At 64.9% G+C, this 44,655-nt stretch carries 34 protein-coding genes; 14 read left to right on the top strand and 20 right to left on the bottom strand.

Translation table 11 applies throughout. The features are described 5' to 3' along the window. From J0I79_RS13950 to dnaK, 6 genes are all read right to left on the bottom strand, one after another. A partial coding sequence (locus J0I79_RS13950) for a DUF1330 domain-containing protein (RefSeq protein WP_292859256.1) occupies positions 1–123 on the bottom strand: 123 nt, incomplete at its 3' end. A gap of 29 nt (positions 124–152) precedes the next feature. Then, complete coding sequence (gene pyrF, locus J0I79_RS13945) at positions 153–848, bottom strand: orotidine-5'-phosphate decarboxylase (protein ID WP_292859253.1); 696 nt, start codon at positions 846–848, stop codon at positions 153–155. Then, on the bottom strand, positions 848–1,444 hold the full coding sequence (locus J0I79_RS13940) for an NADPH-dependent FMN reductase (RefSeq protein ID WP_292859250.1): 597 nt from the start codon (positions 1,442–1,444) through the stop codon (positions 848–850). Before J0I79_RS13940 ends, pyrF begins: the two co-directional genes overlap by 1 nt. Positions 1,445–1,536: 92 nt before the next feature. Then, complete coding sequence (gene pmtA / locus J0I79_RS13935) at positions 1,537–2,154, bottom strand: phospholipid N-methyltransferase PmtA (protein WP_292859247.1); 618 nt, start codon at positions 2,152–2,154, stop codon at positions 1,537–1,539. A 165-nt stretch (positions 2,155–2,319) separates the two neighbouring features. Next, positions 2,320–3,450: a molecular chaperone DnaJ gene (dnaJ, locus tag J0I79_RS13930; RefSeq protein ID WP_292859244.1), complete on the bottom strand. Its 1,131-nt coding sequence runs from the start codon at positions 3,448–3,450 to the stop codon at positions 2,320–2,322. A 203-nt stretch (positions 3,451–3,653) separates the two neighbouring features. Further along, on the bottom strand, positions 3,654–5,570 hold the full coding sequence (gene dnaK / locus J0I79_RS13925; RefSeq protein ID WP_292859241.1) for a molecular chaperone DnaK: 1,917 nt from the start codon (positions 5,568–5,570) through the stop codon (positions 3,654–3,656). A 489-nt stretch (positions 5,571–6,059) separates the two neighbouring features. Here dnaK and J0I79_RS13920 point away from each other — a divergent pair, with 489 nt between their 5' ends. From J0I79_RS13920 to J0I79_RS13900, 5 genes are all read left to right on the top strand, one after another. After that, complete coding sequence (locus tag J0I79_RS13920; protein WP_292859238.1) at positions 6,060–8,045, top strand: hypothetical protein; 1,986 nt, start codon at positions 6,060–6,062, stop codon at positions 8,043–8,045. A gap of 10 nt (positions 8,046–8,055) precedes the next feature. Further along, complete coding sequence (locus J0I79_RS13915) at positions 8,056–11,925, top strand: hypothetical protein (RefSeq protein ID WP_292859235.1); 3,870 nt, start codon at positions 8,056–8,058, stop codon at positions 11,923–11,925. A 215-nt stretch (positions 11,926–12,140) separates the two neighbouring features. Next, positions 12,141–12,818, top strand: a complete 678-nt coding sequence (rpe, locus tag J0I79_RS13910; RefSeq protein ID WP_140812244.1) for a ribulose-phosphate 3-epimerase — start codon at positions 12,141–12,143, stop codon at positions 12,816–12,818. Between the two features lie 404 nt (positions 12,819–13,222). Then, positions 13,223–13,969, top strand: a complete 747-nt coding sequence (locus J0I79_RS13905; protein WP_292859226.1) for a GntR family transcriptional regulator — start codon at positions 13,223–13,225, stop codon at positions 13,967–13,969. Between the two features lie 178 nt (positions 13,970–14,147). Beyond that, positions 14,148–15,662, top strand: coding sequence for a malonyl-CoA synthase (locus J0I79_RS13900; RefSeq protein WP_292859223.1), 1,515 nt, complete (start codon positions 14,148–14,150; stop codon positions 15,660–15,662). A gap of 18 nt (positions 15,663–15,680) precedes the next feature. On the opposite strand, the gene J0I79_RS13895 is transcribed toward J0I79_RS13900, so the two are convergent. The 7 genes from J0I79_RS13895 to J0I79_RS13865 form a co-directional block, all read right to left on the bottom strand. Continuing rightward, positions 15,681–17,792, bottom strand: coding sequence for an ABC transporter ATP-binding protein/permease (locus J0I79_RS13895; RefSeq protein ID WP_292859220.1), 2,112 nt, complete (start codon positions 17,790–17,792; stop codon positions 15,681–15,683). 71 nt (positions 17,793–17,863) lie between these two features. Continuing rightward, on the bottom strand, positions 17,864–18,976 hold the full coding sequence (locus tag J0I79_RS13890) for an NAD(P)/FAD-dependent oxidoreductase (RefSeq protein WP_292859217.1): 1,113 nt from the start codon (positions 18,974–18,976) through the stop codon (positions 17,864–17,866). Between the two features lie 170 nt (positions 18,977–19,146). Next, positions 19,147–19,521, bottom strand: a complete 375-nt coding sequence (locus J0I79_RS13885) for a VOC family protein (RefSeq protein ID WP_292859214.1) — start codon at positions 19,519–19,521, stop codon at positions 19,147–19,149. An 83-nt stretch (positions 19,522–19,604) separates the two neighbouring features. Beyond that, positions 19,605–20,771, bottom strand: a complete 1,167-nt coding sequence (gene nagA / locus J0I79_RS13880) for an N-acetylglucosamine-6-phosphate deacetylase (RefSeq protein WP_292859211.1) — start codon at positions 20,769–20,771, stop codon at positions 19,605–19,607. After that, positions 20,768–21,802: an SIS domain-containing protein gene (locus tag J0I79_RS13875; protein ID WP_292859208.1), complete on the bottom strand. Its 1,035-nt coding sequence runs from the start codon at positions 21,800–21,802 to the stop codon at positions 20,768–20,770. The genes nagA and J0I79_RS13875 overlap by 4 nt, the downstream gene beginning before the upstream one ends. Further along, positions 21,799–22,581, bottom strand: coding sequence for a GntR family transcriptional regulator (locus J0I79_RS13870; RefSeq protein ID WP_292859205.1), 783 nt, complete (start codon positions 22,579–22,581; stop codon positions 21,799–21,801). The genes J0I79_RS13875 and J0I79_RS13870 overlap by 4 nt, the downstream gene beginning before the upstream one ends. After that, entirely contained in the window at positions 22,578–23,459 is an 882-nt protein-coding gene (locus J0I79_RS13865) for an N-acetylglucosamine kinase (RefSeq protein ID WP_292859202.1), read from the bottom strand. The genes J0I79_RS13870 and J0I79_RS13865 overlap by 4 nt, the downstream gene beginning before the upstream one ends. Before the next feature lie 198 nt (positions 23,460–23,657). On the opposite strand from J0I79_RS13865, the gene J0I79_RS13860 reads away from it, so the two are divergent. The 7 genes from J0I79_RS13860 to J0I79_RS13830 all read left to right on the top strand — a co-directional run bounded on the left by J0I79_RS13860 (position 23,658) and on the right by J0I79_RS13830 (position 30,532). Beyond that, positions 23,658–24,587 carry an N-acetylmuramic acid 6-phosphate etherase gene (locus J0I79_RS13860; protein ID WP_292859199.1) on the top strand — a complete coding sequence of 310 codons (930 nt, stop codon included), beginning with the start codon at positions 23,658–23,660 and terminating at the stop codon, positions 24,585–24,587. Positions 24,588–24,704: 117 nt separating this feature from the next. After that, positions 24,705–25,964: an ABC transporter substrate-binding protein gene (locus tag J0I79_RS13855; RefSeq protein WP_292859196.1), complete on the top strand. Its 1,260-nt coding sequence runs from the start codon at positions 24,705–24,707 to the stop codon at positions 25,962–25,964. Positions 25,965–26,214: 250 nt separating this feature from the next. After that, positions 26,215–27,144, top strand: a complete 930-nt coding sequence (locus tag J0I79_RS13850; protein WP_292859193.1) for a sugar ABC transporter permease — start codon at positions 26,215–26,217, stop codon at positions 27,142–27,144. 11 nt (positions 27,145–27,155) lie between these two features. Next, complete coding sequence (locus J0I79_RS13845) at positions 27,156–27,995, top strand: carbohydrate ABC transporter permease (RefSeq protein WP_292859190.1); 840 nt, start codon at positions 27,156–27,158, stop codon at positions 27,993–27,995. After that, on the top strand, positions 27,992–28,459 hold the full coding sequence (locus tag J0I79_RS13840) for a DUF4304 domain-containing protein (RefSeq protein ID WP_292859186.1): 468 nt from the start codon (positions 27,992–27,994) through the stop codon (positions 28,457–28,459). The genes J0I79_RS13845 and J0I79_RS13840 overlap by 4 nt, the downstream gene beginning before the upstream one ends. A 3-nt stretch (positions 28,460–28,462) precedes the next feature. After that, positions 28,463–29,518 (top strand): Gfo/Idh/MocA family oxidoreductase, encoded by a 1,056-nt coding sequence (locus J0I79_RS13835; RefSeq protein ID WP_292859183.1) that lies wholly within the window; start codon positions 28,463–28,465, stop codon positions 29,516–29,518. A 15-nt stretch (positions 29,519–29,533) separates the two neighbouring features. Further along, a complete protein-coding gene (locus J0I79_RS13830) occupies positions 29,534–30,532 on the top strand; it encodes an ABC transporter ATP-binding protein (protein WP_292859180.1) in 999 nt (332 codons plus the stop codon). A 181-nt stretch (positions 30,533–30,713) separates the two neighbouring features. On the opposite strand, the gene J0I79_RS13825 is transcribed toward J0I79_RS13830, so the two are convergent. From J0I79_RS13825 to J0I79_RS13795, 7 genes are all read right to left on the bottom strand, one after another. Next, a complete protein-coding gene (locus tag J0I79_RS13825) occupies positions 30,714–31,559 on the bottom strand; it encodes a fumarylacetoacetate hydrolase family protein (protein WP_292859177.1) in 846 nt (281 codons plus the stop codon). A 195-nt stretch (positions 31,560–31,754) separates the two neighbouring features. Then, positions 31,755–32,486, bottom strand: coding sequence for an SDR family oxidoreductase (locus J0I79_RS13820; RefSeq protein ID WP_292859174.1), 732 nt, complete (start codon positions 32,484–32,486; stop codon positions 31,755–31,757). 183 nt (positions 32,487–32,669) lie between these two features. Further along, the gene (locus tag J0I79_RS13815; RefSeq protein ID WP_292859171.1) at positions 32,670–35,042 is read right to left on the bottom strand and encodes an aldehyde dehydrogenase family protein; all 2,373 of its coding nucleotides are present in this window, start codon (positions 35,040–35,042) and stop codon (positions 32,670–32,672) included. Between the two features lie 69 nt (positions 35,043–35,111). After that, positions 35,112–36,161 (bottom strand): deoxyribose-phosphate aldolase, encoded by a 1,050-nt coding sequence (gene deoC / locus J0I79_RS13810; protein WP_292859168.1) that lies wholly within the window; start codon positions 36,159–36,161, stop codon positions 35,112–35,114. Positions 36,162–36,248: 87 nt separating this feature from the next. Continuing rightward, on the bottom strand, positions 36,249–39,407 hold the full coding sequence (locus J0I79_RS13805; RefSeq protein WP_292859165.1) for an efflux RND transporter permease subunit: 3,159 nt from the start codon (positions 39,405–39,407) through the stop codon (positions 36,249–36,251). After that, positions 39,407–40,630 carry an efflux RND transporter periplasmic adaptor subunit gene (locus tag J0I79_RS13800; RefSeq protein ID WP_292859162.1) on the bottom strand — a complete coding sequence of 408 codons (1,224 nt, stop codon included), beginning with the start codon at positions 40,628–40,630 and terminating at the stop codon, positions 39,407–39,409. Before J0I79_RS13800 ends, J0I79_RS13805 begins: the two co-directional genes overlap by 1 nt. Positions 40,631–41,002: 372 nt before the next feature. After that, positions 41,003–41,830, bottom strand: coding sequence for a ferredoxin--NADP reductase (locus tag J0I79_RS13795; protein WP_292859159.1), 828 nt, complete (start codon positions 41,828–41,830; stop codon positions 41,003–41,005). A 220-nt stretch (positions 41,831–42,050) separates the two neighbouring features. Here J0I79_RS13795 and J0I79_RS13790 point away from each other — a divergent pair, with 220 nt between their 5' ends. Beyond that, a complete protein-coding gene (locus J0I79_RS13790) occupies positions 42,051–44,135 on the top strand; it encodes a hydantoinase/oxoprolinase family protein (RefSeq protein ID WP_292859156.1) in 2,085 nt (694 codons plus the stop codon). A gap of 2 nt (positions 44,136–44,137) precedes the next feature. After that, positions 44,138–44,655 (top strand): hydantoinase B/oxoprolinase family protein (locus J0I79_RS13785; protein ID WP_292859153.1); only part of this gene is annotated, 518 nt, incomplete at its 3' end.

Here is a 44,655-nt window from a genome sequence, read left to right as displayed (position 1 = left end):
GCCGCCGCGGGCCAGGAATTTCGCCCCGAAGCGTTCGAAAGCGGGTTTGGCGGCAGCCACATAATCCTTGTAGCCTTCGGCGTCGCGCACATCGACGCGGGCGATCCAGTATCCCTTGGGCATTCTCTTCCTCCGGAATCGTTCGTTTGAATTTATGCCGAGCGCATTTCGTCGAGGATGGCTTCAGCCGCCGCCCGCCGGTCGCTGGCCGCCACGATCGGACGGCCGACGACGAGGTGGCTGGAGCCGTTGCGGATCGCCTGCGCCGGCGTCATCACACGCTTCTGGTCGCCATGGTCGCTGCCCGCCGGCCGGATGCCGGGCGTCACCACCGCCATGTCCGGCCCGACGATGCGCCGCACCGCCTCGGCTTCCGCCGCCGAGCAGACAATGCCGCCCATGCCCGCATGCAGCGCCTGTTCCGAGCGCCTCAGCACCAGCGTGTGCGGGTCGTACTCATAGCCGACATCGATCATGTCCTGCTCGTCCATCGAGGTCAGCACGCTGACGGCGAGCAGGCAAAGGTCGCTGCCCCTGGCCGCTTCCACCGCCGCGCGCATCGCCTTGGGATAGGCGTGGATGGTAAGCATGGTCATGCCCATCCTGACGATGTTCTCGACGCCCTTGGCCACGGTGTGGTCGATGTCGAGCAGCTTCATGTCGAGGAAGACTTTCGTGCCGCCGCTGGCCAGTTCACGGGCGAAGTCGAGCCCGCCGGCAAAGGCCAGCTGATAGCCGACCTTGTAGAAAGAGACGAGGCCGTCGAGTTCGCGCACCGCCTGCTCGGCCTCTTTCAGCGTGGGCACGTCGAGGCCGACGATCAGCCGTTCCCTCATCGTATCGACCATCACGCCTCGATCCGGGTGGACAGCATGCGCGAGGTTTCGATCAGCGTTCGGCATAGGTGCTCCATCGATGTGTGCAGTCTTTCGTCACGGAAATTGCCCTCGCCGTCGAAGGCGTCGCCGCCATCCGGCACCGAGCACTCCGGCGTCACCACCTCCATCTGGCAGCGCACCAGCACGGCGCGCAGATGGTTGATGCAGCGTATGCCGGCAAAATGCCCGTTGGAGGACGAGCAGAGGCCGGCGACCTTGCCGGCAAGCGGCCGAACCGGCCGGCCGCCATCCCTGCGTACGCGGCTCACCCAGTCAATCGTGTTCTTGAGCAGCGGCGGGATCGAGCCGTTATATTCAGGCGTGGCGATCAGCAGCCCGTCATGGCCTGATATCAGACGGCCGAGTTTCACGGCGTTTTCGGGGACGCCCTTTTCCCTCTCCAGGTCCTCGTCGAGGATCGGCAAGGGGTAGTCGGCAAGTGAAATGCGGGTCGCCACGGCGCCCTGCACCGCAAGTTCCCTGAGAGCCGCGTCGGCGGTCCTGCCGCTATAGGCGCCGACCCGGATCGATCCGGCGAAGACGAGGATTCTCGGGATCACTGCCATGGTTCGCTTCGCGAGGGCAGTAGGGGAGTAAGGCAGTAGGGCAGTAGGGAAAGGCGGTTCAGTCTCCAGACTATCCCTACTGCCCTACTGCCCTACTGCCTTACTCCCTTATTTTCCCTTCGATAGATCCACAACCGCGTCGGCGGGATGTTGCGGATGATGAAGTCGAAATGCTCCACCGTATAGTCGCCGCGTCCGGGTGGGATCGGCGACATCGGGCCGTAGGTCAATTGCACGATCGGGCGCCCGGCCGGAATGCGGTCGAGCAGGCTTTCGATATAGGCGATGCGCTGGGCGACCGGGAAGTTGAGCAGCGGCACGCCCGAAACGACGGAATCGAAGACCATTCCGCTGCGCTCGCCAAGCGTCGCGTTGATGTTGAAGGCGTCACCCTCGATGACATTGACGCCCGGATAGAGCCGGCGCAGGTGGCGCACGAAGTCCGTGGAATATTCGACGGCATAGAGGTTCTCGGGGCGGACGCCTTGCGCCAGGATGGCGCGGGTGATGACGCCCGTGCCGGGGCCGACCTCGAGCACCGGCAGGCCGGACTTCGGATTGACGATCGAGGCCATCTTGCGGGCGGTGACGGAACTGGTCGGAACGATCGACCCGACGGTCTTCGGCTTGTCGATCCAGCCCTTGAAGAATTTGAGTTCGTCGTCGAACTTCTCGGCAAGCGTCTTCCGCAGTCCGTGACCACGTGTCATGCAAGCTCTCCTCAACGCCCCTCGCAAGCTACTTAACACCTGGTTGACGCAAGGCAAGGCGCGGCCCTGCCGATGTCGTGGATAAGATAGATTTCGTCGCGCCTGAAAAGCGATGCGGTTCGCGACTTCCCGTACACGCCCCGGCTTGCCGCATCCAGCAGGGGTTCAGCGCTCGCCGAAGGATTCGAAAAAGTCCTTCATGCGGGCGAAGAAGCCGCTCGATTGAGGCGAATTGTCCTGCGAGGAGAGCTGTTCGAACTCCTCCAGCAATTCGCGCTGGCGCCGCGACAGGTTCTGCGGCGTCTCGACCGCGGTCTGGATGTAGAGGTCGCCGACATTGGGCTGGCGCAGCACCGGCATGCCCTTGCCCTTGAGACGGAACTGGCGCCCGTTCTGCGTGCCCTCGGTCACCTTGACCTTGGTCTGCGTGCCGTCGAGCGTCGTCACCTCGAACGAACCGCCAAGGGCGGCTGTCGTCATCGAGATCGGCACCTTGCAGTAGAGATCGGCGCCGTCGCGCTGGAAGAACTCGTGCGGCTTCACCGCCAGGAAAATGTAGAGGTCGCCCGATGGCCCGCCGCGCAGGCCGGCCTCGCCCTCATTGGCGAGCCGGATGCGGGTGCCGTCCTCGATGCCGGCCGGAATGTTGACCGACAGCGAGCGCTCCTCGGTTACGCGGCCCTGGCCGGCGCATTTCGGGCATGGATCCTTGATCGTCTGGCCGCGGCCCTGACATTGCGGGCAGGTGCGCTCGATCGAGAAGAAGCCCTGCGTGGCGCGCACCTTGCCGTGGCCGTTGCACATCGAGCAGGTGACCGGCTGCGTGCCCGGCTTGGCGCCGCTGCCCGAGCATTCCGAGCAGGAGATCGAGGCCGGCACGCGGATCTGCGCGGTCTTGCCGGAAAATGCCTCTTCCAGCGAGATTTCCATGTTGTAGCGCAGGTCGGCCCCGCGCTCGCGGCCGCCTGACGAGCGGCGCTGGCGCCCGCCCATCATATCGCCGAAAATGTCCTCGAAGATATCGGCGAAGCCGCCGGCGCCAAAGCCGTGCGCGCCGCCATTCATGCCGCCCTGCTCGAAGGCGGCGTGGCCGAAACGATCATAGGCCGCGCGCTTCTGCGGGTCCTTCAGCGTCTCATAGGCCTCGTTGATTTCCTTGAACTTGTGCTCGCAGGCATGGTCGCCGGGGTTGCGGTCGGGATGGAACTGCATGGCGAGCTTGCGGAAAGCGCTCTTGAGTTCCTTGTCGTCGGCGCCCTTCTGGACGCCCAGCGTTTCGTAGAAATCAGCTTTCATTTTTTCCCGCTGTCCGGATGCTCAACGTCTTGATGCATTGTCGCGTCGTTTGCCGGCACGTCGTTTCGATTTAGGATCGGTGCCGCCCGGATGCCAGTGCTGGCGTGCGTCTGTCCGGGTTTTTTCTGTCACTTTTTTCGGCCGGGTTGCAAAAAAGCCCGGCTTTGCGCCGGGCTTTCCACTTTATCTTGCCGTCAGACGGCTCAGGCCGACTTCTTCTTGTCGTCGTCTTCGTCGATTTCCTCGAAATCGGCATCGACAACATCGCTGTCCTTGGCGGCGTCCGCCTTGGCGTCGGCTTCCGCGGCTTCCTTCTGCGAGGCCTCGTACATGGCCTGGCCGAGCTTCATCGAAGCTTCGGCGAGCGCCTGGCTCTTGGCCTCGATGTTGGCCGCGTCGTCGCCCTCGGCGGCGGTCTTCAGTGCCGCGATGGCATCCGAAATCGCCGTACGGTCGGCCTCGGAGACCTTGTCGCCATATTCCTTCAGCGACTTCTCCGAGGAATGCACCAGCGCCTCGGCCTGGTTGCGAGCCTCGACCAGGCCGCGACGCTTCTTGTCGGTCTCGGCATTGGCCTCGGCGTCCTTGACCATCTTCTCGATGTCGGCGTCGGAAAGGCCGCCGGAAGCCTGGATGCGGATCTGGTGCTCCTTGCCGGTGCCCTTGTCCTTGGCCGACACGTTGACGATGCCGTTGGCGTCGATGTCGAAGGTGACCTCGATCTGCGGCACGCCGCGCGGCGCCGGCGGGATGCCGACCAGGTCGAACTGGCCAAGCGCCTTGTTGTCGGCGGCCATTTCACGCTCGCCCTGGAAGACGCGGATGGTCACGGCCGACTGCGAGTCTTCAGCGGTCGAGAACACCTGGCTCTTCTTGGTCGGGATCGTCGTGTTGCGCTCGATCAGCCGGGTGAACACGCCGCCCAGCGTCTCGATGCCCAGCGACAGCGGGGTCACGTCGAGCAACAGCACGTCCTTGACGTCGCCCTGCAGCACGCCGGCCTGGATGGCGGCGCCGAGCGCGACGACCTCATCGGGGTTGACGCCCTTGTGCGGCTCCTTGCCGAAGAACTGCTTCACGATCTCCTGGATCTTGGGCATGCGGGTCATACCGCCGACCAGGACAACCTCGTCGATTTCGCCGGCCTTCAGGCCCGCATCCTTGAGCGCCGCCTTGCAGGGCTCGATGGTGCGCTGGACGAGATCCTCGACCAGGCTTTCGAACTTGGCGCGGGTCAGCTTCAGCGTCAGGTGCTTCGGGCCGGTGGCGTCGGCGGTGATGAAGGGCAGGTTGATTTCGGTCTGCGTCGTCGACGATAGTTCGATCTTGGCCTTTTCAGCCGCCTCCTTCAGGCGCTGCAGGGCAAGCTTGTCGTTCTTCAGGTCGATACCCTGTTCCTTCTTGAACTCGGCCGCCAGGTACTCGACCAGGCGCATATCGAAATCCTCACCGCCGAGGAAGGTGTCGCCATTGGTCGACTTGACCTCGAACACGCCGTCGCCGATTTCAAGCACCGAAATGTCGAACGTGCCGCCGCCAAGGTCATAGACGGCGATGGTCTTGCCGTCCTTCTTGTCGAGGCCGTAGGCGAGTGCTGCGGCAGTCGGCTCGTTTATGATGCGCAGCACTTCGAGGCCGGCGATCTTGCCGGCATCCTTGGTGGCCTGGCGCTGGGCGTCGTTGAAATAGGCCGGAACGGTGATGACCGCCTTCTCGACCTTCTCGCCGAGATAGGCTTCCGCCGTTTCCTTCATCTTCTGCAGGATCATGGCCGAGATCTGGCTGGGCGACTGCTTCTTGCCGCCGGCCTCGACCCAGGCATCGCCATTGTCGCCCTTGACGATCTTGTAGGGGACAAGCTTCTTGTCCTTCTCCGTCACCGGATCGTCATAGCGGCGGCCGATCAGGCGCTTGACCGCGAAGATGGTGTTTTCAGGATTGGTGACCGCCTGGCGCTTGGCGGGCTGGCCGACGAGACGTTCGCCGTCGCCCGAGATGGCGACGATGGAAGGCGTCGTGCGCGCGCCTTCCGCATTCTCTATCACTTTGGGTTCCTTGCCATCCATGATGGCGATGCAGGAATTTGTGGTGCCGAGGTCGATACCGATTACTTTTGCCATTGTTCTAGTCTCTCCGCTAAGCAGGCTTTCAGGACCCGTGAAGGCGTTCCGACGAAAGCCCCTGTTCACAAGAAATCCCGTACGGCACCTGTTGTTCCGGCGCCGCACGGCTTGGCGCGTATATAAGAACAGGCGGCATCGGGCGCAAGCATTCTGCGCAAGGCTTCCGTGAACCTTTCCACCGCTGTCGGCGACTGAGGTCCAGGCGCCGCATGGTGCGGCCCGGAAAGGAAGCCCCCCATGACCAGGAACCCAGAGACTCAGAGGTCTCCGGGAACGACGGGAGCTCGGCGCGACCACCGCCTTCGGGACAGGGTCGACGCGCTGGGCTTCCCGTTGATTCCGTTGACCCTGCACAAGAGCAGGCGTATCGTAAAAGTGAGGAAAGCAGACAATTCGATCAGGGAAGAACGTGCCGGAACACCGCGCCTTGCCCTGATTTGCGCGGCGACGCCGGACGGTCCTCCCGTGGCTAACGGGGGTAGCTTCATGTCTCGCGTCCGCGGCACTTTCGTATCGTCCATCAACAGCGGCATCCTGCGCGCGGCGTCCGCTGGCGGCGGATTGCTGGCGCTGACGCTCGCCGCCGGCCTGTGGCTTGGCGGCGTCGCCAACGCCCAGGACAGCCAGACCCAGATCATCTATCCCGGTTCGATGGCGGTCACCGGTTTTCCCGGCACCGTCATTCCCAACTTCGACTCTTCCGATTCCGAAAAGGGGGGCCTGCCGCCCGGCGTCGATCCGGTCGACGAAACCTTCATTGACACCTCGCGCGCCAGCCTGCGCGTCTTCGACGTTTCGCACCTGGGCGGCCCGGCCTCCGGCCAGCTCGTCTTCACGCCGCCGCCTTTCGAGGTGACGGCAGGCCAGATCGGCGAGGTCTTCGGCCTTACCTATGACGATGGCGTGCGCGACGGTGTTCCGTCGGGTGTTCCCAACCTCTATGCCGCGGCGACCTCGCTGCACGGCATCGAGATCGTTGCGCCGGACAAGGACAATGACGGTCGACCGGAACGGCTGCGCCGCGGCGCGGCCGACGCCACCTTCATGGAAGGCCAGTTCGGCACCGAAAACGGCGGCGGGCCGGGCACGATCTGGAAGATCGACGGCCTCACCGGCGCCGTTTCCAAATTCGCCGACATCGACACCAACAGCGGTCCCGGCATCGGCAACATCACCTTCGATCCCGTCCACCGCCAGTTCTTCGCCTCCGATCTCGACACTGGCCTCGTCCATCGCATCGACGCCGGCGGCAAGCTGATCGACACGTTCGACCATGGCGTTGCCGGGCGCCCGGCGCACGGGCTCGCTCCCGTCGCCGACGATGGCGCCGTCATGGATATCAAGGGCGCCGCCTTCGACACCGAGGACCCCGAGACCTGGGGTTACACCCAGGACGAGCGCCGCGTCTGGGCCGTCTCCTATCATGGCGGCCGGCTCTATTACTCGGTCGGCGAGAAGGCCGAGATCTGGTCGGTGGGCATTGCCCGCGACGGCACCTTCGCCGGTGATCCGCGCTGGGAACTGACGGTCAAGGCCGACAAGGACTACGCCGTCACCGACATTGCCTTCGACAACAGCGGCTTCATGTATCTCGCCCAGCGCGGTCCGATCGAAAACCGCTACGACTACAGCCGCTTCGCCGATTCCGGCAAGGGCGAGCTGATTCGCTACTTCAGGGAGAACCCGGACGATCCGGCGACGGAATCGGCCTGGGTGGAAGTGCCGCAGGAATATGCGGTCGGCTTCCCGCAGGCCAACCGGCAGTCGGCCGGCGGCGTCGACCTGCAATATGGCTATGACGCCGACGGCAATCTCGACACCTCCGTCTGCACCCAGACAGTGGTCAACACCGGCGACAAGCTGCGCGACAATCCTGAACTCGCCGACAAGCTCGCGGCCGGCGGCCCGCTCGCCGTGCATGGCGTTCAGATCACGCCCAAGGACCTGGTCAAGCCGGCCAATGTGCCCCCCTTCGGCTCCTGGTTCGTCGATTTCGACGGCTATTTCGAGGATCCGCAAGTGGAAGGCCATGTCGGCGACGTCAGGGTCTGGCGCCCCTGCGAGGGCCGCGCCGGCTATTATGAGGAAATCCCGGGCGGCTACCTGCCTCCCTTCTATCCGCCGGACTTCCCACCGCCCGGCAACCTGCCTCCCTGTCTCGATGTCCAGGACGTGCAGTATTTCTGCACGCCGCGCGGGCTCGAGGCTGATCTCTATCTCCATGACCATGCCGGCTTCGGCGGCGATTCGATCAAGGCCCAGTCAAGGACGCCAGGCGTCGGGGTGACCACACCCATGTCGCATGCGCCAGGCGCGCCTTACACGATCAACATCACCGGCCACTATCCGGGCGACAGAGTGGATGTTGGACTTTGCTTCTACAGGAAGTCCGACAAGGACAAGGGTGGTTACTACCCTTGCTGCAAGATGACCTTGCCGCTCCGAACCCCAGCCGTCAGCTGCGAACGTTGAGGAGGCAAAGATGACCATTCTTGCCCAGTCCCCGTTCGCCACGAACGCTCAAAGAACCGTCATGGAGACGATCATGAAACCCCTGTCATATGCCAGGCGCGGTGCGCGCTGGCTGATGGCGGCCGGTATCGCGGTCGCCCTCGCGCCCGCCCTCCCGGCGGCCGCCGCCCAGACCATCCAGGCCGCCAGCCCGGATGTCCAACCCCTGCAGTTCGACAATCCGCGCATCGTCAATCCGGAGCCGGGACGCGTGGTGCCTTTCTTCACCAAGAAAGGCGGCCAGCGCAGTTGCGATTATGTCGAGTATTTCCTGAGCTTCGGCCTGCGCGGCGATCCGCAGGCTTTTGCCAATCCGAACCTGGCTGCGGCGTTGAAGGCCGCCAAGCTCGAATTCAAGGACCAGCTTCCGCATGGTCTTTCGATCGTCAACGTGCAGGTCGCCGGCGACGGCACCGATGCCGGCGGCGGTCCCTTGCCGGCTGCCGTCATCAGCAGCTCGGCTGGGCCTGACGACACGGCCACGGTGTCCGATTTCCGGATTTCCGCGTCCGATCTCGATGGCTCGGGCGCATTGAACGAACGCGTCATCACCTTCCAGATCACGGCCAAGATCGACCATGCGGCGTTTCCAGCGCCGGCCATGGTCGACAATCAGGGCCTGATCAAGGTCACCGTGGGCACCGGCACGGGCACCATCATCCCGTCACAGGACCCGGCCAAGCCGGACGACGGCAACATCCTCACCGGCGTTAAGACCTCGATCAGGATCGACGTCACGAAGTGCGAACCTCCGCCTCCGACCGACCATGAGTGCTTCAAGGTCGAGCGCGGCACGGTCGATTGCGTGCCCGGTGGCGGCGCCTTCATCTACCACATGCCGGTCGGCCCCGAGATGGGCGGCAAGTGGGTGCAGCTCTCGACGACAACCCCCGGCATCACCATCATTCCCGACACCCAGCAGGTGCCGTCGGGCGGCGGCGTGCTGAACTGGAAGATCGTCGGCGCCTCGCCGGGCGAGACCATCCACATCATCGTCACCGGCATCAACACCTATGCCGGGCCGAAGGAAGGCTGGGGCCTGTGCTGCACGCAGACCATCGACATCGTCATTCCACGCGACCAGAAATGTCCGCCTCGCGACAAGGAACCGGACCTCAAGGTCGAGAAGCACGCCGATGTTCCGCGCTGCACCATGGCCGGCGGCTGCGACTTCACCATCCGGGTCACCAATGTCGGCGACGCGCCCTATAACGGCAAGATCGTGCTCGACGAGGTGACGCTGCCGGCCGGTTCGACGCTGAGTTCGGGGCCCAACCCGCCCTGGGTCTGCGTCCCCGGCACCACCCCGATGACGTGCACCTATCCGGTGACCACGCTCAATCCGGGCGCCTTTGTCGACCTCAAGCTCGGCTTCAAGCCGGCGGCGGGCTGGCAGGGCAGCGTGCTGCGCAACTGCGCCGCCTACAACTACGCCGCCAGCGGCAAGCCGCTGTTCGGCAGCCAGGCCAACGACCGTGGCTGCGCCTCGATCCCGATCTGCCGCCGTGGCGATCGTGACCGCGACTGCCAGCCGCCGGTCGAGAAAAAGGTAGACCTGATCCTGAAGAAGCGTGCGCGCACGGAAGTCTGCACCGGCGACGGCGTCTGCACCTTCGTGATCGATATCATCAACAACAGCACCGTGACCTATAACGGGCCGTTGACGGTGATCGACAACTACCCCAGCGGCGCGCCCACCTCCTCGACCTTCGGCCCGAGCCCGCCCTGGACTTGCGGCCCGAACGGCCCCGGTCAGTTCCGCTGCGACAATGCCGGCATCTCTCTGCCTCCGGGCGGCTCGACGCCGATCTTCGTCAAGGCGGTGGTGCCGGCCAGCTACCGGTCGGACACGGTTCAGAATTGCGCCGAGGTGAAGCCGATCCCCGGCGAGACCGATCTCACCAACAACAAGGCCTGCGCCACCGAACGCGTCCGTCATCCCAATGGCGGCCAGCCCGGCCTGCGCATCACCAAGGTGTGCAGCGGCTCGCTGGCCGGTGCCGCGGCGGTCTCCTGCCGCATCACCGTCAGCAATGCCGGCACGGCTGCACCGACCGGCCCGGTGCGTGTCGACGATGCCGCCACGCTGGTCTCGGGCGGAGCGCCCGTCCAGATCCAGACCGTCACCCCTGACGGTGCGGAATGGGCTTGCGGCCCGGTCCCGGCCAACACGCTGTCGTGCCAGATCCCGGGTTCCGTCATGACGCCCGGAACCTCCAGGCACTTCGATGTGACGGTCTCGGCCAATGGCGAGTTCGAGAACTGCGCGCGCGGCTCCTACGGGCCGGCGCAGGGCGACGACGTCGTCCGTCCGATCGGCCAGGCCTGCGCCAAGGGCGGCGGCTCCTCGACCATTCGTGTCGAGAAGACCGGCGATCGCGAATGCAGGCTCGGCCAGCCCTGCTCGTTCGACATCACCATAACAAACGATGGGACGAGCCCCTTCTCCGGTCCGGTCCGCATCGGTGATGCGATCGGCGTGGACGGCCTCGGCCGGCTGGACGGCGTCGCGATCACCTCGATCGACCCGCCCTTCGGCTGCTCGCCCGAACCGGCGACCCTGCCGGCGTCCTGCATAGCAAACCTGACGCTCGGCGCCGGCGAAAGCCAGTCGCACCATGTCACGGTGGTTATCCCCGACGATGGCCGCCTGGCCAATCTGCAGGGCAACGTCAACGGCCAGAACTGCGTTGGCGTCCTGTCACCCGACACACGGGTGCAGGGCGGCGGCGACGTGCTCGCCGGCGACCAGACCAACGTGCAGGGCGATCGTGGCAAGGCCTATGCGTGCCACCCCTTCACCATCACGCATGAGGTGAAGAACCAGTGCTCGAACGGCCTGGTGATGAACTCGGCCGGCAGATGCGTCTGCCCCGAAGGCACCACCTTCCGCAACGGCCAGTGCACGTCCGATGGCGGCGGTACCCATCTTCTGCCGCTTCCCGTGCCGCCGCCGCCGCGCTGCGTGCTGCTCGAAGGCCAGATCCGCACCGAGGACGGACGCTGCGTCTGCCCGCGCGGCACGGAGCTGGAAAATGGCGTCTGCGTCAAGACGGATCGGCCCGGCTGCACCATACCAGGCTCGGTGCCGACATCGGACGGCAATGGCTGCTACTGCCCGGATGGCACGCATCTCGACAGGAAGGCCAATGCCTGCGTCCCCGACAGGCCGAAGCCGCAGCAGTGCACCATCCGCGGCCAGATTCATGACGCCGACGGCGATTGTGTCTGCCCGCAAGGCACCGAGGTGCGCGACGGCGCCTGCCGTCAGATCCGGCCGAAGCCGCAGCAGTGCCGCATCCCCGGTCAGATCCGCAATGGCGATGGCGATTGCGTCTGTCCGCAAGGCATGGAGGTGCGCAACGGAGCGTGCCGTCCGGTCCGGCCGAAGCCCGACCAGTGCACCATCCGCGGCCAGGTCCATGACGCCAATGGCAATTGCGTCTGCCCGCGGGGTACCGAGGTGCAGGGCAATGCCTGCCGCCGGCCGGGTCCGGTGGTCCAGCAGTGCGACATACGCGGCCAGATCCACAACAAGCGTGGCGAATGTGTCTGTCCGCGCGGGACCGACGTGATCGACGGCGCATGCCGCCGGTCCAGGCAGCAGAGCGAATGCGCTCCCGGCGCGCAGATGGTCAATGGCCAGTGCCAGCCGATCTTGAGGCGGCACTGTCCGGAAGGCACCGTCGGGCGGTTTCCGAACTGCCGGCCGATGCGCGGACAGCCATCACTGGAGGTCAACCCCGGCCTGCTGCTGCAGCAGGTGCTGCCGCGGCGCCGGCCGCAGACTGACCAGCAGGATGCTGTTCCCAACAGAATCCTGAAACTGCAGCAGCAATAGCCAGCCGCTGGAAACCAGGTCAGAAACCCGCCGGAGCGATCCGGCGGGTTTTTTCATGGGCCGCCGAAAATGGCTGATGCACGATTGGCGATTGCCGCCATGCCGTCCCAGCCTTGTGGAGCCACCCTGCTTCTGCCCTCGACAAGTCGCCGGCAGCGCTTTAGGCAGTCGGTTGGCAGTGACCAGATGAAAAAGGCAGCGGGAAAGGCCGTAGCATGAGCAAAAAGACCTTGATCGCGCCTTCAGTGCTGGCGTCGGATTTTTCGAAGCTCGGCGACGAGGTCGAGGCGGTGGCCGCGGCCGGCGCCGACTGGATCCATCTCGATGTGATGGACGGGCATTTCGTGCCCAACATCACCTTCGGCCCGCCGGTCATCAAGGCGATCCGCAACCGCACCAAGGCTTTCTTCGACTGTCATCTGATGATCGCGCCCGCCGATCCCTACCTCGCAGCTTTCGCAGAGGCCGGCTGCGACGGCATGACCGTGCATGCCGAGGCCGGGCCGCATCTCGACCGCTCGCTGCAGACGATCAGGAACCTCGGCAAGAAGGCCGGTGTCTCCCTCAATCCGGCAACGCCGGAAAGCGCTGTCGAATATGTGCTTGACCGGCTCGACCTGATCCTGATCATGACGGTCAATCCAGGCTTTGGCGGCCAGGCCTTCATTCCTGCCATGGTCGACAAGGTGAGACGGGTCAAGGCGCTGATCGGCGACCGGCCGATCCGCATCGAGATCGATGGCGGCGTTTCGCCGGAGACCGCGCCATTGGTAACATCAGCCGGAGCCGACGTGCTGGTGGCGGGCGCCGCCATCTTCAAGGGCGGCAGCGTCGAAGCCTATCGCGCCAACATCGAGGCGATCAGGACCGCGGCGGACAAGGCCGCCGGCTAGTGCCGGCAGTTCCGCGCGAGCGTCCAACCCGACATTCCAAAAAGGCCGGCTAAGGATCGTCTTGTCGGGAGCAACTTGATGCGCCCGAATCAGGCCTGCACGGAGGCCTGATTCGGGAGAAGCCAGCCATTATCTTTGCGCGCGGCAGAAAAGATGCTCGCACGGGAACACGGAAACAGATGATCCTGCGTGCATACGAAACATGTTAAGTTTCTACTGGTTGTGGAGGGCCACGAAGTCGCTCGTCAAACTGCCGTTTTCGATACTTTTCTTTGTCCTAAAGTACAATAACACGATCTTGTGCTTGAGGGTCTGAAGGCGGGCGCTATATGGTACATGTACGGAAAGGGACTGTTTTCGGACTCGAATTGCCCAAGACAAGAGTTGGGGACAAGGAGTCGATTTTGACATACGGCGCTGCCAATCTGAACGACGACGGCACGGGTGCCAAGAGTACGCTCGCCAGCACGGTCTATCATCAACTTCGCGATGATCTTCTCGGCGGCGTTCTCGGGACGGGAAGCAAGCTGCGGGTCGAATGGGTCGTTTCCAGATATGGCGCCGGTGCGTCACCGGTTCGCGAGGCGCTCAATCGCCTTGCCTCCGAGGGGCTCCTTGGCCGTCACGACCAGCGTGGTTTTTTCATCATGCCGGTCAGCGCGGCCGAACTCGAGGAACTGACACGCACCCGCTGCTGGCTTGAGGAACGGGCGCTTCGCGAATCCATCACCCACCGCACCGCCGAATGGGAAGAACAGCTGGTGCTGGCGCTGCATCGCCTGGGGCGTGCCTCGCGTCTTTCGCCGCAGAATCTCTCGTCGCTCGACCTGGATTGGGAAAAGCTGCACCGCACATTCCATCGCGTGTTGATCTCGGCCTGCCGGTCGCACTGGCTGGTGGGGTTCTGCGATCAGCTTTCCGATCACGCCTACCGCTACCGGCAGATGGCCAATGACCGCGAAAGCATGCAGCGCGACGACTTCGGGGAACACCGGCTGATCGCCGAATGCGCTCTGGACGGAAACGCCGATGGCGCCGTCCAGGCGCTGGTCGATCATTACCAGCTGACAGCGGCCATGTGCATGCAGCGCTTCAGGCAAGGCGAAGACGCAAAGGCTACCGCTGCCCCGGGACAGCGCGCGCGCCGCTAAGCGGGGTTTCGGCCGTCTTGTGATCACACGTCAGGCAGGTTTCCGCCGGGCCGGATATTCTGGCCCGTGGTTTGCGACCTTGACGCCGTGGCCAAGAACCGCGAACTCTTCGCGGCCGATGCATGCCGGCTGGGTGGCATGCCCGGCGTCGCCATTGCCGCCACAGCAGGAAGACTTCATGGGTAATCATCTGTTCGACGCGTTCCGGTCCAGCATGCCGGCGCCGGGGCGTCTGTTGATGGAGACCGATGATGGGCGCTCGCTCACTTACGGCGATATGCTGGCGCGATCGGCGCAGCTCGCGCATGCGCTCCTGCAACTGGATATCGAGCCCGGCGACCGGGTTGCCGTGCAGGTCGAGAAGAGCCCGGAGGCGGTCCTGCTCTACCTCGCCTGCGTGCGCGCCGGCGCGGTCTTCCTGCCGCTCAACACCGCCTACACGCTGACCGAACTCGGCTATTTCTTCGCAGACGCGGAGCCGCGCGTCATCGTCTGCGATCCCGCGAAATCGGCCGACATCGGGCGCATGGCCGAGGCGGCGGGTGCCGCCGTCGTCACGCTCGATCAGAATGGCCAGGGATCCCTGACGGATCAGGCGTCGCGTCAGTCGACTGATTTCCACGATGTCGAACGCGGCCCCGACGATCTCGCCGCGATCCTCTATACGTCGGGAACGACCGGCCGTTCGAAGGGCGCCATGCTCAGCCACGAGAACCTCGCCTCGAACGCGCGGGTGCTTGTCGATCAATGGCGCTTCACAGCAAACGATGTGCTGATCCACGCCCTGCCGATCTTCCACACGCACGGCCTGTTCGTCGCAACCAACGTTATCCTGATGGCCGGCGCCTCGATGCTGTTCGAGCGGAAATTCGATGCCGGCCGCATCGTCTCGCTGCTGCCGCGCGCCACCACGCTGATGGGCGTGCCGACCTTATATGTCAGGCTGCTGCAACAGGAGGGACTGGACAGCGAGGCGGCGAAGAACATCCGGTTGTTCGTTTCCGGCTCGGCGCCGCTGCTGGCCGAGACGCATCAGGCCTGGCGCCAGCGTACCGGCCACGCCATCCTTGAGCGCTACGGCATGACCGAGACCAACATGAACACGTCGAACCCCTATGAAGGCGAACGGCGGGCCGGCACGGTCGGTTTCCCCTTGCCCGGCGTATCGCTACGCATCGCCGATCCCGACAACGGCAAGCCGCTCCTCCAGGGCGAGGTCGGCATGATCGAGGTCAAGGGTCCGAACGTGTTTGGCGGCTACTGGCGCATGCCGGAAAAAACCAGGGCGGAATTCCGCGCCGATGGCTTCTTCATCACCGGAGATCTCGGCATCGTCGACGCCGACGGCTATGTCCACATTGTCGGCCGTGGCAAGGACCTGATCATCTCGGGCGGCTACAACATCTACCCGAAGGAACTCGAAAGCGAGATCGACGCGCTGGAAGGGGTCGCCGAAAGCGCGGTCATCGGCGTAGCCCATCCTGATTTCGGCGAAGGCGTCACCGCTGTCGTCGTGCGGGCGCCGGCATCGCGCATCACAGCGGCCGAGATTCTCGGCGCCATCGCCGGCCGGCTGGCCAGGTACAAGCATCCCAAGCAGGTGGTGTTCGTCGACGAATTGCCGCGCAACACGATGGGCAAGGTGCAGAAGAACCTGCTTCGCGATGCCTACAAGGACCTCTATCGCTCCTGAACGGGGGCGACGCCAGCCTTACGTCTTTCCGGCCTGGCCACCTGAGCCCCACAGCGCGCGCTGCAACAGGCCCCGCTTGCGCCTGCGCGGCGCAAGGTCGACATCGCTGACCAGCTTGGCGCCTCCGTTGCGCCGTTCGAGCGCGATCTTGCGGGTATGGAAGGCTTCAAGCTCGGCGCGGTGCGCCACGCTGAGGATGGTGACTTCGGGCAATTCGCGGATCACCGTCCCCATCATCTGGTCCTGGCTCTTCTCGTCCAGCGCCGAAGTCGCCTCGTCGAGAACGACGATGTCGGGGCGGTGCAGCAGGAGCCGCGCGAAGGCGACGCGCTGCTTCTCACCGCCCGACAAGGTCTGGTCCCAAGGGGCGTCCTCCTTGATGCGGCCGGTGAGGTAGCCGAGCCCGACCTTCTCGAGCGCGGCCTTGACCTCATCCATTTTCCAGTTGTCGGCGGCCGCGGGATAGGCGACCACGCGGCGCAGCGTGCCGGACGGGATGTAGGGCCGCTGCGGCAGCATGAACAGCCGCCTGTCTGGATGGAAGTTGACGCTGCCGCTGCCCCATGGCCAGAGCCCGGCGATTGCTCGCACCAGGGTGGATTTGCCGGACCCCGACTCCCCCGACACCAGCACGCGCTCGCCGGGCTCGACCACGACTTCCGTTTCCTTGACCACCGACGTGCCGTCGTCGAGTGTCACGGACAGATCGTCGAGGGACAACATCGCGTCCCCCTTGGTCTCGCCATGCTTGATGCGGCCGAGTTCGTCGCTCTGCTCGGCGCGCTCCAGCCCGTCGAGCGACATCATCAGCGAGGCGATGCGGCGCGCCGAGGCATTCCAGTCGGCCAGGCGGGGATAGTTGTCGACCAGCCATCCGAAGGCGCCCTGCACGATGGCGAAGGCGGACGCGGCCTGCATGACCTGGCCGAGCGTCATCGACCCTTCGAGGAACTTCGGCGCGCACAAAAGCACCGGAACCACCGGCGCGAACAGGCTCGACCCCTGCGACACCAGGGCCGTGCGCATGTGCTGGCCGGTGAGCCGCGCCCATCGTTTCAGCACGCCCGCGAAGGTGCGGTCGATGCCGCTGTTTTCTTCTTCTTCGCCGCCCAGAAGGGCAATGCTCTCGCCGTTCTCGCGCACCCGCGTCAGCACATAGCGGAATTCTGCCTCCGCCTGGTTCTTTTCCTCGGAGAGCTGCACGAAATCACGGCCGATAATGAACATCGAGGTCGAGGTGACCCCGGCATAGACGACCGCCGTGATGACGAGAAAGCCGGGAACGGTGATGGTCGAACCGCCGAAGCTGAAGCTCAGCGCTCCACCGATGGTCCATAGCACGACGATGAAGGTCGATGCCGACAGGAAGGCGGAAATGACGCCGGCGACGAAATCGACGGGCGATTCGGTGGCGACCCGTAAATCTTCCGAGAGACGAGCCTCCGGATTCTGGTGGTCGCCCTTCACCAGGTTCAGCTGATAGTAGCGGCCGTTGGCCAGCCAACGTGCGATGACCGAGGTGGTCAGCCAGGCTCGCCAGCGCCGCTGCATGGTCATGCGCAGATAGACCTGCGCCACGACGAGGCTGATGCTGCCCAGCACCAGGGGCACGAACACCGCGCTCAGGAAATAGACGGTATGAGCGTCACGCTTCTCGATGGCGTCGAAAATCGAGCGGTTCCAGACATTGATGCCGTACTGGAAGCCGACATTGACGCCGATCAGTGTCACCAAGCCGATGGCCAGAGGCCAGCCAAGCTTGTCGCCATGCCGGCCCCAATAGCCGCGACCGCTTATCCAGAACCGTCGCAGCAGGTATTTCTTGCGCGCCTTCGCGGCTTCCTCCGCGGTCAGTTCGGGTCCGGGTTCCTCGGTTTCGGGCGGCGGCGGAACCTCTGCCGCGACATCGGACGCCGCTGCCTCGACGATCGATTCATCCTTCTTTCGTGGCTTTGGCTTTCGTGCCTTCGGGGGTGTCGCCGGCGTGGCCGGCGGCTTCTTTTCGCGCGTGACGTCTTCCCGCGATCGTTCCTCGCGAGCCTTCTGCCGTCGCGACGTCCCTCGCGGCTTGGCGGCGCCGCGCGGCGTGCTGCCGTCGGCCGTTTTCGGTTTGGATCTCGCCTCGGACATGCGCCCCGACAACGGCCCTGAAACCGAAAGGTTTCATCGCGCCGCGCGATATCGGCGCGCCGGCAAGCCTGTCATCGCGGATAGAGCATTTCGGCGACATGATCGGCGATCGCAAGGCTCGCGGTCAGGCCGGGGCTCTCGATGCCGAACAGGTTGACGATCCGGCCCGCGCCATGGTCGGCCGGCCCCTGCACCAGAAAGTCGGCGGCCGGCTGGCCGGGGCCAGACAGTTTCGGCCTGATGCCGGCATAGGCCGGCTGCAGGGCGCCATCGCCGAGATCGGGCCAATAGCGGCGGATAGCCTCGTAAAAGACAGCGCTCCGGCCGGGATCGACCGTGTAATCCACCTGCTCGATCCATTCGACGTCAGGCCCGAAGCGCGCGCTGCCGCCGAGGTCGAGCGTCAGGTGGACGCCAAGCCCGCCTTCGACGGGTACCGGATAGATCAGTCGCGAAAACGGCGACCGGCCCGGCAACGAGAAGTAATTGCCGCGCGCCAGCCACTGGCGCGGGATGAGATTCCTTGGAAACCCTTCGATGCGGCTGGCGACGGCCTGCGCCTCGAGGCCGGCGGCGTTGACGAACGTATCGGCCTCCAACGTGAAGCTTTCGCCATTGGCGTCGCGCGTGTCGATCCGGATGCCGCCGGCCTCGATCGCCGCCCCGCCGACAGTCGTCAGGAAGGCGAAGGACGCCCCGGCCGCCTCGGCGTCGCCGCGCAGCGACAGCATCAGCGCGTGGCTGTCGACAATGCCGGTCGACGGCGACAGCAGCGCGCCAGCGCATGTCAGCGCAGGCTCCAGGCTTTCCGCCTCGCTCTTCGTCAGAAATTCGAGATCGTCGACCCCGCAGCGTCGCGCATTGGCCTCGATCGCCCGCAGCCCGTCCGTCTGGCCGGGCTCGCTGGCGACGATCAGTTTGCCAGTTCGCTGATGGGCTATGCCGTGCTGAGCGCAATAGGCGTAGAGAAGCTGGCGGCCTTCAACGCAGAGCCGGGCTTTCAGGCTGCCCGGCGCGTAGTAAAGCCCGGCATGGATGACTTCCGAATTGCGCGAACTGGTGACGGTGCCGATCGCATCTGCCGGCTCGATCACCACCACGTCGCGGCCCGACAGGGCAAGCGCCCTGGCGATGGCGAGCCCGACGACACCCGCCCCAGCCACAACGCAGTCGATTTCATGCATGAATTTGTTCCTTGGGACGGGACCGTGTCACACGAATCCGGCAAGCAGGCAACACGAGGTTGCGGCCAGTTCCAGCGGAAACAATCACACGCCTGATATCCGGCGCTGCGGCGACTTTCACCCGTTCCGAACGGCAACCGCGGGCGGACGTCGAACTGCTGGCGGTCGGATCAGTGGCCGGGCCCGAGATAGGTGGCGATCTGCCAGAGGTTTCCCCAGCTATCAGCGACCGTTGCGCGTCGATCTCCCCACGGCATGTCGCTTGGAGGCTCGATAACGCGGGCGCCCGATCTGACCGCCGATTGGAATGTCGCATCGGTATCGGCGACATAGACGTAGAGCATTCCGGGCATGGACGGTCTCAGCCCCCCGCCGTCACTGACCATTATGAGGGAATCGCCTACTTTGAGCTCGACCGGCCGGTCAGGTACGTGGTCGCCTTGAGCGCCGAACACGACGCGAATAAATTCGACGAGCCCGGCGACATCGGGCGTAATCAGGCGCGGCGTTACGGTGTGACGGCCTTCCGGCACGTGATTGACCATTCGCTTCCTCCCGACCCGCATACGCAATGTCGGTCATCGGCACCGGATGCTCAAGGGGGCTGCCCTTGCGTCTGTCGCCAGGCCTAAACGCCCGCCTGGAAAACGCTGGTGCCGTCGATCCACACGCGCTTGACATCGAGGCCGTCCGACAGCGCAACGATATCCGCCGCCGTGCCGTTGGCAAACCGCCCGAGCCGATGCGCCTGGCCGACCGCCTGCGCCGGATAGAGCGAGGCCATGCGCAGGGCTTCGGAGAGCTCGATGCCGACCACGCGGTGCATGAAGCGGATGGCCGAGATCATGTCGAGATCGGCGCCCGCCAGCGTTCCGTCGGCGAGCCTGAGACTCCCGTCCTTGCGGTAGATGGTGCGACCGTTGAGGGTAAAGGACGTCATGTCGGTGCCGATCGTCGCCATGGCGTCGGTGACCAGCACGATCCGGCCCGGCCCGTTCTTGGCGCCCAGCGCGATCCGGATCGTGGCCGGATGGACATGGATGCCGTCGGCGATCAGCCCGGCGGACAAGGCGCCGATCTCGATGGCCGCGCCAGCCAGTCCCGGCTCACGGTTGCCGATCTGGCTCATCGCGTTGAACAGATGGGTGACCACGCTGGCGCCCGCTTCGGCGAAGGCCTGAGCCGTCGCGCAGCCAGTATCGGAATGGCCGAGGCTGACGATGACGCCGGCCTTGGCCAGGGCCGTCACACGGGACGGCTCCACCGATTCCGGCGCGACCGTGGTAAGCAGCACCGGTAGTTTCCCGCGTGCGTCGATCAGCAGCGTCTGGTCGGCATCCGTCATCGGCCGTATCAGCGCCGGATCGTGCGCGCCCTTGCGCGCGATCGACAGATGCGGACCTTCGAGATGCAACCCGAGAAAGCCCGGCACCTTCTGCCGGGCCGCGGCTTCGCCGGCGGCGACGGCGGCGGCGGTGATTTGTGGCGTATCGGTGATCAGCGTCGGCAGCAGCGCCGTCGTGCCGAACGGCGCGTGCGCCCGGCAGATGGTTTCGATCGAAGCGACGTCGGGATGGTCGTTGAGCATGACGCCGCCGCCGCCATTGACCTGGATGTCGACGAAGCCCGGCACCAGCATCCCGCCGCCCGTCTCGACCGTGCGGAGGTCGGTGCCAAGCGAGCCGGCAGGCAGAATGGCCTCGACGAGGCCGTCGCGCACCACAAGGGCGTGGTCTTCATGCCAGCGGTCGCCATCGAAAATACGGGCGCCGGTCAGGGCAAAACGGTCGCTCATACGGTCTCCGTCACCTTGCGAAGATTGGGCGGGGTGTCGGGATCGAGGCCACGATGGCGGGCAAAGGCCTCGACGAACATGTAGAAGGAGACGATCAGCGTCAGCGGATCGGTCAGAGGATGGCCCGTCGCGACATGCGGCAGCCGCGTGGCGCGATTGGCCAGCGCCGAGGTGACGAAGACGGGCGCGCCCTTGGCCGCCAGGCTGTCGGCGGCTTCCGCAACCGAGGGCTCCGACGCGTCGCGCGCTGCCAGCGCCAGCACCGGGAAATCGGGGCCGACCAGCGCCAGCGGCCCGTGCATGACCTCGGCCGCGCTATAGGCCTCGGCATGCATGCCGCAGGTTTCCTTGAACTTCAGCGCCGCCTCGTTGGCCATTGCCGCGGAAGGGCCACGCCCGAGAATGAACAGCGATTTCTGCTTCTCGATCGTCTCGGCCAGCACGCTCATCCAGTCGCAGGCGATCGCCTTGCCGAAATGGTCGGGCAGGCGGGCGAGTGCGGCCAGAAGCGCGTCGTCGCCGGTCGAATGCGCCATCAAAGCGAGACCGGCGACAGCCGAGTTGATGAAGGTCTTTGTTGCCGCCACGCTGCGCTCGGGCCCGGCCAGTATGTCGATCGCATGGTCCGACGCGCGCGCCAGCGGCGAATCGGCGGTGTTGGTGACGGCGATGGTCAGCGCGCCGCCGGCCCGGGCTGTTTCGGCCATGGCGACGATGTCGGGGCTCTTGCCCGACTGCGAGATCGCCAGGCAGGCCGAACCGGCAAGCCTGAGCTTGCGGCCATAGATCGAAGCGATGGAGGGACCGACCGAGGCGACGGCAAGCCCCGCCGTCAGCTCCACGGCATATTTCATGAAGGTCGCGGCATGGTCGGAAGAGCCGCGCGCCACGGTGACGACGAAATGCGGATCGCGCTCGCGAATGCCGCGCCCGGCTTCGGCGAGCACGGCGCCGGAACCGTCGAGAAGGCGCGCGACGGCCTCGGGGATCTCCTCGATCTCGCGCTGCATATGGGTGGTGTTGGGGATCATGGTCGGCCCTCTTCGCTCGGCCCTGTCAGCCGCAGTTCGGCGACGAAATCATAGGCGTCGCCCCGGTAGATGGAGCGGGTGAATTCGATCACCTTGCCGCTCGCCAGATAGGAGATGCGCTCGATGTGCAGGCCGGCAATGCCGGGCGGCACTTCGAGCAGGCGCGCGTCGGTCTCGCCGAGATTGGCGGCCGAAATGCGCTGCACGGCCCGTACCGGCCGATTGCCGGTCACTCCGAGCGCCGCGTAGAGCGAGGAGCCGATGCCCGCCGGGTCGGGCAGGACGCTCGCCGACAGCGAGGCGCGCTCGATCGCCAGCGGCGTGTCGTCGGCGATGCGCAGGCGCGCCACCCGCGCCACCAGTTCGCTCGACGACAGGCCGAGCACCATCATCTCGTCGGGCGACGGCGCATAAAGGCCACGGTCGAGCCATGCCGAACGCACCGCCATGCCGCGCCGCGCCATGTCCTCGGTGAAGGAAGTGAGCCGCGACAGCGACTGCTCGACGCGCTCCATGCGCGGCGCAACGAACGTGCCGGAGCCGTGGCGCTGGACGAGAATGCCGCCCTTGACCAGATCCTGCACCGCCTTGCGCACGGTAACGCGCGAAATGTCGGCCTTGGTGGCGATGTCGCGCTCGGAAGGCAGCGCGTCGCCCGGGCCGATCAGGCCGCGATTGACGGCGTCCTCGATGCTTTTCCTGAGCTGCAGGTAGAGTGGCGCGCCGCTCTGCGAGGATTGCTTCAGCGTGGCGAAAATCTGGTCGGCGGCGTCGCTCATCGGGCCGCCTCCGCCTGTCCGGCGAAGAGACGCGCCGCCATCTGCACGGCTCCGCCTAGCGCGTCGTCGAGGGGCTCGCGCAGCAGCGCGCGGTAGCGCGCCGACAGGCGCGGCGCATAGAGCGGCGCCAGCCCGCCGAGCAGGCAGAGCGGCGCATCATCGGCGAGATCGAGCGCGCCGAGCGAGGCCTCGACATCGGCGACCGCCTTGTCGAGAATCCAGTTGGCGACGGCGTCGCCCTTTTGCGCGTGTTCGAACACCTTCGGCGCGAAACCGCCGAAATCGCCCGGCTTGGCGTTGGTGGTAAACTCGACCACGTCTTCGGGATTGTCGCGGAACACGGCCATCATGCTTTGAGTCAGCGGGGAGGCCGGGCGAACCCCGTCATGGGCAAGCAGCGTCTGTTCGAGCAGGTCGCGGCCGATGCGGGCGCCGCTGCCCTGATCGCCGACCTGGAATCCCCAGCCGCCGATGGCGCGCGATACGCCATCCTTACGCGCCATGTAGGCGGTGCCGGTGCCGAGGATCGCCATGGCGCCGTCGCCCGAGCCGACCGCGCCTTCAAGCGCGATCTCGGCGTCCGTCTCGACGCGGCTGGTGCTGAACGGCAGGATTGCTTTCAATTGCTGGCGGTAGGTGCCGACATTGGCGCCGGCGAGACCAAGAATGGCCGGCGTCTGCGGGATGAGCCCGGGATCCTGGCCGGCGGCGACGAACGCCTGGCGCGCGGCCTCGACAATGTTCGAGCGGGCGCCGGTAAGATCGGTGCGGATGTTGGCGGCGCCGCTTTTGGCGCGGCCCATGACAATGCCGTCCGCCGTTGCCAGGGCGGCCCTGCAGCTGGTGCCGCCGCCATCGATACCGAGCACGAATTTCACGCTTTTTTCTCCTCGGGCGGATAATACCAATAAAATACCAATAGCCAAGGATTAATTTCCGTTCAAAAAAGATTAAGCCATATTTTATTGAAAATCCTGCACATTTCGCCGGCGCAACGATTTCCGACCCTCGAATTCGTTAATGCGTGTGGACAAGTGGTATTTTTTTGGTATTGTTCTCGCATCGGAGGAGCAAGGATGGCGGAAACGCGCACCGAAGCGCTGCACAGGAATGCCGAGGGTCTGGACATCCAGGCTCCCGAGGCCATCCTTGTTTCGTTGGCGGAAGCGCAGGTTGAAGCCGCGAAGGCCGTCAGCAATGCCATTCCCGCCATCGCCAAAGCCGCTGAGATTATTGCCGCCAGCCTGAAGGGCGGTGGCAGGCTCGCCTACGCGGCCGCCGGCAGTTCGGGCCTGATGGCGCTGGCCGACGCGCTGGAACTGCCCGGCACCTTCGGCATCCGGCGCGACCGCATCGCCATCATGATCGCCGGCGGTGACGAGGCTTTCAGGACGCTGGCGGGTGGACCCGAGGACAATACCGAGGAGGCGGCGGCCGCTGTCGCCAGTGCCGGTATCGGAGCCGGGGATTGCCTCATCGCCATTTCCGCCAGCGGCACGACGCCATACGCGGTTCGTGCCCTCGAGGAGGCCGCCCGCCGCGGCGCCGCCACCATTGGCATCGCCAACAACGGGGGCACGGCCCTGCTCGACAAGGCAGGCACCGCCATCCTGCTCGAAACGCCGCCGGAAGTCATCGCCGGTTCGACGCGCATGGGCGCCGGCACCGCGCAGAAGATAGCGCTCAACATGCTGTCGACGCTCACCGCCGTGCATCTCGGCCATGTCCATGACGGCTACATGGTCAACCTCACGGCCGACAACATCAAGCTGCGCCACCGCGCGGCGCGCATTGTCGCCGCCGTCAGCGGGCGCAGCACCGAAGACGCGGCCCGCCTGCTGGAAAAGACGGGAGGCGCGGTCAAGACCGCCATTCTGCTCGCCGCCGGCGTGGACACCGCCGACGCGGCCGAGAAACTGCTGGAAGGGGCGGGCCAAAGGCTGCGGCCGGCCCTTTCGGCGCTGGGGCATGATCCCGGAGAAGATCATGCCCGAACGAAGAAGTAGGGCCTGGTTCATTCCGATTTCCATCGGGGTGAAACGGGCTTGCGAGGGGAGCAAGGGGCAAATTGCCCCTGTTCTCATCAAAACCGAACCTGAAAAAGGTCAACAGGGAGACTGAGCATGAAAACCAAACTACTGACGGCACTGCTTCTTGGCACCAGCATCCTCGGCACCGCCGGGGTGGCCTATGCCGAAGACGTAACGCTCAACATCGAAAGCTGGCGCGGCGACGACCTTTCCATCTGGAAGGACAAGCTGATCCCGGCCTTCGAAGCCAAGAACCCCGGCATCAAGGTGGTGTTCGCGCCATCGGCTCCGACCGAATATGACGCGGCGCTCGGCGCCAAGCTCGCCGCCGGCTCGGCGGGCGACCTGATCACCTGCCGCCCGTTCGACAAGTCGCTCGAACTGTTCAAGAAGGGCAACCTCGCCGACCTCTCCTCGCTGCCCGGCATGGAGAACTTCTCGCCGGTCGCCAAGTCCGCCTGGCAGACCGATGACGGCAAATCCACCTTCTGCGTGCCGATGGCCTCCGTCATCCACGGCTTCATCTACAACAAGGACGCCTTCGACAAGCTCGGCATCAAGGTGCCTCAGACCCGCGACGAGTTCTTCGCCGCGCTCGACAAGATCAAGGCCGACGGCACCTACATCCCGATGGCCATGGGCACCAAGGACCTCTGGGAAGCCGCGACCATGGGCTACCAGAACATCGGCCCGAACTACTGGAAGGGCGAGGACGGCCGCGCCGCTCTGATCAAGGGCGAGCAGAAGCTGACCGACAAGGACTGGGTCGCTCCCTATGAGGAACTGGCCAAGTGGAAGCCCTATCTCGGCGATGGCTTCGAAGCCCAGACCTACCCGGACAGCCAGAACCTGTTCACGCTCGGCCGCGCCGCCATCTACCCGGCCGGCTCGTGGGAAATCGGCCTGTTCAACACGCAGGCCCAGTTCAAGATGGGCGCCTTCCCGCCGCCGGTCGAGAAGGCCGGCGATACCTGCTACATCTCTGACCACACCGATATCGGCATGGGCCTGAATGCGGCTTCCAAGCATGCGGACGCGGCCAAGACCTTCCTGTCCTGGGTGGCCTCGGCCGATTTCGCCACCATCTACGCCAACGCGCTGCCGGGCTTCTTCAGCCTGAACTCCGCGCCGGTGAAGATGGAAGACCCGCTGGCGCAGGAATTCGTTTCCTGGCGCGGCAAGTGCAAGTCGACGATCCGCTCGACCTACCAGATCCTGTCGCGCGGCACGCCGAACCTGGAAAACGAGACCTGGGTTGAATCGGCCAACGTCATCAACGGCACCGACACCCCCGAGGCCGCGGCCAAGAAGCTGCAGACCGGTCTCGACAGCTGGTATCATCCGGCGAAGTAAGAGCTCAGGCAACGGAGCCGGCCGGGTGCATGCCCGGCCGGCTTCGGACTGGTTCTTTAAAACAGCAACCGCTCAGATAGCGATTGTCGGCACCGCCTCGCGGCCTTACCCTCGGAGCATGGGGAAGGCTGGCTGATCAGTCGCAGGCCTTTGTTCTTGCCGTAGCGGGCAAGATTGTTCGGGCCGTGCATCGAGGCATCACCTGGCATCACGACCCAATTGGAACCGAGAGACGGCGGGGACCGAACTCATGGCCGCAGATATCAGACCGAAAAGACCTTTCCGCTGGCACATCGCCATCTTTCTGGCGCCGGCGGTGCTCGTCTACACGGCGATCATGATCCTGCCGCTCGCCGGCACGCTGCAGCTCTCGCTGTTCCGCAATATCGACCAGCATCAGGTCTTCGTCGGCTTCGACAATTTCCGCACCCTGTTCGGCGATCCCAACTGGTCGGTGAACTTCTGGAATGCCCTGCGCAACAATGTCTGGTTCTTCATCATCCACATGCTGGTGCAGAACCCGATCGGCGTGCTCCTGGCCGCGCTCCTGTCCAGCCCGAAACTCAGGTTTTCGGCCTTCTACCGCACGGCGATCTTCGTGCCGACCATCCTGTCCTTCGTCATCGTCGGCTTCGCCTGGAAGCTGATCCTGTCGCCGCTGTGGGGCGTGGCGCCGCATCTGCTTGATTTCGTCGGTCTGAAAAGCCTGTTCACGCCGTGGCTCGGCAAGGAGCAGTACGCGCTGACCGCGCTCAGCCTGGTTTCGGTATGGCAGTTCATCGGCATCCCGATGATGCTGATCTACGCCGCCCTGCTGTCGATCCCCGACGAGGTGATCGAGGCGGCCGAATGTGACGGCATCACCGGTATGTCGCAGTTCTGGAAGATCAAGCTGCCGCTGATCCTGCCGTCGATCGGCATCATCTCGATCCTCACCTTCGTCGGCAATTTCAATGCCTTCGACCTGATCTACACCGCGCAAGGCGCGCTCGCCGGGCCGAACTATTCGACGGACATTCTCGGCACCTTCCTCTACCGCGCCTTCTTCGGCTTCCAGTTGCAGGTCGGCGACCCCAACATGGGCGCGACGATCGCCACGATCATGTTCCTGATCATCCTCGGCGGCGTCTGCGTCTACCTGTTCCTCATCCAGACGCGCCTGCGTCGGTATCAGTTCTAGAGGGGCGAGAGATGAGCACCGCCACCCGTTCGCTTCCCCGCACCATCGGCGCCCACGCGATCCTGTTGACCTATACGGTGATCGCGCTGTTTCCGGTGATCCTGGTCATCATGAATTCGTTCAAGTCGCGCGCCGGCATCTTCGGCGCGCCGCTGACACCGCCGACGCCGAAAACCTTCGACCTCATCGGCTACACGACGGTCATCGGCCAGGGCGATTTCTTCCATTATTTCCAGAACAGCCTCGTCGTCACGGTGGGCTCGCTGTTCTTCGTGCTTTTGTTCGGCGCCATGGCCGCCTTCGCGCTCTCCGAATACCGCTTCCGCGGCAACACGCTGATGGGGCTCTATCTGGCGCTCGGCATCATGATCCCGATCCGGCTCGCCACCGTCGCCATCCTGCAGCTGATGGTGGCAAGCGGGCTGGTCAACACGCTGACGGCGCTGATCCTGGTCTATACGGCGCAAGGCCTGCCGCTCGCCGTCTTCATCCTGTCGGAATTCATGAAGCAGGTGTCCGACGACCTCAAGAACGCCGGCCGGATCGACGGCCTGTCCGAATACACCATCTTCTTCCGCCTGGTGGTGCCGCTGGTGCGCCCGTCGATGGCGACCGTCGCCGTCTTCACCATGATCCCGATCTGGAACGATCTGTGGTTCCCCCTCATCCTGGCGCCGTCGGAAGAGACCAAGACGGTGACGCTCGGCGCCCAGCTCTTCCTCGGCCAGTTCGTCACCAACTGGAACGCGATCCTGGCCGCACTTTCGCTGGCGATCCTGCCGGTGCTCATCCTCTACGTCATCTTCTCGCGGCAGCTGATCCGCGGCATCACCTCCGGAGCGGTGAAGTGAGCGACGGCCGAGAGATCATCATAGAGGCCCTCGTGGAGACAGCGAGCCGCTATGGATTTCGAGGCGTTCGCGCCACGAATTTCTACCGCGAATGGCCGGAGACGACCTGCCTGCTGAACCTCCAGAAGTCGGCTTGGGGCTCGCAATTCTACCTCAACGCCGCTGTCTGGTTCACGCGGTTCGGGGCCGAGCGTTGGCCGAAGGAACACAAATGCCACGTCCGTTGGCGAGTGGATTCGCAAATGGGCGACGAGCAGTCGAAGGCGTTCACGCAAGCTCTCAACCTCGAGCATCCGTTGCCGGGCACTCAGAGACTTTCGGCGATCAAGGAAGGTCTCGAGGCCTATGGTTTCGGCCTTTTGTTCCGGTGCGACAGTGAGGAGGCGGCTTTGCGGGTCGCTGATGAGTGCGAGCCTCCCGCGATGGTGTTGCTCGTGGCCCGTACGCAAGAGAAGGCAAATTGATCCATGACTGAACCCCTTCGTGTCGTCGTCGCCGGCCTCGGCAATATGGGCCGCAGCCACGCGCTGGCCTATCACACCAATCCGGGCTTCGAGATCGCGGCGCTGGTCAACCGCTCCGATGTGGCGCTGCCGGAAGGGCTTTCCGGCTACGGCATCCGCCGCTCCTTCGACGATGCTTTGCGCGAGGAAAAACCCGACGTCGCCTGTATCGCCACCTATTCCGACAGCCATGCCGACTATGCGGTGAAGGCATTCGAGGCCGGCTGCCATGTCTTCGTCGAAAAGCCGCTGGCGACGACAGTGGCCGATGCAAAGCGCGTCGTCGCGGCCGCCAAGGCCAACGGCAAAAAGCTGGTGATCGGCTATATCCTGCGCCATCACCCGTCCTGGATCCGTCTGATCGCCGAGGCGCGCAAGCTCGGCGGCCCCTATGTCTTTCGCATGAACCTCAACCAGCAATCGTCAGGCCATACCTGGGAGACGCACAAGCAACTGATGCAGACGACCTCGCCGATCGTCGACTGCGGCGTGCACTATCTCGACGTCATGCTGCAGATCACCGACGCCCGGCCGGTCGAGGTGCGCGGCATGGGCGTCCGCCTGACCGACGAGGTCGCACCCTCCATGTACAATTACGGCCACCTGCAGGTGCTGTTCGATGACGGCTCGGTCGGCTGGTACGAGGCCGGCTGGGGTCCGATGATTTCGGAAACCGCCTTCTTCGTGAAGGACGTCATCTCGCCCAAGGGATGCGTGTCGATCGTCATGAAGGAGGGCGTGAAATCAGACGACATCGACACCCACACCAAGACCTCGACCATTCGCCTGCACAGCGCCGCGACGGGCGCCGACGGCAAATTCGTCAAGCCGGACGAGATGCTGTCGATGGCAGGCGAGCCCGGCCACCAGGACCTTTGCGACCTTGAGCAGGCTTTCGTCCTCAAGGCGATCCGCGAAGACATCGATCTGACCAGACACATGGACGATGCGGTGAAGTCGCTCGCCGTCTGCCTCGCCGCCGACGAGAGCGTGCGCAGCGGCAATGCCGTGAAACTGTAGAACAGGAACGAAGCCGTGGGCTCGCTGAAGATCGAGAATGTGAAGAAGGCCTTCGGGCCGGTCGAGGTGCTGAAGGGCATCGACCTCGAAGTGACCGATGGCGAATTCGTCGTCTTCGTCGGCCCGTCGGGTTGCGGCAAGTCGACCCTGCTGCGCGTCATCGCCGGGCTGGAGGATTCGACCTCGGGCCGGGTGCTGATCGACGGCACCGATGTCTCGGTCACCCCGCCGGCAAAACGCGGCATTGCCATGGTGTTCCAGACCTATGCGCTCTATCCGCATCTGACGGTGAAGAACAATATGGGCCTCGGCCTCAAGCAGGCCGGCACGCCGGCCGCCGAGATAGACCGCCGCATCGGCATCGCCTCATCCATGCTGTCGCTGGAGCCCTATCTCGAACGCCGTCCAGCCGAACTCTCCGGTGGCCAGCGCCAGCGCGTCGCCATCGGCCGCGCCGTGGTGCGCGAGCCCAAGCTGTTCCTGTTCGACGAGCCCTTGTCCAACCTCGACGCGGCACTGCGCGTCAACACAAGGCTGGAGATCGCGCAGCTGCACCGCCGGCTCAAGGCGACGATGATCTACGTCACCCACGACCAGGTCGAGGCCATGACGCTGGCCGACAAGATCGTGGTGCTGAACGCCGGAAGAATCGAGCAGATCGGCGGCCCGATGGAGCTCTACAATTCGCCGGCAAACGAGTTCGTCGCCGGCTTCATCGGCTCGCCCAAGATGAACTTCATCGACGGCGCGCGTCTGGGCGAAACCGCCAAGACCATCGGCGTGCGGCCGGAGCATCTGACCGTCGATCCGAATTCAGGGGCCTGGAAAGGCACGGTGGTGCACGCCGAGCATCTTGGCGCCGACACCAACCTCTATCTCGACTGCGAGAAGGCCGGGCTGATCACGGTGCGCATTTTCGGCGTGTATGACGCGGAGCCGGGGGCAACGCTTTATGCGACGCCCGATCCGGCGAAGACCTATAGGTTCGGGGCTGATGGGAAGACGATCAAGTAGTGCGCAACCGCGCTCTTCCTTCCCCCCTTGTGGGGGAGGGGGGATCGGCGCGCAGCGCCGAGACGGATGAGGGGTGTTCCAGCGGAGTGAGACGTTGGTGTTCCCTGGAACACCCCTCATCCGACCTCGCTTCGCGAGGCCACCTTCTCCCACAAGGGGAGAAGGTAAGGGTGTGCCGCTTTTACACGTCCGCCTTGAACGTCTGCTTCTGCTGGCCGAGGCCCTCGATGCCCAACTCCACCACGTCGCCCGCCTTGAGGAACACCGGCGGCTTCATGCCGAGCCCAACGCCGGGCGGAGTGCCCGTGGAAATAATGTCGCCTGGGTGCAGCGACATGAACTGGCTGAGGTAGGAGACGAGATAGGCCACGCCGTAGACCATGGTCTTGGTCGAACCGTTCTGCATGGTCTTGCCGTTGACGGTCAGCCACATCTTCAGGTTCTGCGGGTCGGCCACCTCATCCTTGGTCACCAGCCACGGGCCGGTCGGGCCGAACGTGTCGCAGCTCTTGCCCTTGGTCCACTGGCCCTGGCGCTCGGCCTGGAAGGCGCGTTCGGACACGTCGTGCGCCACGCAATAGCCCGCGACATAGTCGAGCGCATTGGCCTCGCTGACGTATTTTGCCGTCTTGCCGATAACCACGGCGAGCTCGACTTCCCAGTCGGTCTTTTCGGACCCACGCGGGATCAGCACGTCGTCGTCGGGGCCGACGATGGCCGAGCTTGCCTTCATGAAGATGATCGGCTCCGGCGGCACCGTGGCGCCGGTTTCGGCGGCATGGTCGGAATAGTTGAGGCCGATGCAAATGAACTTGCCGGTGCCGGCGACGCAGGCGCCGAGCCGCGGCTTGCCGGAAACCGCCGGCAGCGCTTTCGGATCGAGTTTGCCCAGCATCTCCAGCGAGGCCGGATGAAGCACCGTGCCGGCAATGTCGGCGACATGGGCGGACAGATCGCGGATCGTTCCATCCGCATCGAGCAGGCCGGGACGTTCACTCCCCGCCTCGCCATAGCGCAGCAGTTTCATCTAAAACCCTTCTCCAGTTGCGGCCTCGCGGCCCTTTGCAAACTCTCCGCCGAGGCGATGGTCCCCTAGCGAGCCGGGCGGACCGTACCCATCGACCCCGGCCCAAGCAAGCGCCGATACCTGTCGGGATCGGCGGCGGACCGGATTTTCAGACTTCCCGATCCCGAGGCCGGGTCGCTGGCCCCGAGCCGCCGGTCAGATCGACCAGCCGCCGTCGATATTGTAGGCCTGCCCCGACGTGTAGGTGGCGCCGGCCAGATAGACGGCAAGATCGGCGATTTCCTCCGGAGTGCCGAGCCGGCCCATCGGCTGGCGGGCGATGAAGGCGGCGCGGGCGGCATCGTAGTCGCCTTGCGCATGCATGCGGTCCTGCAGCGACGGGCTTTCCACCGTGCCGGGGCAGATGGCGTTGCAGCGTATGCCCTTGCCGACATAGTCGGCGGCGATCGCCTTGGTCAGGCCGATGACCGCCGCCTTGGAAACGCCATAGGCGAAGCGGTTCGGCACGCCCTTCTGCGAGCTCGCCAGCGACGCCATGTTGATGATCGACCCGTCGCCGCGCTCCAGCATGCCCGGCAGCACGGCGCGGATGGTGCGGACCATGGCGCGCACATTGAGGTTCAGCGCGAAATCGAGATCGCTGTCCTTCATCTCCAGGATCGAGCCGGCATGGACGAAGCCGGCGCAGTTGAACAGCACGTCGACGCGGCCGATCGCGGCAAAGGCGCCATTGACGGCTGCGTCGTTCAGCACGTCCAGCTTGCGGGTCTTGATCCCGGACGTCTCGGCGAGTTCAGCCAGCAGCGCTTCGTTGATGTCTGTGGCGTGGACGATGGCGCCCGCCTTGGCGAAGGCCAGCGCGCTTGCCTTGCCGATGCCTTGCGCCGCCGCCGTGACGACAACGACCTTGCCTGCCAGATCCGCCATGTCTTCTCCTCGCCTGCTCGCGCCAGATATCCCTATCGTTACCTCGCGTCAGCGTCATGGGCCAGTCAGGTGACACGATGCCTCCTGAAGCCCATCCTTTCACAGGTAAAGATGTTTTTTCTCGTTAAAGAACATGCGCCCGGGCGTCAAGCCCGAACACGATCACCATTGCGACAGGAAATGTCAGTCGCCGTAAGGCACCCAGACATTCTTCACTTCGATCGCCCGGCGCAGCATGGCCTCGCCGGCCGTCTCCTCCGATGCCCAGTCCAGGCTTCGGCCGTGGCCGGTCCAGACGCGCTTGAGGTTACCGATCGAATCTGCCTCCGCCTTGGCGCAGGTCTCGGCGTCAGCAAACAGCCAGAGCCCGTCGACATCGTCATGCTTGGCCAGCACGCCGGCAAGCTCGGCGCTGCGGCCGGTGACGATGTTGATGGCGCCGGCCGGAACGTCGGAATATTCGATCACCTGATAGAGATCGGTGGCAAGCAGCGGATGGCGTTCGGACGGCACGGCGACCACCGTGTTGCCCATGGCCAGCGCCGGCGCGACCAGCGATATGAAACCGAGCAGCGGGCTGTTGTCCGGCGCGACGATGCCGACGACGCCGACCGGCTCATGCAGCGCCAGCGTCACGGCGCGGGCCGGCGGCTGGTGGACGCGGCCCTCGAACTTGTCGGCCAGCCCTGCATAGAGGAACAGCCGCTCGATCGACTGGTCGACCTCTTCCCGCGCCGCCTTGGCGTTGGCGCCGGTGAGCTCGGTAAGGCGGGCGGCGAATTCGCCGGCGCGGCTCGAAAGGTTCTCGGCCAGGTAATAGAGCACCTGCGACCGGTTATAGGCGGTCGCCTCCGGCCAGGACTTGCAGCCGCGCGCCGCCGAAACGGCATCGCGTATATCCTTGCGGCTGCCGAGCCCGACCTCGCCGGCAAGCTTACCCTTGGCGGTGGCGATGCCAAGCGAATAATTGCCGTCCGGCCGCACCTGCTTGCCGCCGATAAACAGCTTTGCCGTGCGGTCTATGGCCGAGCCGTCGGCCTGTTCGACCGGTTGCGCGGAGAGGGTTGCCGGCTTGATGACCGGGCCGAGCGGCAGTTTGGCCGCGAGATACTCGAACATGCCTTCGCGTCCGCCCTCGCGGCCGAAACCGCTTTCGCGATAGCCGCCGAAGCCGCAGGCGGCGTCGAACATGTTGGTGCCATTGACCCAGACGACGCCGGCCTTCAACTGCGGCGCCACATGCAAAGCAAGGTTGACGTTCTCGCTCCACACCGACGCCGCCAGGCCATAGCGTGTGTTGTTGGCGAGCTCGATCGCTTCCTCGGTGTTGCGGAAGGTCATCGTCGCCAGAACCGGGCCGAACACCTCTTCCTGCGCAAGAATATTAGCCGGCGAAACACCGGTGGCGAGCGTCGGCAGATGGTAATAGCCGGAAGACGGCAGCGCGGCATCCGGCTGCCAGCAGACGGCGCCCTGTTTCGCGCCTTCGGCGACCAGCCCCTTGACCCGGTCGAGCTGGCTGATGTCGACCAGCGGACCGATATCGGTGTTCTTGTCGAGCGGGCTGCCGACCCGCAGCCGGCTCATGCGCGTCTTGACCTTGGCGATGAAGGCCTCCGCGATGCCCTCCTGCACCAGAAGCCGCGAACCGGCGCAGCAGACTTGCCCCTGGTTGAACCAGATGCCGTCGACGAGGCCTTCGACCGCGCTGTCGAGATCGGCGTCCTCGAAGACGATGAAAGCCGACTTGCCGCCAAGCTCCAGCGACAGTTTCTTGCCTGATCCGGCGGTCGCCTTGCGAATGATCTTGCCCACTTCCGAAGAGCCGGTGAAGGCGATCTTCTGGATGCCGGGATGGTTGACGATGGCCACGCCGGCTTCCGGCCCGCCCTGCACGATGTTGACGACGCCCTTGGGAACGCCGGCCCGTTCGCAGATCTCTGCGAACAGGATCGCCGTCAGCGGCGTAAACTCGGCCGGCTTCAGCACCACGGTGCAGCCGGCCGCGAGCGCCGGTGCGATCTTCCAGGCCAGCATCAGCAGCGGGAAATTCCACGGGATGATCTGGCCGACGACGCCGACACCCTTGTGGCCGGGAAAGTCCCTGTCCAGCGCCTGCGCCCAACCGGCATGATGGATGAAATGGCGGATTGCCAGCGGCACGTCGATGTCGCGGCTCTCGCGGATCGGCTTGCCGTTGTCGATCGTCTCCAGCACCGCGAACAGGCGCTGGTGGCGCTGCATGGCGCGCCCGATGGCGTAGAGCACTTTGGCACGCTGGTAACCCGAGGAGGCCGACCATTTCGGCAGCGCCTTGGTGGCCGCGGCGACCGCCGCGTCGATGTCGGCGGCCGAGGCGTCCGAGACCTTGGCGAGCAGCTTGCCCGAAGATGGCTCGCTGGTCTCGAAAGTCTTGCCGCCGCTCGCAGCCTTCCAGGCGCCGTCGATGAACAGCGCCTTGGAGAAATCGCGCGCGGCCAGCCAGGCATCGGCCTCGTTGCGGGCTTCGGGAGCAGGGCCGTATTCCATGGCGTGGTAGCGGTCGAGAATGTTCATGGGGTGCCTCCTTCACCCTCCCCCTTGCGGGGAGGGTCGATCGGCAAGGCCGATCGGGGTGGGGGATGCTCAAGCCATCGCGTGGCGGTGATTGGCCGAATAATGCCCGGTCAGGTGATGCTCGAGCTGGCGTTCGATGTCGGTCAGCAGGCTCGACGCGCCGAAGCGGAACAGGTCGGGCTCGAGCCACGGCCGGCCAAGCTCTTCCTTCATCAGCACCAGCCAGTCGAGCGACACCTTGGCGGTCGAAATGCCGCCTGCCGGCTTGAAGCCGATGAGATGGCCGGTTTCCTCGAAATAGGCCCTGATAGCGCGCACCATGGCGAGGCCGACGGGCAGCGTGGCATTGACGCTTTCCTTGCCGGTCGAGGTCTTGATGAAATCGGCGCCAGCCATCATCGCCACCATCGAGGCGAGCATGACATTGCGCAGCGTGGCGAGATCGCCGGTGCCGAGAATGACCTTCAGATGCGCTTCGCCGCAGGCGGCGCGCATCGAGACGATCTCATTGTAGAGCTCGCGCCATTTGGCGCCGAACACCAGGCCGCGCGGAATGACGACGTCGATCTCGTCGGCGCCGTCCTTCACCGAGGCCTCGATCTCCTGCAGGCGGGTCGACAGCGGCGCCAGCCCATGCGGGAAGGCGGTAGAGACCGCGGCGACATGGATGCCGGTGCCGCGCACGGCGTCGACCGCCGTGGCGACGAACGGATGGTAGACGCAGACCGCGGCCGGCCGGATCGTCTCGCCCGAAATGCCCAGCCCCTCGACGATGTCGCGGCGCAGCGGGTTGATCGCCTTGGCGCAGAGCCGGCGCACGCGCTCCTCGGTGTCGTTGGAATTGAGCGTCGTCAGATCCATGCAGGCGATCGCCCGCAGCAGCCAGGCGGCCTGGTTGTCGGCCTTGATCGAGCGCCGCTTGGTCAAGGTGGCGACGCGCCGCTCCAGCGCCGAGCGGTTGACGCTGCGCACCGATTCCAGGAAGCCGAGGTCGAGCTTCATGCCGGGGTTGCGGGCTATGCGATGGTCCGAGGGAACCGGGGTGTTGGCGGCGGCGCGCGCCGGCAGCGGCATCACCTTGGACGCACCGGTGCCCGCCTCGCGGATCGTGTTGCTCATCTCCTGCCCTTTCTCGTTTCGGGCGATACTTACACGATCGTTTGGATCGAAGCCACAAGCCTGAGGAACGCCGCGTCGGACGCCGGCCTACTCGGCCGCCAGCCTGTCACGAGGCCGGCTGATTTCGACGGCTTCAAGGGCAGGTTCATAGTCAACCTGCTCCTCGCCGCGCCAGGAGGTAAGCCACCGCGAGAGGTCGTCGAGATAGAGATAGATCACCGGCGTGGTGAACAGCGTCAGGGCCTGGCTGACGAGCAGTCCGCCGAACATCGTATAGCCCAATGGCTGCCGGATCTCGGCGCCCGTGCCGTTGCCGAGCATCAGCGGCAGCGCGCCCAGCATCGAGACCATGGTGGTCATCATGATGGGCCGGAACCGCAGCAGGCAGGCCTGGCGGATCGATTCGAGCGAACTCAGATGCTGGTCCCTCTCGGCCGCGATGGCGAAGTCGACCATCATGATCCCGTTCTTCTTGACGATGCCGATGAGCAGGATGATGCCGATCAGGCCGATGAGGTTGAACTCCATGTGGAAGACCAGCAGCGTGCCGAGCGCGCCCAACCCGGCGGATGGCAGCGTGGAGAGAATGGTCAGCGGGTGGATGTAGCTTTCATAGAGGATGCCGAGGATCAGGTAGACCACCACCAGCGCGCCGAAGATGAGCAGCGGTATGGAGGAAAGCGATTGCTGGAACGCCTGCGCCGTTCCCGTATAGCTGGTCTGGATGGTCGCTGGCAGCCGCATATCGACGGCGGCCTTGTCGATCGCGGCGGTGGCCTGGCCCAGCGCCACGCCGGGCGCCAGGTTGAAGCTGATGGTCACGGACGGGAACTGGCCTTCGTGGTTGATGACCAGCGGCTGCACCGGCGCCGTCGTCCACTTGGCGATCGCCGAGAGCGGCACCTGAGAGCCGCTCGATGTGGTCAGGTAGATCTCGTTGAGCGCCTTGAGGTTTCCGCGCAGCGACGGCAGCACTTCCAGGATCACGTCATAGGTTGAAAGCTGGGTGAAGTACTGGGCGATCTGGCGCTGGCCGAAAGCGTCGTTGAGTGTGTTGTCGACATCGTTCGCGGTCAGGCCGTAGCGGGCTGCCTGGTCGCGATCGACCTTGAGCGTCAGCGTCGTGCCGGAACTCATCTGGTCGGTCGACACGTCACGCAACTGGGGCAGGTGCTGCAGCGCCGTCAAAAGCTGGGGCGCCCACTGGTCGAGCGTGTCGAGATCGCCGCTTTCCAGCACATATTGATATTGCGACGCGGAAAGCTTGCCGCCGACGCGCACATCCTGCGAGGCCTGCATGAACAGGCGGGCGCCCTGGACGACCGATAGCCTGGGCTGCAGCCGGCGGATGACCTGGTCGGCGGAGGCATCGCGGTCGTCGCGCGGCTTCAGCTGGATGAACATGCGGCCGGTGTTCTGCGTGTTTCCGCCGCCGCCCGTCGAGGCCGCGAAATGCGCGACCGCCGGATCCTTCGAGACGATCCCGGCGAATTGCGTCATGTAGGACTTCATCTGGTCGATCGAGACGTCCTGTCCGGCGATCACCTGGCCGAAGATCAGGCCGGTGTCCTGCTGCGGGAAGAAGCCGCTCGGAACGAGGGTGAAGAAGTAACCGGTAAGGCCCACGCAGCCCAGGAAGACAAGCAGCGTGACGAAACGATGTCCGAGCGCCGTGTCGAGCACGCGTTCATAGCCGTGCAACATCCCGTCGAACACCCGCTCGCTCCACCGGTAGAGCTTGCCGTGATGCTCCTCCGCCGCGGGCTTGATGAAGCGCGAGGCAAGCATCGGGGTCAGCGTCAGCGAAACGCAGGCGGAGACCAGAATGGTCATCGCCAGCGTCACCGCGAACTCCTTGAACAGGCGCCCGATGATGCCGCTCATGAGGAGCAGCGGTATCAGCACCGCCACCAGCGAAATCGAGATCGACATGATGGTGAAGCCGATCTCGCTGGCGCCGCGGATCGCCGCCTGCATCGGCTTTTCGCCGTGCTCGATGTAGCGGACGATGTTTTCCAGCATGACGATGGCGTCGTCGACCACGAACCCGATCGAGATCGTCAGCGCCATCAGCGACAGATTGTCGATCGAGTAGCCGGCGACCCACATCAAGCCGCAGGCGCCGAGCAGGGCAAGCGGCACGGTGAAGGCCGGTATGGCCGTTGCCCAGACATTGCGCAGGAACAGGAAGATCACCATCACCACCAGCCCGATGGTGAGCATCAGCGTGAACTGCACGTCCGCCACCGAAGCGCGGATCGTCTGGGTCCGGTCGGAAAGCACCTGCAGCTTCAGCGAGGCCGGCATCGAGGCGGTCAGCATCGGCAGCTCCGCCTTGATCTTGTCGACCGTGTCGATGATGTTGGCGCCGGGTTCCTTGAAGATGACGAGGACGACGCCGCGTGTCGTGTCGGTCCAGCCGGCCTGGGTGTAGTCCTGCGCGTCGAGCACGGCGCGGCCGACATCCTTGACCCGCACCGGCGCCCCGTTGCGATAGGCGATGATGGCGTTGTTCCAGTCGTCGGCGGCGGTCATCTGATCGTTGGAGAAGATGGTGAAGGAGCGCACCTCGCCCTGGATGTTGCCCTTGGGCAGGTCGACCGTGCCGATCGACAGCGGCGTGCGAACGGCCTCCAGCGACAGGCCCCTTGCCGCGAGCTTGGCCGGATCGAGCTGGACGCGGATCGAGGGCGTCTGCTGGCCGCCGACCAGCACCTGGCCGACGCCGTCGACATGGCTGATCACCTGCGCGAGCTTGGTGTAGACGTCGTCGCTCACCGTCGTCAGCGCCAGGTCGGTCGAACTCGCGCCGATCAGCATGATCGGCGAATCGGTCGGATTGACCTCCCTGTACGTGGGCGGATTGGGAAGGGTCTTGGGCAGCTGTCCGCCAGCGGCGTTGATGGCCGACTGCACCAGTCCGGCGGCCGAGGCGATCTGGACGTTGAGATCGAATTGCAGCGTGATCTGGCTGGAACCGGACAGGCTGCTCGATGTCATCTCGGCAATGCCGGGAATCTGGGCGAACTGCGTCTCGAGCGGCTGGGTCACCGACGATGCCATCGTGATCGGGTCAGCGCCCGGCAGGTTTGTCGACACCTGGATCGTCGGAAAATCGACGCTCGGCATCGGCGCGACCGGCAGGTTGAAATAGGCGACAAGGCCGACGAACAGCACGCCGACCATCAGCAGCGACGTCGCCACGGGATAGCGGATGAAGGGCGTGGAAACTCCGACGGAAGCCATCAGCCAGCCCCTTTCGCCTGTGCGGCGGCGTCCTGCACGGGCCCGGCCCCGGGGGCCGGGGTGGCGTCGACGCTGGCGCCGTCGACCACCCGGTATTGCCCGCCGACCACGACGCGCTGCCCGGGGCTCAGCCCGTCGGTGATGACGGTTGCGCCGCCGTCGGACGGACCTGTCTTGACCGTCTGGCGATGGACCTTGCCGTCGTCGCCCACGACATAGGCGAAGAGCCCGTCAGGGCCATGCTGGACAGCCTCGTCCGGCACCATGATCGCACCTGCTATCGTGCCGATATGGATGCGGGTGTTCACCGACAGGCCGGGCCACAGCGCATTGTCCTGGTTGGCGAATGTCGCCCTGAGCGAGATCGTGCCCGAAGCCTGGTCGACCTGGTTCTGGACCGCTTCCAGTTTCCCGCTCGCCAGCACGGTCTTCATGTCGGCGCCCAGCGTGTCGATCGAAACCGGACCGGCCGCGAAGACCTTGTTGATGGTCGACACGTCGTCCTGAGGCTCTGTGAACGACACGTAGATGGGCTGAAGCTGCACGACCGTAAAAAGACCGGGGCTCTGGCCGGCCTGCACGATGTTGCCCGGGTCGATGGTGCGGAAGCCTGTCTTGCCGGCCAGCGGGGCCGTGATGCTGGTGAAGTCGAGATTGAGCTGGGCCGCCTCAATGGCGGCCTTGTCGGCCTCGATCGTCGCAGCGGTGGTGTTGACCACCGCCTGCTGGTTATCGACATCCTGCTGGGTCTCGAACGTCTTTTTCAGAAGCGTGGACAGGCGGTCGAGCACCACCTGCGCGTTCTTCAGTGTCGCTTCGTCCTCCGCCTGCTTGGCCTTCGCCTGGTCGAGCACCGCCTGATAGGGCCGAGGGTCGATCTCGGCGAGCAGGTCGCCCTGCTTGACCATCTGGCCCTCTTCGACCGGAACCCGCGTGACGACGCCGGTGACGCGGCTCGAAATGCTGACGCTGTTTGGCGGCGTAACCGTTCCGAGCCCGTAGAGGTAAAGCGGAAAGTCGTTTTTCTGGACGGTGGCCACGGTGACCGGAATCTTTGGCGCCGGCGCCGATTGCGAGGCCGCGGCGGCCCTTTCCAGCCCGGCGGCGTGGCTGCGCCACAAGCCGTAGCCGCCGACCAGCAGGACGAGCGCGGCTAGCGCCACGATGCCCTGAGAACGTCGGGACCGTCTTCGCCTGGCCTGGTGAGTTGCGGAAATCGTCATTGTCCCGTCCACCTGGCAGGCAAGATTATCCAGCCTTTTCAGGATGATTGGAGCTCGGGATCGACAGCGTCGATCGGCTGGACACTAGCCCCAACGACCCGGCCCTGTCAGGTTACAAGTCGGTCATGTTGCGCTGCGGCATTCAAGGATGCGTGAGCCAGGATTGAGCGCACCATCGCGGCAAAGTGACTTCGATGGGTCCAACTGGTGCTGCACGAGCAGCGTCTGAGCCGCCTACGGTCATGCCGACCCGGTCGACGCGGCGGACGTCGTCTTGTCGTTCCAGACCAAGCCTTGTCGGGCTGAATTCAGATATGGCTGTTTGGCGACGGGCGGTGTGCCTGCCGCGTTTCCGATCGGGAAGCCCGTGTTTCAGCCGACGAAAGCGCGCTCGACGACGAAGCTGGCGGGATGGCTGAGCGAACCTTCCTGGAAGCCAAGGCTTTCGGCCATCTCCTTGACGTCCTTCAGCATGTGCATGGAGCCGCAGATCATGATGCGGTCGGTCTCGGGATCGAGCTTGTCGATGCCGAGGTCGCTGTAGAACTTGCCCGAACCGATCAGCGCGGTGATGCGGCCCATGCGCGCCGACTCCTCACGGGTCGTCGAATTGTAGAGCGTGACGCGCCCGGCTGTCAGTTCGCCGATCAGCGGATCGCTTTCCAGCGCCGCCACCAATTCCTGGCCATAGGTCAGCTCGGCATTGTCGCGGCAGGTGTGGGTCAGGATCAACTGGTCGAACTTCTCATAGGTGTCGGGGTCGCGCAGCAGGCTGGCGAAGGGCGCGATGCCGGTGCCCGTCGAAATCATGAACAGGCGCTTGGCCGGGGTCAGCGCGTCGACGACCAGCGTGCCGGTCGACTTCTGGCGCATGATCACGGTGTCGCCGACCTGGATCTTCTGCAGTTCGGAGGTCAGCGGGCCGTCCGGCACCTTGATCGAGAAGAACTCCAGCTCCTCGTCCCAGGCCGGGCTCGCCACCGAATAGGCGCGGAACACCGGCTTCTCGGCATTGGGCAGGCCGATCATGACGAACTCGCCGGAACGGAAGCGCAGCGACTGCGGACGCGTGATGCGGAAGGAGAACAGCCGGTCGGTATAGTGCTTCACCGAGACGACGGTTTCGGCATAGACATTTGCCGGAATCGGGAATTGCAGCGAGCGGGCGCCGTCGGCGTTGAACGCGGGTGTGGTGTTCATCGATTCCAACCTTCTCGCCCATTTTCCAACGCGGGCGCCAGACCTTCCCGTGCACGCCCGAACCCTTCAGGTTCCGGCGTGCCTTGCACACACTCCGAGATGGTAAGCTCTTGTGTCCGGGATTTATTAGTATACAAACGATATTTGCGTCAAGATGCCGGCGTAAAACACCTTTCCAAACTGAGACATATCCGTAGTCCTGGTATTTCGGGTTTCGACGATGAAAGAGAATTTTTCGACGGTGCCGCGAGACTCCTCTGGCAATGTCGTCGCCGGCATCGATGTCGGCGGAACCTTCACGGACCTCATTCTGATCGACGGCAAGGATGGCGGCAGGGTGTATCTCGCCAAGACGCCGACCACGGTCGAGAATCAGGCTTTTGGCGTGGTTTCCGCGCTTGGCGCCACCGGCTTTGCCATCGACGGCATCGATCTTATCGTGCATGGCACGACCACCACCACCAATGCCGTTCTGGAGCGCCGGCTGGCGAAAACCGGCATGATCACGACAGCCGGCTTTCGCGATGTGATCGAGCTTGGCCGGCGCACGCGGCCGCAGCCCTATGGCATGACGGGAAGCTTCGTCCCGGTCATTCCGCGCGATCTGCGCCTGGAAGTGTCCGAACGCGTCGAGGCCTCGGGCGCTGTCCGCACCCCGCTCGACGAGGCCGGGATGCGCGAGGCGGTGAAGACGCTTATCGCCGCCGGCTGCGAATCCCTCGTCATTCATTTCCTCCACTCCTACGCCAACCCTTCCCATGAGCGGCGCGCCGCCGAAATCGCCGCCGAGCTCTGGCCGAACGGCTACATCACATCAGGCCATGCGCTGCTTTCGGAAGCGCGTGAGTTCGAGCGTGGCGTAACGGCCTCGGTCAACGCCTCGGTGCAGCCGATCCTGGAGCGTTATGTCGAGCGGTTGCGCAGGGAATTGGCCGACAAGGGCTATATCAGGGACTTCCTGATCATGAACGGCAATGGCGGCATGATCTCGGCGCGCTTCGTCACACGTGAATCGGCCAAGACCGTCATGTCCGGCCCGGCCTCGGGCGTCATCGCCGCGGCCTATACGGGCAGGCGCGCCGGCTTCGATAACCTCGTCACCTACGACATGGGCGGCACCTCGACCGACGTGGCGCTGATCCGTAACGCCGAGCCGGCTGTCTCGAACGAGACCGAGATCGAATACGCCATGCCGATCCATGTGCCGATGGTGGCGGTGCACACGGTCGGCGCCGGCGGCGGCTCGATCGCCCGCGTCGACGCGGCCGGCCTGATCCAGATCGGGCCGGAAAGCGCTGGCGCCAATCCCGGCCCGATCTGCTACGGGCGCGGCGGGCAGGAGCCGACCATCACCGACGCCAATCTCGTGCTTGGCCGGCTGGCGCCGAAGAAGCTGCTGGCCGTCGATCATCCGGTCACGACGGAGCGCGTCACCGACATCTTCGAGGACAGGATCGGCAAGGCGACCGGCCTCTCCGGCGTCGAGGCGGCTGGCGCCGTGCTCAGGCTCGGCAACATGAAGATGGCCGGCGCCATCCGCATGGTTTCCGTGTCGCGCGGCCATGACCCGCGCGATTTCGCGCTGTTCGCCTTCGGCGGCGCCGGGCCGCTGCACGCGACCGCGCTTGCACGCGAACTCGGCCTGCCCCGTGTGCTGGTGCCGGCCCGACCCGGTATCACCAACGCGCTCGGCTGCGTCGTCGCCGATCTGCGCCACGACTTCGTCAACACGGTCAACCAGCCGGTCGCGCTGCTTGATGAAAGTCAGCTCCACCAAGTATTGGAACGGCACCGTAACGAAGGCGAGGAACTGATCGCCAAGGAAGCGGTCAGGCCGGAGACGATCCGCGTCACCCATTCCGCCGACATGCAGTTCGTCGGCCAGACGCACATCATCAACGTGCCGCTGCCATCCTCATCGGTGACCCGAGACGAATTGCAGGCCTTGTTCGAAAAAGCCTACTTCGCCCGCTTCAAGGTCGAGTTACCCGAGATTCGCGCCAACCTCGTCAACCTCAACACTTCTGTCACCGGGGTGAGGCCGGCGATCGACCTGTCGCGCTTGATCGATCCGGCAGGCCGCGCCAAGACGCTCGACGAGGCGCGACGCGAGATCCGGCCGGTCTGGTATGCCGGGCGCTGGCACGACACGCCGGTCTATGCCAGGGACAAACTGCCGCTCGACGCGGCCATCGAAGGCCCGGCGATCCTCGAACAGATGGACGCCACCACCGTGCTCGAGCCCGGCGACCGCGCCCGGTCGGATGCGGACGGCAACATCATCATCGACATCGGCGAGGCCTGACCATGCCAGCTTCAGAAGCAAAGCTCGACGCCATCACGCTTTCGGTGCTGCAGGCGGCGTTGCAGCAGGTTTGCGACGAGATGGACCTGACCTTTTCGCGCGCCGCCTTCTCGCCGGTCATTGCCGAGGCCAATGACCGTTCCGACGGCATCTATTCCGCTGTCGACGGGTCATTGATCGCACAAGGCAGCCAGGGCCTGCCGGTGTTCGTCGGCGTCATGCAGTATTCGACGAAAACGGTGATCGAGATGATCGCCGACGGTCGCTGCCTGCCTCCGGAACCGGGCGACATCTACATCGTCAACGACCCCTATCTCGGCGGCACGCATCTGATGGATGTGCGCTTCGTCATGCCGGTCTACCGCGACGGTAAAATCTTCTGCTGGCTGTCCAACACCGGCCACTGGCCCGACATCGGCGGTTCGGTGCCGGGCGGCTTCTCGGCGTCCGCCACCGCCGTCGAGCAGGAGGGCCTGCGGCTGCCGCCGGTGAAACTGTTCAAGAAGGGCGTGCTTGATCC

The organism is Mesorhizobium sp. (assembly GCF_017306585.1).
Lineage (GTDB): Bacteria > Pseudomonadota > Alphaproteobacteria > Rhizobiales > Rhizobiaceae > Mesorhizobium.
The sequence above is the reverse complement of the archived record's forward strand: the minus strand, read 5'-3'. Positions and strand labels throughout refer to the sequence as shown.

Excerpts from the sequence above, each read along its gene's own strand:
- dnaJ (WP_292859244.1), bottom strand. The coding sequence starts at position 3,450 with ATGAAAGCTGATTTCTACGAAACGCTGGGCGTCCAGAAGGGCGCCGAC.
- J0I79_RS13915 (WP_292859235.1), top strand. The coding sequence starts at position 8,056 with ATGACCATTCTTGCCCAGTCCCCGTTCGCCACGAACGCTCAAAGAACC.
- J0I79_RS13855 (WP_292859196.1), top strand. The coding sequence starts at position 24,705 with ATGAAAACCAAACTACTGACGGCACTGCTTCTTGGCACCAGCATCCTC.
- J0I79_RS13805 (WP_292859165.1), bottom strand. The coding sequence starts at position 39,407 with ATGGCTTCCGTCGGAGTTTCCACGCCCTTCATCCGCTATCCCGTGGCG.
- J0I79_RS13940 (WP_292859250.1), bottom strand. The coding sequence starts at position 1,444 with ATGGCAGTGATCCCGAGAATCCTCGTCTTCGCCGGATCGATCCGGGTC.
- J0I79_RS13885 (WP_292859214.1), bottom strand. The coding sequence starts at position 19,521 with ATGGTCAATCACGTGCCGGAAGGCCGTCACACCGTAACGCCGCGCCTG.
- nagA (WP_292859211.1), bottom strand. The coding sequence starts at position 20,771 with ATGAGCGACCGTTTTGCCCTGACCGGCGCCCGTATTTTCGATGGCGAC.
- J0I79_RS13900 (WP_292859223.1), top strand. The coding sequence starts at position 14,148 with ATGGGTAATCATCTGTTCGACGCGTTCCGGTCCAGCATGCCGGCGCCG.
- J0I79_RS13870 (WP_292859205.1), bottom strand. The coding sequence starts at position 22,581 with ATGAGCGACGCCGCCGACCAGATTTTCGCCACGCTGAAGCAATCCTCG.
- dnaK (WP_292859241.1), bottom strand. The coding sequence starts at position 5,570 with ATGGCAAAAGTAATCGGTATCGACCTCGGCACCACAAATTCCTGCATC.
- deoC (WP_292859168.1), bottom strand. The coding sequence starts at position 36,161 with ATGAGCAACACGATCCGCGAGGCGGGCACCGGTGCGTCCAAGGTGATG.
- J0I79_RS13850 (WP_292859193.1), top strand. The coding sequence starts at position 26,215 with ATGGCCGCAGATATCAGACCGAAAAGACCTTTCCGCTGGCACATCGCC.
- J0I79_RS13895 (WP_292859220.1), bottom strand. The coding sequence starts at position 17,792 with ATGTCCGAGGCGAGATCCAAACCGAAAACGGCCGACGGCAGCACGCCG.
- J0I79_RS13815 (WP_292859171.1), bottom strand. The coding sequence starts at position 35,042 with ATGAACATTCTCGACCGCTACCACGCCATGGAATACGGCCCTGCTCCC.
- J0I79_RS13835 (WP_292859183.1), top strand. The coding sequence starts at position 28,463 with ATGACTGAACCCCTTCGTGTCGTCGTCGCCGGCCTCGGCAATATGGGC.
- J0I79_RS13790 (WP_292859156.1), top strand. The coding sequence starts at position 42,051 with ATGAAAGAGAATTTTTCGACGGTGCCGCGAGACTCCTCTGGCAATGTC.
- pyrF (WP_292859253.1), bottom strand. The coding sequence starts at position 848 with ATGGTCGATACGATGAGGGAACGGCTGATCGTCGGCCTCGACGTGCCC.
- J0I79_RS13800 (WP_292859162.1), bottom strand. The coding sequence starts at position 40,630 with ATGACGATTTCCGCAACTCACCAGGCCAGGCGAAGACGGTCCCGACGT.
- J0I79_RS13820 (WP_292859174.1), bottom strand. The coding sequence starts at position 32,486 with ATGGCGGATCTGGCAGGCAAGGTCGTTGTCGTCACGGCGGCGGCGCAA.
- J0I79_RS13920 (WP_292859238.1), top strand. The coding sequence starts at position 6,060 with ATGTCTCGCGTCCGCGGCACTTTCGTATCGTCCATCAACAGCGGCATC.
- J0I79_RS13875 (WP_292859208.1), bottom strand. The coding sequence starts at position 21,802 with ATGATCCCCAACACCACCCATATGCAGCGCGAGATCGAGGAGATCCCC.
- J0I79_RS13860 (WP_292859199.1), top strand. The coding sequence starts at position 23,658 with ATGGCGGAAACGCGCACCGAAGCGCTGCACAGGAATGCCGAGGGTCTG.
- J0I79_RS13825 (WP_292859177.1), bottom strand. The coding sequence starts at position 31,559 with ATGAAACTGCTGCGCTATGGCGAGGCGGGGAGTGAACGTCCCGGCCTG.
- pmtA (WP_292859247.1), bottom strand. The coding sequence starts at position 2,154 with ATGACACGTGGTCACGGACTGCGGAAGACGCTTGCCGAGAAGTTCGAC.
- rpe (WP_140812244.1), top strand. The coding sequence starts at position 12,141 with ATGAGCAAAAAGACCTTGATCGCGCCTTCAGTGCTGGCGTCGGATTTT.
- J0I79_RS13890 (WP_292859217.1), bottom strand. The coding sequence starts at position 18,976 with ATGCATGAAATCGACTGCGTTGTGGCTGGGGCGGGTGTCGTCGGGCTC.
- J0I79_RS13845 (WP_292859190.1), top strand. The coding sequence starts at position 27,156 with ATGAGCACCGCCACCCGTTCGCTTCCCCGCACCATCGGCGCCCACGCG.
- J0I79_RS13795 (WP_292859159.1), bottom strand. The coding sequence starts at position 41,830 with ATGAACACCACACCCGCGTTCAACGCCGACGGCGCCCGCTCGCTGCAA.